The organism is Rhodococcus sp. Q, from assembly GCF_005503035.1.
In the GTDB taxonomy this organism is placed as follows: Bacteria; Actinomycetota; Actinomycetes; order Mycobacteriales; family Mycobacteriaceae; genus Rhodococcus_G.
Genome location: NZ_SCOY01000039.1, coordinates 1 through 42,106 on the forward strand (window position 1 = coordinate 1; position 42,106 = coordinate 42,106).

General features: G+C 68.0%; 43 protein-coding genes and 1 pseudogene. 27 read left to right on the forward strand and 17 right to left on the reverse strand.

What is annotated here, in order from left to right; all coding sequences use genetic code 11:
- A partial coding sequence (locus tag FFS72_RS23345; protein WP_137876181.1) for an integrase core domain-containing protein occupies window positions 1-95 on the forward strand: 95 nt, incomplete at its 5' end.
- A 13-nt stretch (window positions 96-108) separates the two neighbouring features.
- Here the strand turns inward: FFS72_RS23345 and FFS72_RS23350 are convergent.
- Window positions 109-501 (reverse strand): DUF4240 domain-containing protein, encoded by a 393-nt coding sequence (locus FFS72_RS23350; protein ID WP_171018801.1) that lies wholly within the window; start codon window positions 499-501, stop codon window positions 109-111.
- Window positions 502-636: 135 nt separating this feature from the next.
- On the opposite strand from FFS72_RS23350, the gene FFS72_RS23355 reads away from it, so the two are divergent.
- The 5 genes and pseudogenes from FFS72_RS23355 (at window position 637) to FFS72_RS23365 (ending at window position 3,795) form a co-directional block, all read left to right on the forward strand.
- A complete protein-coding gene (locus FFS72_RS23355; protein ID WP_137876183.1) occupies window positions 637-945 on the forward strand; it encodes an MmyB family transcriptional regulator in 309 nt (102 codons plus the stop codon).
- A gap of 260 nt (window positions 946-1,205) precedes the next feature.
- Window positions 1,206-1,490 carry a hypothetical protein gene (locus tag FFS72_RS26860; RefSeq protein WP_249353482.1) on the forward strand — a complete coding sequence of 95 codons (285 nt, stop codon included), beginning with the start codon at window positions 1,206-1,208 and terminating at the stop codon, window positions 1,488-1,490.
- Window positions 1,471-1,635: pseudogene (locus FFS72_RS27160) on the forward strand (PucR family transcriptional regulator); the annotation flags it as partial. The gene FFS72_RS26860 and the pseudogene FFS72_RS27160, both read left to right, overlap by 20 nt.
- A gap of 6 nt (window positions 1,636-1,641) precedes the next feature.
- A complete protein-coding gene (locus tag FFS72_RS23360; protein ID WP_249353483.1) occupies window positions 1,642-2,481 on the forward strand; it encodes a PucR family transcriptional regulator in 840 nt (279 codons plus the stop codon).
- Between the two features lie 66 nt (window positions 2,482-2,547).
- Window positions 2,548-3,795, forward strand: coding sequence for a cytochrome P450 (locus tag FFS72_RS23365; RefSeq protein ID WP_137876184.1), 1,248 nt, complete (start codon window positions 2,548-2,550; stop codon window positions 3,793-3,795).
- Between the two features lie 109 nt (window positions 3,796-3,904).
- Here FFS72_RS23365 and FFS72_RS23370 read toward each other — a convergent pair whose 3' ends face one another.
- The 5 genes from FFS72_RS23370 to FFS72_RS23390 all read right to left on the reverse strand — a co-directional run bounded on the left by FFS72_RS23370 (window position 3,905) and on the right by FFS72_RS23390 (window position 9,455).
- Window positions 3,905-4,312 (reverse strand): DUF5313 family protein, encoded by a 408-nt coding sequence (locus FFS72_RS23370; protein ID WP_137876185.1) that lies wholly within the window; start codon window positions 4,310-4,312, stop codon window positions 3,905-3,907.
- A complete protein-coding gene (locus tag FFS72_RS23375; RefSeq protein ID WP_137876186.1) occupies window positions 4,309-6,036 on the reverse strand; it encodes a SulP family inorganic anion transporter in 1,728 nt (575 codons plus the stop codon). The genes FFS72_RS23370 and FFS72_RS23375 overlap by 4 nt, the downstream gene beginning before the upstream one ends.
- Window positions 6,037-6,195: 159 nt before the next feature.
- Entirely contained in the window at window positions 6,196-8,124 is a 1,929-nt protein-coding gene (locus tag FFS72_RS23380) for a phosphoenolpyruvate carboxykinase (GTP) (RefSeq protein WP_137876187.1), read from the reverse strand.
- Window positions 8,125-8,126: 2 nt separating this feature from the next.
- Window positions 8,127-9,008 (reverse strand): hypothetical protein, encoded by an 882-nt coding sequence (locus FFS72_RS23385; RefSeq protein ID WP_249353485.1) that lies wholly within the window; start codon window positions 9,006-9,008, stop codon window positions 8,127-8,129.
- Between the two features lie 84 nt (window positions 9,009-9,092).
- Entirely contained in the window at window positions 9,093-9,455 is a 363-nt protein-coding gene (locus tag FFS72_RS23390) for an ArsR/SmtB family transcription factor (protein ID WP_137876189.1), read from the reverse strand.
- Between the two features lie 318 nt (window positions 9,456-9,773).
- Between FFS72_RS23390 and FFS72_RS23395 the strand changes: the two genes are divergently transcribed.
- The 3 genes from FFS72_RS23395 (at window position 9,774) to FFS72_RS23405 (ending at window position 12,202) form a co-directional block, all read left to right on the forward strand.
- Entirely contained in the window at window positions 9,774-10,937 is a 1,164-nt protein-coding gene (locus FFS72_RS23395) for a steroid 3-ketoacyl-CoA thiolase (RefSeq protein ID WP_137876190.1), read from the forward strand.
- A gap of 7 nt (window positions 10,938-10,944) precedes the next feature.
- Entirely contained in the window at window positions 10,945-11,409 is a 465-nt protein-coding gene (locus tag FFS72_RS23400; RefSeq protein WP_137876191.1) for a nitroreductase family deazaflavin-dependent oxidoreductase, read from the forward strand.
- A gap of 115 nt (window positions 11,410-11,524) precedes the next feature.
- The gene (locus FFS72_RS23405; RefSeq protein WP_137876192.1) at window positions 11,525-12,202 is read left to right on the forward strand and encodes a GNAT family N-acetyltransferase; all 678 of its coding nucleotides are present in this window, start codon (window positions 11,525-11,527) and stop codon (window positions 12,200-12,202) included.
- Window positions 12,203-12,286: 84 nt separating this feature from the next.
- Here FFS72_RS23405 and FFS72_RS23410 read toward each other — a convergent pair whose 3' ends face one another.
- Window positions 12,287-13,201 carry an SDR family oxidoreductase gene (locus tag FFS72_RS23410; protein WP_137876193.1) on the reverse strand — a complete coding sequence of 305 codons (915 nt, stop codon included), beginning with the start codon at window positions 13,199-13,201 and terminating at the stop codon, window positions 12,287-12,289.
- 11 nt (window positions 13,202-13,212) lie between these two features.
- Window positions 13,213-13,989: an SDR family oxidoreductase gene (locus tag FFS72_RS23415; RefSeq protein WP_050063666.1), complete on the reverse strand. Its 777-nt coding sequence runs from the start codon at window positions 13,987-13,989 to the stop codon at window positions 13,213-13,215.
- A 204-nt stretch (window positions 13,990-14,193) separates the two neighbouring features.
- Here FFS72_RS23415 and echA20 point away from each other — a divergent pair, with 204 nt between their 5' ends.
- The 4 genes from echA20 to FFS72_RS23435 are packed head-to-tail and all read left to right on the forward strand — an operon-like array spanning window position 14,194 to window position 17,676.
- Window positions 14,194-14,979 (forward strand): (7aS)-7a-methyl-1,5-dioxo-2,3,5,6,7,7a-hexahydro-1H-indene-carboxyl-CoA hydrolase, encoded by a 786-nt coding sequence (echA20, locus tag FFS72_RS23420; protein ID WP_137876194.1) that lies wholly within the window; start codon window positions 14,194-14,196, stop codon window positions 14,977-14,979.
- Window positions 14,979-15,869 carry a CoA transferase subunit A gene (locus FFS72_RS23425; RefSeq protein ID WP_137876195.1) on the forward strand — a complete coding sequence of 297 codons (891 nt, stop codon included), beginning with the start codon at window positions 14,979-14,981 and terminating at the stop codon, window positions 15,867-15,869. The genes echA20 and FFS72_RS23425 overlap by 1 nt, the downstream gene beginning before the upstream one ends.
- Window positions 15,866-16,615: a CoA-transferase subunit beta gene (locus tag FFS72_RS23430; protein ID WP_137876196.1), complete on the forward strand. Its 750-nt coding sequence runs from the start codon at window positions 15,866-15,868 to the stop codon at window positions 16,613-16,615. Before FFS72_RS23425 ends, FFS72_RS23430 begins: the two co-directional genes overlap by 4 nt.
- Window positions 16,612-17,676, forward strand: a complete 1,065-nt coding sequence (locus FFS72_RS23435; protein ID WP_137876197.1) for an NAD(P)H-dependent flavin oxidoreductase — start codon at window positions 16,612-16,614, stop codon at window positions 17,674-17,676. Before FFS72_RS23430 ends, FFS72_RS23435 begins: the two co-directional genes overlap by 4 nt.
- An 82-nt stretch (window positions 17,677-17,758) precedes the next feature.
- On the opposite strand, the gene FFS72_RS23440 is transcribed toward FFS72_RS23435, so the two are convergent.
- Window positions 17,759-18,037, reverse strand: coding sequence for a DUF2277 domain-containing protein (locus FFS72_RS23440; RefSeq protein WP_137876198.1), 279 nt, complete (start codon window positions 18,035-18,037; stop codon window positions 17,759-17,761).
- An 87-nt stretch (window positions 18,038-18,124) separates the two neighbouring features.
- Here FFS72_RS23440 and FFS72_RS23445 point away from each other — a divergent pair, with 87 nt between their 5' ends.
- Both FFS72_RS23445 and FFS72_RS23450 read left to right on the forward strand, forming a co-directional pair.
- Window positions 18,125-19,573 carry a cytochrome P450 gene (locus tag FFS72_RS23445; protein WP_137876199.1) on the forward strand — a complete coding sequence of 483 codons (1,449 nt, stop codon included), beginning with the start codon at window positions 18,125-18,127 and terminating at the stop codon, window positions 19,571-19,573.
- 11 nt (window positions 19,574-19,584) lie between these two features.
- Window positions 19,585-20,202, forward strand: coding sequence for a TetR/AcrR family transcriptional regulator (locus tag FFS72_RS23450; protein ID WP_249353486.1), 618 nt, complete (start codon window positions 19,585-19,587; stop codon window positions 20,200-20,202).
- 64 nt (window positions 20,203-20,266) lie between these two features.
- Here the strand turns inward: FFS72_RS23450 and FFS72_RS23455 are convergent, their stop codons facing one another.
- Window positions 20,267-21,421, reverse strand: a complete 1,155-nt coding sequence (locus tag FFS72_RS23455; protein ID WP_137876201.1) for an acetyl-CoA C-acetyltransferase — start codon at window positions 21,419-21,421, stop codon at window positions 20,267-20,269.
- 16 nt (window positions 21,422-21,437) lie between these two features.
- The gene (locus FFS72_RS23460; RefSeq protein ID WP_137876202.1) at window positions 21,438-22,061 is read right to left on the reverse strand and encodes a TetR/AcrR family transcriptional regulator; all 624 of its coding nucleotides are present in this window, start codon (window positions 22,059-22,061) and stop codon (window positions 21,438-21,440) included.
- A gap of 40 nt (window positions 22,062-22,101) precedes the next feature.
- On the opposite strand from FFS72_RS23460, the gene FFS72_RS23465 reads away from it, so the two are divergent.
- Window positions 22,102-22,863: an SDR family NAD(P)-dependent oxidoreductase gene (locus FFS72_RS23465; RefSeq protein ID WP_137876203.1), complete on the forward strand. Its 762-nt coding sequence runs from the start codon at window positions 22,102-22,104 to the stop codon at window positions 22,861-22,863.
- 132 nt (window positions 22,864-22,995) lie between these two features.
- Here FFS72_RS23465 and FFS72_RS23470 read toward each other — a convergent pair whose 3' ends face one another.
- Both FFS72_RS23470 and FFS72_RS23475 read right to left on the reverse strand, forming a co-directional pair.
- A complete protein-coding gene (locus tag FFS72_RS23470) occupies window positions 22,996-23,805 on the reverse strand; it encodes an SDR family oxidoreductase (protein WP_137876204.1) in 810 nt (269 codons plus the stop codon).
- Window positions 23,802-25,007: an acyl-CoA dehydrogenase family protein gene (locus FFS72_RS23475; protein WP_137876205.1), complete on the reverse strand. Its 1,206-nt coding sequence runs from the start codon at window positions 25,005-25,007 to the stop codon at window positions 23,802-23,804. The genes FFS72_RS23470 and FFS72_RS23475 overlap by 4 nt, the downstream gene beginning before the upstream one ends.
- 45 nt (window positions 25,008-25,052) lie before the next feature.
- On the opposite strand from FFS72_RS23475, the gene FFS72_RS23480 reads away from it, so the two are divergent.
- The 7 genes from FFS72_RS23480 to FFS72_RS23510 all read left to right on the forward strand — a co-directional run bounded on the left by FFS72_RS23480 (window position 25,053) and on the right by FFS72_RS23510 (window position 35,422).
- Window positions 25,053-26,606 carry a FadD3 family acyl-CoA ligase gene (locus FFS72_RS23480; RefSeq protein WP_137876206.1) on the forward strand — a complete coding sequence of 518 codons (1,554 nt, stop codon included), beginning with the start codon at window positions 25,053-25,055 and terminating at the stop codon, window positions 26,604-26,606.
- Window positions 26,603-27,511: an enoyl-CoA hydratase gene (locus FFS72_RS23485; protein WP_137876207.1), complete on the forward strand. Its 909-nt coding sequence runs from the start codon at window positions 26,603-26,605 to the stop codon at window positions 27,509-27,511. Before FFS72_RS23480 ends, FFS72_RS23485 begins: the two co-directional genes overlap by 4 nt.
- Complete coding sequence (locus FFS72_RS23490; protein ID WP_137876208.1) at window positions 27,511-28,674, forward strand: acyl-CoA dehydrogenase family protein; 1,164 nt, start codon at window positions 27,511-27,513, stop codon at window positions 28,672-28,674. The genes FFS72_RS23485 and FFS72_RS23490 overlap by 1 nt, the downstream gene beginning before the upstream one ends.
- Window positions 28,671-29,627: an acyl-CoA dehydrogenase family protein gene (locus FFS72_RS23495; protein ID WP_137876209.1), complete on the forward strand. Its 957-nt coding sequence runs from the start codon at window positions 28,671-28,673 to the stop codon at window positions 29,625-29,627. The genes FFS72_RS23490 and FFS72_RS23495 overlap by 4 nt, the downstream gene beginning before the upstream one ends.
- Window positions 29,624-30,739, forward strand: a complete 1,116-nt coding sequence (locus FFS72_RS23500; protein ID WP_137876210.1) for an acyl-CoA dehydrogenase family protein — start codon at window positions 29,624-29,626, stop codon at window positions 30,737-30,739. The genes FFS72_RS23495 and FFS72_RS23500 overlap by 4 nt, the downstream gene beginning before the upstream one ends.
- A 64-nt stretch (window positions 30,740-30,803) precedes the next feature.
- Entirely contained in the window at window positions 30,804-31,289 is a 486-nt protein-coding gene (locus FFS72_RS23505; protein ID WP_137876211.1) for a nuclear transport factor 2 family protein, read from the forward strand.
- 251 nt (window positions 31,290-31,540) lie between these two features.
- On the forward strand, window positions 31,541-35,422 hold the full coding sequence (locus FFS72_RS23510) for a patatin-like protein (protein ID WP_171018803.1): 3,882 nt from the start codon (window positions 31,541-31,543) through the stop codon (window positions 35,420-35,422).
- 19 nt (window positions 35,423-35,441) lie between these two features.
- Here FFS72_RS23510 and FFS72_RS23515 read toward each other — a convergent pair whose 3' ends face one another.
- Complete coding sequence (locus FFS72_RS23515; RefSeq protein ID WP_137876213.1) at window positions 35,442-35,777, reverse strand: winged helix-turn-helix transcriptional regulator; 336 nt, start codon at window positions 35,775-35,777, stop codon at window positions 35,442-35,444.
- 137 nt (window positions 35,778-35,914) lie between these two features.
- Here FFS72_RS23515 and FFS72_RS23520 point away from each other — a divergent pair, with 137 nt between their 5' ends.
- On the forward strand, window positions 35,915-36,262 hold the full coding sequence (locus FFS72_RS23520) for a DoxX family protein (protein WP_137876214.1): 348 nt from the start codon (window positions 35,915-35,917) through the stop codon (window positions 36,260-36,262).
- A 13-nt stretch (window positions 36,263-36,275) separates the two neighbouring features.
- Here the strand turns inward: FFS72_RS23520 and FFS72_RS23525 are convergent, their stop codons facing one another.
- Window positions 36,276-37,448 carry a cytochrome P450 gene (locus FFS72_RS23525; protein ID WP_137876215.1) on the reverse strand — a complete coding sequence of 391 codons (1,173 nt, stop codon included), beginning with the start codon at window positions 37,446-37,448 and terminating at the stop codon, window positions 36,276-36,278.
- 164 nt (window positions 37,449-37,612) lie between these two features.
- On the opposite strand from FFS72_RS23525, the gene FFS72_RS23530 reads away from it, so the two are divergent.
- Both FFS72_RS23530 and FFS72_RS23535 read left to right on the forward strand, forming a co-directional pair.
- Window positions 37,613-38,470: an SDR family oxidoreductase gene (locus FFS72_RS23530; RefSeq protein WP_137876216.1), complete on the forward strand. Its 858-nt coding sequence runs from the start codon at window positions 37,613-37,615 to the stop codon at window positions 38,468-38,470.
- On the forward strand, window positions 38,467-39,195 hold the full coding sequence (locus FFS72_RS23535) for an acetoacetate decarboxylase family protein (protein WP_137876217.1): 729 nt from the start codon (window positions 38,467-38,469) through the stop codon (window positions 39,193-39,195). Before FFS72_RS23530 ends, FFS72_RS23535 begins: the two co-directional genes overlap by 4 nt.
- A gap of 3 nt (window positions 39,196-39,198) precedes the next feature.
- Here FFS72_RS23535 and FFS72_RS23540 read toward each other — a convergent pair whose 3' ends face one another.
- On the reverse strand, window positions 39,199-39,642 hold the full coding sequence (locus FFS72_RS23540) for an SRPBCC family protein (RefSeq protein ID WP_137876218.1): 444 nt from the start codon (window positions 39,640-39,642) through the stop codon (window positions 39,199-39,201).
- A gap of 320 nt (window positions 39,643-39,962) precedes the next feature.
- Here FFS72_RS23540 and FFS72_RS23545 point away from each other — a divergent pair, with 320 nt between their 5' ends.
- Window positions 39,963-41,999 carry a neutral/alkaline ceramidase gene (locus FFS72_RS23545; protein ID WP_137876219.1) on the forward strand — a complete coding sequence of 679 codons (2,037 nt, stop codon included), beginning with the start codon at window positions 39,963-39,965 and terminating at the stop codon, window positions 41,997-41,999.
- Between the two features lie 13 nt (window positions 42,000-42,012).
- Here FFS72_RS23545 and FFS72_RS23550 read toward each other — a convergent pair.
- Window positions 42,013-42,106, reverse strand: a 94-nt coding sequence (locus tag FFS72_RS23550) for an integrase core domain-containing protein (protein WP_137876181.1), incomplete at its 5' end; no start/stop codon positions are given.

The window sequence follows — 42,106 nt, forward strand, 5'->3', positions numbered from 1 at the left end:
AAGCACTTGCGCCCTGGGTCGAGTACTACAACACTCGACGACGCCACAGCGCACTCGGAGGGCTCCCGCCGGTCAGCCGCCTGACACCAACCTGATGGCCGGGTACACCTAGAGCAGGTCCAGGGGCTCCCCGAACCGGTCGAAATAGACCTCGTAAGCGAGCCCGCCAAGGTTGGCTGAGTCATCGCCATCGATGTGTGATGGCATCCGGCTCGGTTCTGCAAGGACCGCTTCGTACGTCACGCGTCCCTGGCTGACGACCCACTGCGCGGCATCTTCCAGGCCATCCTCAGACTCATCGGGCCCGAGATAGGATCGATACGGCTCGTCCTGTAGTTCGGCGGCGAAGTCCAAGAACAGGTCTTGGAACTTGTAGACGGCGCCCTTGGGTAGTCGTCCAAGAATTTCACGAAGGCGATCGCGGCTCCGCGAGGACTTCTCTACGACGTCCCAGAACCAGTCGACGTCCGGAACGTCGTCGTGACGAACATCGTCAGCCACAGCCGCTCCCAATCTTCCAGTCGAGCAGACCTTACGGGTATCCCATCAGTGAGACGTCACGGTGTCGACAGGCATCGAGGCAACGGTCTCTACGAATTACAGGGTTTGAGAATGTAGTTCGACCTGGGTCCGTCGATGAGCGGCTACGACCATTGGCTGGCCTACATCGACTGGGACGCAACGGCACGCGCCAGCGTCGCCCAGGTGCGGACGATGAATGCGCATTGCCCCACCGATCCCCACCTGCTCGACCTTGTCACCGAACTCGAATCGGCCGACCCGACGTTCCGCGACCTCTGGACGAGCCACACGGTCGGGCCACGCCGTCACACCCGGAAGGAGTTCGACCACCCCGACCTCGGTGCTGTCGCCTACGACTTCGAGTCCCTGCACCTACCGGACGACGAAATGCGTATCTCCGTCTACACGAGTACCGCTACCTGAGACCGTTCCATCAGCGCGCAGGATCGCGATCCAGCCGCCTCGGCACGCGGCCCCTCCGGAATGGTGTGACCAGGAGCGTCCGTCAAGTGTGATCACCAAGTCAACCTATCCAATTGGCATGCAGCACACCACGCTCCGCCATGGATGAACACCTCTCGATGCTTCCCGATCGGGAGTGCATGACGGCTCAACCCCTACCTATGATGGTGGCCGGATCAGGAGTCGCAGCGGCTCTCGTTGTCCGAGGGGGCGTCGAATCAATGAATGCAGCACGGGCCGAAGAGTGGATGCGAGGCTATATCGCCGAAAGCCTGTCCCAGGCCGACCTCGAAACGTTCATCGACGATGTTGCGAAATCCATGGGAGCCAACGTCCCCGAACTGTCCACCGATGCAGATGTTCAGAGGGATCTGCAGCTGGCTGTTCGGAGCCAGTTCCGCGCCATCCTTGCTGTGACGAAGTCCGGCACCGCTCCACTGTGGTCGGGCTCCGGTAGCCAAAGAAGCGCACTCACTGGCCCTGACGATTGCTCGGCGGGGACTTGAGCTGCGGGTTCTCTCCAATCTGTACCACGCGGGTCACCGCGCCGTGTGGCGGTTTGTCACGGAGTTCGTCAACAACGCGGACACGTCCGCGGAGATCAAGGTTCAGCTCGTCGTCATGATGTGGGAGCAGACGAGCGAGGTCATGAACTCGATGCTCGAGGAACTCGCCGCCACCTACTCTCAAGAACGGGAGCGGATACTCAGCGGAGCGTTCTCGATGCGGATGAACACGGTCCGCGAAATCCTGGATGGCAGTCAGAACAGCACCGAAGACGCATCGGTACAGCTCAGTTACCCGGTCCACCGCGTCAATACCTCGCTGGTGTTGTGGACTACCGAGCACGCCATTTCCATCGACTCACGGATCTTCGAGCCACTTGCCCAGCGGCTCGCGAGGTCCGCCTCGGCGACAGAGATCCTCTGTGTCCCATCCGGTGCACGGGGGCTGTGGGTCTGGATGGTGACCGGGAACGACGACGACCCCGCGATCGATTCCGCACTTGTACCTCCGGGGGTACGGGTCGCGGTGGGCCGGCCGGGAATGGGCATCGACGGGTTCCGGAGAACTCACCGCGAGGCCCTGGAAGCGCAAAGGGTCGCCTCGCGCGGACAACAGTGCCTCCCCGTCACCACCTATCGAGACGTCGAGCTCGTCTCTATGCTCGCGTCTCGTCCCGACGCCATGAACACGTTCGTCAAGCGTGAACTGCAGGGTCTCCTCGGCGACGACGAGACCTCCGCGCGGCTCCGCAACACCCTGCGCGCAGTACTGTCGCACCCCGGAAACTTCGAGGCCGCCGCTCGCCAGCTCGACGTCCACAAGAACACGGTGCGATACCGCGTGCAGCAGATCGAGAAGCGCCTCGGCCGGCGAATCATCCACCGCGCACTACACCTCGAGCTGGCGCTCGACTGCTTCGACACCTTCGGAGCCAGCGCGATCGCAGATGTGCCCACCGAACAAAAGGGCCACGGCGAACTGGCAAATTAGGCCAATCTGCGACACCTCCTCCTCTGTCAGGCTGACTGCCCACAGCCCGAAGATGAGGAGCTCACAGTGTCCACACCACGTATCGCCGACGGCTTCGACCCCACCGATCCGGACATCTACGCCACGCATGTGCCGCACGCGGAGTTCGCAGAATTGCGCAGGACGGCGCGGGTCTGGTGGTGCCCGCAACCGCCGACCACGGGTGGTTTTCATGACGACGGCTACTGGGTCGTCACTCGACACGAGGACGTCAAGGAGGTCTCCCGAGACGGTGACGTGTACTCCGCGTGGGAGAACACCGCGATCGTCCGGTTCAACGACGACATCCCCCGTGAGGCCGTCGAGTCGCTGCGTCACATCCTGCTTTTCAAGGACGCGCCGGAGCACACCAAGCTGCGCAAGATCATCGCGCGTGGCTTCACACCCCGCGCGGTTGGCATGCTCGAGGACACGCTGTCCGAGCGCGCGGAGAAGATCGTCACCGCGGCCGCGGCGGCCGGCGCGGGCGACTTCGTCACCCGCGTAGCCAGTGAGCTGCCACTGCAGGCGATCGCGGAGCTCATCGGTATCCCCCAGGAGGACCGGGGCAAGGTCTTCGACTGGTCCAACCGGATGACCGGGTACGAGGACAGCACGTCCGAGGGCGACCACGAGACCGCGACGATGGAGCTGCTCGGCTACGCATACCGGATGGCGGAGGAACGGAAGAGGTGCCCGGCCGACGACATCGTCACCCAGTTGCTGCAGGCCGACGTCGATGGCGACGAACTCAGCCCCGAGGAGTTCGGGTTCTTCGTCCTCATGCTCGCCGTCGCGGGGAACGAGACGACCCGGAACGCCATCACCCACGGGATGATCGCGTTCCTCGAGAATCCGGAGCAGTGGGAGCTGTACAAGCGGGAGCGTCCCCGCACCGCCGCCGACGAGATCGTCCGTTGGGCCACCCCCGTCACGGCCTTCCAGCGGACCGCGCTGACCGACACCACGCTCGGTGGCCAGCAGATCAAGAAGGGTGACCGGGTCGCGATGTTCTACGCATCGGCAAACTTCGACGAGGATGTCTTCGACGATCCCAGGACCTTCGACATCATGCGGAACCCGAACCCACACTTGGGTTTCGGCGGTACCGGTGCACATTTCTGCATCGGAGCCAACCTCGCGCGCCTCGAGATCGATCTGATCTTCAACGCAATCGCCGACCACATGCCCGACATCACGAAGCTGGGCGACCCCAAGCGGCTTCGATCCGGTTGGCTGAACGGCATCAAGGAGTTCGAGGTCGACTTCAACGGCCGGTGCCCGGTCGAACGCTGAAGGGCGTCACGTTGCTCTGCACGCCGAAGCACCGAGGACACGCACATGGACCGCAGACGAGCACCGTCAACCGCTCTGTCGCACGCGACTCACCGTTCCGAGCCGGCGCTCACTGCGTTCGGCGGTAGCGGGATTCGTAGGAGTCACGCTCCTGTGCGAGTCGCTGCTTCTTGTGTGTGTTGAGCAGTTCGGGGTCGAGGCCGTGACTGACGAGCCGATGGCGCAGGTAGATGCTCTTGAGCGCGAACAAGAAGTACACGAACGGCAGGAACAGCAGCAGCACCATGCTGATGCGGATGATCCAGGGTCCGGGGATGAACATCAGGCCCGCGAGGATCGGGACGAGTGGGATGAGGCAGCGGGTGGCGTAGCGACGGGTCGCGCCCGGTCCGGTGACATCGTTGACGACCCACGGATGCAGGTCCTCGGGCTGGGTCCTGCCCAGGATGTAGCCCAGGCGCTGCCCCATGGTGGGGGCGTGCCCCGCCTGAGTGCTGGTCGGGGTGTTGTCGTTCATTCGTGATCCTCGGTCGTTGTCGGGGAGCGGGTGTCGGAGAGGACGAGTGCGCGGGCGAGGTCGATCGCGTCGGGGGTGGTGGCGCACACGTGGCGTTGATCGCTGTCCTTGGTGGTGAACACGCCGAGCGCGGCCAGCGGCCGCAGGTGTTCGGGTCTGGCGCCGGAGATCAGGACCGTGATGTGACGGTGCTCGAGTCGGGTGATGACATCCTTGAGGACGAGGGCTCCGGTGGCGTCGAGGGTGGTGATCCGCGACATCCGCAGGATCACGACCTTGACGTCGGAGACCTCGGCGAGTTCGAGGAGGAACCGGTGGGCGGCGGCGAAGAAGACGGCGCCGTCGATCCGGTAGGCGACAATGTGCTCGCGTAGCAGTTCGTGTTCCTCGGCGCTGTGATCGCCGGTCTCGTCGAGCGGCACCTGCTCGAGGCGGGCGGAGCGGGCGACCGCCCTCAGAGCGAGGATCGCGGCGAACCCGACCCCGACTGCGACCGCGGTGACCAGGTCGAAGATCACGGTGACCAGAAATGTGGCGATCAGGACGATGGTGTCGGCGCGGGTGGCGCGGGTGATCGCGAGAATCGAGGCGGTTTCGACCATCCGCACGGTGGTGGCCAGGAGCACCCCAGCGAGCGCGGCCAGGGGGATGTCGGCGACGAGCCCGGCAGCGAGGTAGACGATCGCGGCGAGGATGCCGGCATGGGTGAGGGCGGCCAGGCGGGTGCGGGCACCGGAGCGGACGTTGACCGCGGTGCGGGCGATCGCACCGGTTGCCGGCACACCACCGAACAGGGGGGCGGCGATATTCGCCAGGCCCTGGCCGAACAGTTCCCGGTCGGGGTTGTGGCGGGTGCCGACCGACATCGAGTCGGCCGCGGTAGCCGACAGCAGCGACTCCAGGGCTCCGAGCGCCGCGACCGCCAGCGCGGGCGCGATCAGCGACGGCACATCATCGAGGTGCAGGAAATCGAGGCCGGGGGCGGTCAACCCGGACGGGAGGGACCCGATCCGGGCGAGGTCGAGGTGCAGCAGCTGCGCGGCGAGGGTGGCGGCCGCGACCGCGACCAGGGAGAACGGGATCTTCGGCAGGTAGCGGCCGCCGACGAGGATCACCACCGCGACGACGAGCGCGGTGACCGGATCGAGGAGTGTGGGGTTCTCGGCGTAGCGGCAGGCGGCGTCGAATGCGCTCTGCCACACCTTCTCTCCCTCGACTCCGGAGACCCCCAGGGCGGCGGGGACCTGCTGCAGGGCGATGACGACCGCGATGCCTGCGGTGAATCCCTCGATCACCGGGGCAGGCATGTACCGCACGGCCCGGCCGACCCCGGCGAATGCCAGACCGACGAGAATGACGCCGGCGATCAGCCCGACGGCAAGGACCCCGGTCGGCCCGTACTGGGCGACGATCGGGACCAGGACGACGGTCATGGCGCCGGTCGGTCCGGTCACCTGGAATCGGGACCCGCCGAACACCGCCGCGGTGGCGCCGGCGATGACGGCCGTGGCGAGGCCCGCGGCGGCGCCGAGGCCGGAGGTGATCCCGAACCCCAGCGCGAGTGGCAACGCGACGAGGGCGACGATGAGCCCGGCGAGCAGGTCCGCGCCCGGGGCGCGCACGGCGGGCGCCCACTCGCTGAAGCGCGGCAGCAGGTCGGCGATGGCCCGGGCGGCGCCGGCGATGCGGCCACGGCCGTGCGGAGTGGGACGAGGTTCGGACATGCGCGGTGATCCTGACGGTGTGGGTGGTGGGTGGCCCGGCCCGAGCGGACAAGGGGTGCTCGGGCCGGGCCTGTCAGGCGCGGAGCGCGGGTCTGTCGGCGCGATACGCTCGCGCGCCTGGTCTCGGGCGGGGCTTTCCGGTCCCCGAGATCGGGCGGGTCAGTTCCGACGGCGGCGGACCTGGCGGAAGTTCTCGTCGCGCACCGGGACCGGTTCGCCGGGAAAGCCGTTGCCGGCCAGTCGCAGTTTGAGTGCCGCCAGTTCCTCGCGCAGGACGTCGGGCAGGGTGTTGCCTCCGATGGTGGCGTACCACTCGTCGATCAGCCGGGTCTCGGCGATCCACTCGACCGGGGTGACCGTCAGGGCGGCGTCGATCTTGGTGGGATCGAACTTCAGCCCGGTCAGGTCGAGGTCCGCGGTGGTCGGGACGCTTCCGATCGGGGTTTCCCGGGCGCCGGCCCGGCCCTCGATTCGCGCCAGCGCCCAATCGAGGATTCGGGAGTTCTCCCCGAACCCGGGCCAGAGGAAGGAGCCGTCGTCGTCGCGGCGGAACCAGTTGACGTAGAAGATCTTCGGCAGCAGTGCGGGGTCGCTCCGAGTGCCCATGTCGAGCCAGTGCGCGAGGTAGTCACCAACGTGATAGCCCAGGAACGGCAGCATCGCCATCGGGTCGCGGCGCACGACACCGACCTCCCCGGTCGCGGCCGCGGTGGTCTCCGAGGACAGGGTCGAGGCGAGGAACACCCCGTGCTGCCAGCTCAGTGATTCGGTGACCAGGGGGACGGTGGTGGCGCGGCGGCCGCCGAAGAAGATCGCCGAGATCGGCACCCCGGCGGGGTCGTTCCACTCGGGGGCGACGGTGGGGCATTGCGCGATCGGGGTGCAGTAGCGCGAGTTCGGGTGCGCCGCCGGTTCACCGGAGTTCGGGGTCCAGTCCCGCCGCCGCCAGTCCGTCAGACGGGACGGCGCCGTGTCGGTCATGCCTTCCCACCAGACGTCACCGTCGTCGGTCAGGGCGACGTTGGTGAAGATCGAGTTGCCCTGCTCGATGGTGGCCATCGCGTGTGGGTTCGCGTGGGCGCCGGTGCCGGGGGCGACACCGAAGAACCCGGCCTCCGGATTCACCGCGTACAGTCGCCCGTCCTCACCGAACCGCATCCAGGCGATGTCGTCACCGATCGTTTCCGCGGTCCACCCGTCGAGCGTGGGCTCGAGCATCGCCAGGTTCGTCTTGCCGCACGAGGACGGGAACGCCGCGGCGATGTAGTGCACCTTCTGCTCGGGGGAGGTGAGCTTGAGGATGAGCATGTGCTCGGCCAGCCAGCCCTCGTCCTTGGCCATCTGCGACGCGATACGCAGCGAGTAGCACTTCTTGCCGAGCAGCGCGTTGCCACCGTAGCCGGAGCCGTAGCTCCAGATCATCCGCTCCTCGGGGAAGTGGGAAATGTACTTGGTGTGATCACACGGCCATGCGGTGTCGGCCTGCCCGGGGGCGAGCGGGGCACCGACCGAGTGCAGGCACTTGACGAATTCGGTTCCCCCGGTGAGCTTGTCCCACACTGAGGTCCCGGAGCGGGTCATGATCTGCATCGAGACGGCGACGTAGGCGGAGTCCGTGATCTGGACGCCGAACTTCGGCTCGGCCGCATCGAGCGGACCCATGCAGAACGCGATCACATACATGGCGCGGCCGGCCATCGCGCCGCGGTAGTGCTCGGTCATCACCGTCTTCATGTCGACGGGATCCATCCAGTTGTTCGTCGGACCGGCGTCGGCCTGCCGCGTCGAGCAGATGTAGGTGCGGTCCTCGACCCGTGCGACGTCCTCGGGGTCGGAGGCGCACCAGAACGAGTTCGGCTTGCGCTCGAGGCGCACCAGGGTGCCTTTGTCGACCAGCTGCGTGGTCAGGCGGTCCCACTCGCCGGGGGATCCGTCGCACCACACCACGGTGTCGGGTCCGGTGTGCTCGGCGACCTCGGCGACCCAGGACACGATCTCCTCGTGCGCGGTCGGGGCGGCCCCGATGTCGGCGGGTGTGGTCACGGTGTTCTCCTCACGGAATCGGTCGAATGCGGTGTGGGTGGGCATCGCTACGAATGCCGGTTGCGGTCGGCGGGCGAGGCGAGGACGCGTCCGACCTCACGGGCGATCGCGCGGGGGACGAGACCGTCGTCCGGTCCAGGCAGCACCTGCCCCGGCGGGGTGGTCAGGGCCAGCGCCCGTGCGGCCGCGGCGAGTACCTCCGCGCTCACACCGGTGGCGTCGTGCCCGCACAGCGCGCCGATCAGCCCCGGCAGGACCAGCCGACCCAGCTCGTGCGGGTCGGCCGGAGGGCGCACGGTGCGACCGGGCGCGTCGGTGTCGACGGCCGCGCCGGCGAGGTCGATCAGCGCATCGTGTCCTTCCATCAGTCGCCGCAGCGGGAACGCCTGCGCGTCTCCGGTGCGCCAGTTCGTGACCTGACCGATCCCGCACCTGACCAGAGTCGCGCCGAGCAGAGGCGCGGCCTCGGGGCGGGTGACCACGACACGACCCGAACGGGGTGCGATGCCGCGTCGGCGCAGCGTCGAGATCGTGGTCGCGGCGAGGGCTGCGGTGACGGTGTCGAGTTCGGTGAGTACCAGTGGTCCGCCGCGCGCTGCCACCTCACCCTTGATCCGGGAGGAGTCCTCGGCATTCAGGCCGGTGACGAACGCCACCGCCACCCGGGGCGCGAGGGCGCCGATCCGAGCTGCGACCGCCGCGGGGTCGCCGGTGGTCATCGGCAGCCGCAGTGCTCGCAGCGGTGTGTGTCGACGAATCAGCGATGTGTAGGACTCCATCGCCGTCCACGGTGACCGAGGTGGACGGGCGCCGATTCGTCCGCTGGCGGCATGGCCGACCGTCACCACGGCAGCGGCGATTCCCGGGATCCGCGGCTCCACGCCGCCGATGGGCCCGTCCGGCTGGTGTTCGTCGTCCGTACCGGCCACCCAATCCATCCGTTCTCGCAAGATAAGCATTTAAGAAAATTCGCAATCAATGGCCGTGCCTGATTCCGGCCGGTCGGCGCGCTGTCAGCGGGTCGAGCCGCCCACCACCCCTGCCGGTTCCGGCGGGCCCTCGAGGAGCTCAGCCTGACCCGCGACGACGCCGCCCAGGATCTCCCGGGCGACTTTCAGCAGGTCGGCAACGCGCGGGGAGGTCAACGCATACGACACGGACAGCCCCTCCCGTGTCGCGGTGACCAGCCCCGCGCGGCGCAGGATCGACAGCTGCTGCGACAGGTTCGCAGGCTCGATCCCGACCTCGGGCAGCATCTCCGAGACGGTGTGCTCACGCTCGCTCAGCAACTCCAGGACCCGGATACGGGCGGGGTGCCCCAACGTCTTGAAGAAGTCCGCCTTCATCCGATACAGCGGTTGACGCGAATTCACCATGACGTCCTCCTTTCGTCCGATCCCAGGGCGACGGGGATCGGTCGCCCGTCTTGCGGCTTGTCCTGCTGCTGAACTCTCACGTGTCTCGGCAGTGATCTTCCCACACCACCATCTGCTAGTTGCGAATCTTAGCAACTTGTTAGTCTGACTGCGCGCAGCCGGGCGGATGGATCACACCCCCATCCTCCATACTCGACGACACCTGTTCTAGTTTCACCGTGACAGGAACACGAAAATAGTTGCTCTCTAGGTGTATTCCCGACCATATAGTGGTAAGAACAAGTTCTAATTTCTGACAGTGGAGAGGTTGTTGCGCTCATGGGTACACCAGTAATCGTCGAAGCCGTCCGGACCCCGATCGGCAAGCGCGGCGGATGGCTGTCCGGCCTGCACGCGGCAGAAACCCTCGGCGCCGTCCAGGTCGGCCTGCTCGAACGCGCCGGAGTCGACCCCACCCTCGTCGAGCAGGTCATCGGCGGCTGCGTCACCCAGGCCGGCGCACAGTCCAACAACGTCACCCGCACCGCCTGGCTGGCGGCGGGTCTGCCCTGGCAGGTCGGCGCGACCACGATCGACTGCCAGTGCGGCTCCGCGCAGCAGGCCAACCACCTCATCGCGGGCCTCATCGCGACCGGTGCCATCGACATGGGCGTCGCGTGTGGCGTCGAGCAGATGAGCCAGGTCCCGCTCGGCGCGAACGTCGGCACCGAGGCCGGTCCGCGGCGCCCGGCTTCGTGGGACATCGACATGCCCGCGCAGTTCGAGGCGGCCGAGCGCATCGCCAAGCGTCGCGGCATCACCCGCGAGGACATCGAGGCGCTCGGCGTCCGCTCGCAGGCACTGGCCAAGCAGGCCTGGGAGGAGGGCCGCTTCGATCGCGAGGTGCTGCCCGTGACGGCGCCCATCATCGGCGAGGACAAGCTCCCCACCGACGAGAAGCACATCGTCTCCCGCGACCAGGGTCTGCGCGACACCACCGCGGAGTCCCTCGCCAAGCTCAAGCCCGTCATCGAGGGCGGCATCCACACCGCAGGCACCTCGTCGCAGATCTCCGACGGCGCCGCCGCTGTGCTGCTGATGGACTCCGACCGCGCTCTCGCACTCGGCCTCAAGCCGCGTGCGCGCATCGTCTCGCAGGTCCTCGTCGGCGCCGAGCCCGAGTTCCACCTCGACGGACCCGTCCAGGCCACCGCGAAGGTTCTCGAGAAGGCAGGCATGAAGATCGGCGACCTGGACCTGTTCGAGGTCAACGAGGCATTCGCGTCCGTCGCGCTGTCGTGGGCGCAGGTGCACGGCCCCGACATGGACAAGGTCAACGTCAACGGCGGCGCTCTCGCGCTCGGCCATCCGGTCGGAAGCACCGGCTCGCGCCTGATCACCACGGCCCTGCACGAGCTCGAGCGCCGTGACGGCTCCACCGCGCTGATCTCGATGTGCGCGGGCGGCGCGCTCGCCACCGGCACCATCATCGAAAGGCTCTGACACCACGATGGAACGCCCACCGATGCTGGACACGCAGTTCACCCGCACGATCATCAAGTGGATGTCGAAGTCCAACGTGGTTGCGTACCGGCTCACCGGTGGGCGAATCGGAGGAAAGTGGCGGGTCGGCAGTGCCGCGAAGAACGGGCTGCCGATCTGCCTCCTCACCACCATCGGCCGCAAGTCGGGTGAGCCTCGTGTCAGTCCGCTGCTGTTCCTCGAAGACGGCGACCGCGTCATCCTCGTCGCGTCGCAGGGCGGACAGCCGAAGAACCCGCTGTGGTACCTGAACCTCAAGGCCAACCCGACCGTGACCGTTCAGATCCGCTCCCGGGTACGCACTCTCACCGCGAACGTCGCCGACGACGCCGAGCGGAGCGAGCTGTGGCCGAAGCTGGTCGCGATGTACCCCGAGTTCGACGACTACCAGTCCTGGACCGACCGGAAGATCCCCGTCGTCGTCTGCTCGTAGTCCGCGTTCGTAGAAATTCCGCCGCCGGTGGCCGACAATGCGAGAAGGATCGCCCGTCGGCCCACCGGTCGCGTGCGCTCCCCTGCCGACCACACGACGGAGAGCGAGATTCGACATGACTGCCGGACCCCAAGATCAGATCCTGGACCGCCGCGAACTCGCGAAGGCGCTGCTCAAGGCGCTCGAGATGAGGCACGAGGTCCTGGACGCGATCGTTGACAGCGACGACCACGCGGGCGCGGTCCGGGCCGTGAGTGGTCTGCTCGGCAGTACCGAGGCCAACGCCGAAATGGTGCTCGCGCTGCAGCTCGGCCGGCTCACCCGGCTGGAGCGGGACCGGCTCGCCGACGAGGTGCAGAACCTCGACGCGACCTTGAAATGGCTGCCCGAGCAGCGTCCCGCCGCGACCGGCGTCGGCGTCCACCTTCGCCCGTTCAGCTCCAGCGACGAGGACGTCGAACTGTTCCGTCGCCGGTCCGCCGAGCAGATCGGCGACGACGGACAGCCGTGGTCGGCGGATCGGGTGGAATCCGAGCGGGCCGAGGGGCTGCGCCGCGTCGACGACGAGTCGGCCGCCTGGTTCGTGTGCGAGGACCTCAGTGGTGACAGCCCGCAGAGCGTCGGCCTGGTCTTCGGCGAACTGACCGGCCAGGAAGTGGACATCGCGGTCTGGGTGGATCCGAGTGCCCGCAAGCACGGGTACGGCACCGCCGCACTCAAGCAGTCGCGCAGTGAGCTCGCCGCATACTTCCCCGGCACGATCGTCGTCGTCCGGAGCCCCTCGGGCGCCTAGCGCCTGTGCGCGAGTTCGGGAGCACCGGCTACCGAACTCGCGCACAGGCTGGGGGCACCTCCCGCTTGCGGGGGACGCAGCTGCCTACGCCCCGTAGACGGGGGTCGGGACCTCGGCCTTGGCCAGCAGGTCGGCCACGACGGGACCGATCTCCTTGGGATCCCAGCGCTCACCCTTGTCCTGGGTGGGGCCGTGCCGCCAGCCCTCGGCGACCGTGATCTGGCCGCCCTCGACCTCGAACACGCGACCGGTGACGTCCTTCGACTCGGTCGAACCGAGCCAGACGACGAGCGGGGAGATGTTCTCCGGCGCCATCGCGTCGAAGCCCTCCTCCGGAGCCGCCATCGCCTCGGCCATCGCTCCGCCTGCGCCGACGGTCATCCGGGTGCGCGCAGCGGGAGCGATCGCGGTCACCGAGACGCCGTAGTTCTTCAGCTCCGCTGCGGCCTGAATGGTCATCTCCGCGATACCGGCCTTCGCGGCGGCGTAGTTGCCCTGACCGATGGAACCCATCAGTCCGGCGCCGGAGCTGGTGTTGATGATCCGGGCGTCGACGGGCCGGCCGGCCTTCGACTCCGCGCGCCAGTAGGCGGCGGCGTGACGGAGCGGCGCGAAGTGTCCCTTGAGATGCACGCGGATCACCGCGTCCCACTCCTCCTCGCTCATCCCGACCAGCATCCGGTCGCGCAGGAAGCCGGCGTTGTTGACGAGGACGTCGAGCCCACCGAAGTTGTCGATGGCGGTCTTGATCAGGTTCTGCGCGCCTTCCCAGTCCGCGACGTCGTCACCGTTGACGACCGCGGTGCCGCCCGCGGCGATGATCTCGGCGACGACCTGCTCGCCGGGGCTGTCACCCGTTGCGGTGCCATCGCTGCCGACACCGATGTCGTTGACGACGACCTTCGCGCCTTCCGCCGCGAACGCCAGTGCGTGCGCCCGTCCGATGCCGCGGCCCGCGCCCGTCACGATGACGACGCGACCGTCTACCAGTCCGCTCACTTCTACTCCACTCACTTGTTCGAATCGGTGTTTGCCGCCGCCAGGAAGGCGGGACGTTCGCCGCCACCGTGGACGGTCAGGGTCGAGCCGCTGACGTAGGACGCCAGCGGTGATGCCAGGAATGCTGCACAGTTCCCGATGTCGTCGGGACGGGCGAGCCTGCCCAGCGGGACGGTCTCGCCGACGGCGGCGATGCCCGCATCGTCGCCGTAGAACAGGTGCGACTGCTCGGTCTCCACCATGCCGACGACGACCGAGTTGATCCGGACCTTCGGTGCCCACTCGACCGCGAGTGACTGCGAGAGGCTGTCGACACCCGCCTTCGCCGCGCCGTAGGCGGCGGTGCCGGGCGACGGCCGCGACCCGCTGACGCTCGAGATGTTGACGATGGCGCCGCCGGTGTCCTGCTTCTGCATCACCGCGTTCGCGGCCTGCGCGACGAGGAGCGGTGAGAGCAGGTTCAGTTCGACGATCTTCGCGTGGAACCGCGGGCTCGCGTCGGCGGCGAGGGCAGACGGGGATCCGCCCGCGTTGTTGACCAGGGCGTCGAGGCGGCCGTGCCTCTCGACGATCCCCTCGATCATCGCCTGCACCTGTTCCGGGTCACGGACGTCGCATTCGACGAAGTCGACGGTCCGGCCGTCGACCTCGATCGCCTCGTCGGCGGGACGCCGGGCGCACGTCACCACCGTCGCGCCTGCCCGCAGGAAGGCGCGGCTGATGCCTGCGCCCACCCCTCGCACGCCGCCGGTGACGAGCACGACGCTGCCGTCCAGACCCAGATCCACCACATACCTCCGCTGTACGCCCCGAGACGGGGTTCGAGTTGCCCCACGGGACGGGGTTCGCGTTGCCCACCCGGGACGGGTTCGAGTTGTTCTGCGGGTCGAGGGTTCCCTCCGTCGCAGCGCGCAACGGACTCCGGCTCGACCCGCAGGTGTGCTAACTTACCAAGCAATCGCTTGGTTTGGCGACCTACCTAAGGAAACACGATGGGAATCACCTCCACTTCCGACGGTGCCGGCATCACCACGGTCACCGTCGACTACCCGCCCGTGAACGCCATCCCTTCGAAGGGATGGTTCGAACTGGCAGACGCGATCCGCGAAGCCGGCAAGGACATGAGCACCCATGTGGTGATCCTGCGAGCCGAGGGACGCGGCTTCAATGCCGGCGTCGACATCAAGGAAATGCAGGCCACCGAGGGTCACGGCGCCCTGATCGACGCCAACCGCGGCTGTGCGGCCGCGTTCTCCGCCGTCTATGACTGCGAGGTTCCGGTCGTGGTGGCGGTCAACGGGTTCTGCGTCGGCGGCGGCATCGGCCTGGTCGGCAACGCGGACGTCATCGTCGCCTCCGACGACGCGATCTTCGGCCTGCCCGAGGTGGACCGCGGTGCGCTCGGCGCGGCCACGCACCTCGCCCGCCTGGTCCCCCAGCACATGATGCGCACGCTGTACTACACGGCCAAGAACGTCGACGCCCAGACCCTCAAGCACTTCGGGTCCGTCTACGACGTCGTCCCCCGCGAGGAACTCGACGCCTGCGCACTGAAGATCGCCGGTGAGATCGCCGCCAAGGACACCCGGGTCATCCGCCGGGCCAAGGAAGCCATCAACCGCATCGACGTGATGGACGTGCACACCAGCTACCGGATCGAGCAGGGCTTCACCTTCGAGCTGAACCTGGCCGGCGTCGCCGACGAGCACCGGGACGAGTTCGTCGCCACCGGCAAGCCGAAGTCGAACACCACCGCACCCAAGGGAGAGGGCAACTAATGGCCGAGAAGCGCGACAAGCGCCGCTCACTGGACGAGGCCGTCGCCGGCATCCAGAGCGGGATGACCATCGGCATCGGCGGCTGGGGCTCGCGGCGCAAGCCGATGGCCCTCGTGCGCGCGCTGCTGCGCAGTGACGTCAAGGACCTGACCGTCGTCGGCTACCTGGGCCCGGACCTCGGTCTGCTGATCTCCGCCGGCAAGGTCAAGCGCGCCTACTACGGCTTCGTGTCCCTGGACTCGGCGCCCTTCTACGACCCGTGGTTCGCCCAGGCCCGCGTCGCCGGGACCATCGAGTCCCGCGAGATGGACGAGGGCATGGTCAAGGCCGGCCTGCAGGCCGCCGCCGCGCGCCTGCCGTTCATGCCGATCCGCGCCGGCCTCGGCTCGGATGCGCAGACCGTCTGGGGCGACGAGCTCAAGACGGTCGCGTCCCCGTACCCGGATGCCGACGGCCGCACCGAAACCCTGATCGCCATGCCTGCACTGAAGCTCGACGCCGCCCTGGTCCACCTGGACCTGGCCGACGAGCGCGGCAACGCCGCCTACACCGGCGTCGACCCGTACTTCGACGACCTGTTCTGCCTCGCGGCCGAGCAGCGCATCCTCAGCGTCGACAAGATTGTCTCCACCGAGGAACTCGTCAAGTCCGTCCCGAATCAGGCCCTGATCCTGAACCGCGCGATGGTCGACACCGTCACCGAGGCCCCGAACGGCGCGCACTTCACCTTCGCCGGCGGGTACAAGCGCGACGAGAAGTTCCAGCGCCACTACGCCGAGTCCGCCAAGACCCCCGAGGCATGGCAGGTCTTCGCCGACACCTACCTGTCCGGCAGCGAGGACGACTACCAGGCCGCCGTGCGCAAGTTCGCAGAGGAGCAGAACGCATGACCGAGGTAACCCGCGCCGAGTACTGCGCCATCGCGTGCGCCGACCTGTTCGCCGATGCCGGCGAGATCTTCGCCTCGCCCATGTCGACGATGTCGCTCATCGGCGCCCGGCTGGCGAAGCTCACCTCCGAGCCGGACCTGATCATCACCGACGGTGAGGCCCTGATCTTCGCCGAGGCGCCGGCGGTCGGTGGTACCGCACCGATCGAGGGCTACATCCCGTTCTCGAAGGTCTTCGACGTGGTCGCGTCGGGTCGTCGCCACGTGGTGATGGGTGCCAACCAGATCGACAAGTTCGGCAACCAGAACCTCGCCGCGTTCGGCCCGCTGGACAAGCCGACCCGCCAGATGTTCGGCCTGCGCGGCGCCCCCGGAAACTCGATCAACCACGCCACCAGCTACTGGGTCGGCAAGCACAACAAGCGCACCTTCGCCGATCAGGTCGACGTGGTGTGCGGCGTCGGCTACGACAAGGTGGACCCGGAGAACCCGGCGTTCCGCTTCCTGAACAACTACCAGGTGATCACCAACCTGGGCGTGTTCGACTTCCAGGGTCCCGGCCGCACCTTCCGGGCCGTCACCCTGCACCCCGGCGTCACCGCCGACGAGGTCGCCGAGAACACCTCCTTCGAGGTCGCCGGGCTCGCCGAGGCCGGCGTCACCCGTGAACCCACCGCGGAAGAGCTGCGCATCATCCGCGAGGTGCTCGACCCGAAGAACTTCCGCGACCGCGAGGTCTCGGCGTGACCGGCCTGCTCCGCACTCCGCTGACCGAACTGGTCGGCATCGATCACCCGATCGTGCAGACCGGCATGGGCTGGGTGTCCGGCCCTCGCCTGACCGCGGCCACCTGCAACGCGGGTGGTCTCGGCATCCTCGCCTCGGCGACGATGACGTACGAGGAGCTCGAGGTCGCGGTCAAGAAGACCAAGCAGCTCACCGACAAGCCGTTCGGCGTCAACATGCGTGCCGACGCGTCGGACGCCGGCCAGCGGTGCGACCTGCTGATCCGCGAGGGTGTCAAGGTCGCGTCCTTCGCGCTTGCGCCCAAGAAGGACCTGATCGCCAAGCTCAAGGACAACGGCATCATCGTGGTCCCGTCGATCGGTGCCGCCAAGCACGCCGTCAAGGTTGCCTCCTGGGGCGCCGACGCGGTGGTCGTGCAGGGCGGCGAGGGCGGCGGCCACACGGGCGGTGTCGCGACGACGCTGCTGCTGCCGTCGGTGCTCGACGCCGTCGACATCCCGGTCATCGCGGGCGGCGGCTTCTTCGACGGCCGCGGCCTCGCCGCGGCGCTGTCGTACGGCGCCGCGGGTGTCGCGATGGGTACCCGCTTCCTCCTGACCAGTGATTCGGCGGTGCCGGACTCGGTCAAGCAGCAGTACCTCCAGCGCGGCCTGACCGACACCACCGTGTCGGTGAAGGTCGACGGCATGCCGCACCGCGTCCTCAACACGGACCTGGTGAACGCCCTCGAGAAGTCCAGCTATGCAAAGGGACTCGTCGCCGCGGCCAAGAACGCGATGAAGTTCAAGTCGATGACGGGCATGAAGTGGTCGACGCTCGCCAAGGACGGCCTGGCGATGAAGAAGTCGGGCGACCGGACGTGGCAGCAGATCATCATGGCCGCCAACACCCCGATGCTGCTCAAGGCCGGCCTGGTCGAGGGCAACACCGAGGCGGGCGTGCTGGCGTCGGGTCAGGTGGTCGGCATGATCGACGACCTGCCCAGCTGCCAGGAACTGATCGACCGCATCGTCGCGGACGCCGTCAAGCGCATCGACGCCGTTGGTGCGCTGAAGGCCTGAACGGCACCGCCGCTGCAAGCCTGAGGACACAGTCCCGACCGAAGGGCACTTTCGACCGGATCAACCCGGCCGAAGGTGCCCTTCAGCCTTTCGCGGCGGCTGCCGCCATGCGGGCCTGCACCTCGGGGCGCCGCAGCGGTGGGACGCTCTGCGGCGGCTGGCGTCGCTCCGGCAGCGCGTCCAACAGCCGCTGCGTGGCCGCTGTGACCTCGGCGACGGCCAACTCGAACGGCTCGCGCGTGTGGTCGGACAGTTTGTGGATTCCGCTGACCTTCCGGACGTACTGGACCGCGGCGGCCTCGATCTCCTCCGCGGTGGCAGCCGGCTCCAGGCCGCGCAACTCGGTGATGTTTCGGCACATGCCTCGACGGTAACCCCGAAAGCACGCCGCGACGAGCCCCTCCGGTGCGTAGCGTGGTGGCCGATGACGTCATCAGGGGGGAAACGCATGACCGTCGAACTGTCGCCGCCCGGCTTCACCATCCCGCACCCGAAGCGGCGCGTCCCACTGCTCGGCGACGTGCTCGGGGTCAGTCCCCGCACCCCGGTTCAGGATTCGATGCGGTTCGCCGCCGAACTCGGTCCGATCTTCGAACGCAAGGTGCTCGGCAAGCGTTTCGTGATCGTGTCCGACCCGGACGTCGTGGCCGAACTGTCCGATGAATCCCGGTTCCGCAAACACCTGACCCCCGCGGTGGCGGCACTGCGCGGGATCGGTGGCGACGGACTGTTCACCGCGTACACGGAGGAACCGAACTGGAGGAAGGCGCACACCCTGCTCGCCCCGGCGTTCACGCAGTCGGCGATGCGCGGCTACCACGACACCATGGTCGACGTCGCCGCCGAGTTGACCGCCCACTGGGACCGCTCCCCCGGTGCGCCGATCGACGTCTCCTCCGACATGACGACACTGACGCTCGAGACGATCGGCCGCACCGGCTTCAGCTTTCCGTTCGGCTCGTTCGAGCGCACCGACGCGCACCCGTTCGTCGCGGCGATGGTGCGGGCACTGACCGACGCCCAGCGCGCGGTCACCCCGCTCGGCTTGGTGACGACGAGGCGCCGCCGCGCCCGGCACGATGCCGATGTCGCGTTTCTGGCGGAGGTCGTCGACGCGGTGATCCGCTCCCGCCGCGGCGCCCCGGACGGCACGACGCCGGACGACCTCCTCGAACTCATGTTGCGCGCCGAGCGGGACGCCGACTCGAATCGGGTGGACGAGCTCAACATCCGACACCAGGTGATCACGTTCCTCGTCGCCGGGCACGAAACCACTTCCGGTGCACTGTCGTTCGCCCTGTACCACCTCACTCGGCGTCCGGATCTGCTGGCCCGCGCACAGGAGGAGGTTGACCGCGTGTGGGGAACCGACCCGACTGCACGACCCGCCTACGAGCAGGTCGCGAAGTTGCGGTACGTGCGGCGGGTCCTCGACGAGACGCTGCGGTTGTGGCCGACGGCTCCCGCCTATGCGCGCGAGGCGATTTCGGACACGACACTGCGCTGTGGCCACCGGATGGCGGCGGGTGACTGGATGCTCGTGCTGATCCCGGCGCTGCACCGGAATCCGGTGTGGGGGGCGGACGCCGACGAGTTCGACCCCGACCGATTCCTCCCCGAACGTATGCGCGGCCGTCCGCCGCACGCGTACAAGCCCTTCGGTACCGGCGAACGGGCATGCATCGGACGGCAGTTCGCGATCCACGAGGCGACGCTCGTGCTCGGAACCCTCCTGCAGCGCTACGACCTGCGCGGCGACCCGGCCTACCGGCTCCGGGTCCAGGAGCGGCTGACCATGATGCCGACGGGTTTCACCATCACGGCCACCGGTCGCGCGGGCTCCACTCCGACCACCACCGTCGCCGATCCGGGCGGCCGACCGTCTCGCCTCCGGTAGTGTCCGCCCTTGTGAACCTGACACGCGATCGACGACCGGACGCGGGCGGCCCTGGCCGTCCGCGCGATCCGCAGGTCGATCGTGCGGTCCTCGACGCCACCATCGACCTGCTCGTCGAGGAGGGTTACCAGAAGACGACGATCCAGGCGATCGCCCGGCGGGCGCAGGTAAGCGCGCCCGCGATCTACCGACGCTGGGCGACCCGCGAAATGATCATCGAGGACGCCATCTTCGGCCTCCAGGACGGCGCCGACGTACCGATTCCCCCGGCGACCGACGACCTGCGCGCGGATCTGCTGGCGTGGACTCGCAAATTCCTCGATCGCACCGCGCACCCGGCGGCCCGCTCGGCCATCCCCGGTCTGTTGTCCGCGTACCACCACCACGACGGGGTTCACGAGCGCCTGGTCGAACGGGCCGAAGCGCCCACCCGCGCGGCACTGGTCGAACGGGTCCTCGGAGCGCGTCCGTATGCGGGAGCGCAGGCGGAGGCGACGGTCGGGATCGTGTTCGACATGTTGATGTCGTCCACCATGATTCGCGGTGTCGCGCACGGCTACGAGGGCGCGGACGAGTGGTGCGAACACCTGGCCGACGCGCTCTACGCCGTCATCGACACGCTGCGGTAGCGGCTACCGAACACGAGAACGCCCCGACGGCCCATGGCTGTCGGGGCGTTCTTCGTGCGATCGGTTACTGCTCGAGACGCTCGATGATCGTGACGTTGGCGGTGCCGCCACCCTCACAGATGGTGAGCAGGCCGTAGCGTCCGCCGGTGCGCTCGAGTTCGTTGAGCAACGTCGCCATCAGCTTGGTGCCGGTCGCGCCGAGCGGGTGCCCGAGAGCGATGGCGCCGCCGTTGACGTTGACCTTCGCCGGGTCGGCGCCGATCTCCTTGATCCAGGCGAGCACGACCGGCGCGAACGCCTCGTTGATCTCGATCAGGTCGATGTCCTCGATGGTCAGGCCGGTCTTGGCGAGCGCGTGCTGGGTGGCCGGGATCGGCGCAGACAGCATGAAGATCGGGTCGTCACCGCGGGCGCTCATGTGGTGGATCCGGGCGCGGGGCTTGAGGCCGTGCTTGGCGACGGCCTCCTCCGACGCGAGGAGCAGCGCGCTGGCGCCGTCGGAGATCTGGCTGGCGACGGCGGCCGTCAGCTTGCCGCCCTCGACGAGCACGTTCAGGCTCGCCATCTTCTCGAGGCTGGTCTCGCGCGGGCCCTCGTCGACGATCGCGTCACCGAGCGGCACGATCTCGTTGTCGAAGCGGCCCTCGGCGATCGCGGCCTTCGCGCGCTCGTGGCTCTGCAGTGCCCACTTCTCGAGGTCCTCGCGGCTGATGTCCCACTTGTCGGCGATCATCTCGGCGCCCTTGAACTGCGACACCTCCTGGTCGCCGTAGCGCTCGGTCCAGCCGGTCGACTCGGACGTCGGCGTGGTGAAGCCGTACTCCTTGCCGACGATCATGGCGGCCGAGATCGGGATCTGGCTCATGTTCTGGACGCCGCCGGCGATGATGAGGTCCGCGGTGCCGGACAGGATCGCCTGCGCACCGAACTGGATCGCCTGCTGGCTCGAACCGCACTGACGATCGACGGTCACGCCCGGGACGTGCTGCGGCAGACCCGCGGCCAGCCACGACATGCGCGCGATGTTGCCCGCCTGGCCGCCGATGGCGTCGACGCAGCCGAACACGACGTCGTCGACCTCGGACGCGTCGATCCCGGTGCGCTCGACGAGCGACTTGAGGATGTGCGCTCCGAGGTCGATCGGGTGAACGGTGGACAGGCCGCCGTTCTTCTTGCCGATCGGGGTGCGGATCGCGTCGACGATGTATGCCTCGGGCATGGGTACTCCTACGGTGTCAGTGCTGTGCGTCGGGGCTGGACAGCCCGTCGAGCACGATGGCGAGGTACTGCTTGGCTACGGTTTCCGCGGTCATCGGACCGCCGGGCCGGTACCACCGGACCGCGACCCACACGGTGTCCCGCATGAATCGGTAGACGAGTTCGATGTCGATGTCGGGCCGGAAGCTGCCGTCGGCGACACCCGATTCGATGACGGACACCCACAGGGTCCGGAACTCCCGGTTGCGTTCGGTGATGTAGGCGAACCGCTCGTTGCCGACGAGGTGCTTGGCCTCGTCCTGGTAGATCGCGACGGCGGCGTGCGAACTGTCGATCGCCTCGAACGACGCGACCACGAGTGCCTCGAGGGTGGCGCGCGCGCCGAGCCCGGACTCCGTGATGACGCTGTAGCGTCCGAACAGGTCGTCGAGGAATCTGCGCAGGATCTCGTCGACCATCGACTCCTTCGAGTCGAAGTGGTGGTACAGGCTGCCGGACAGGATTCCCGCCGCGTCGGCGATGTCGCGGACAGTGGTCGCGCGGGTGCCGCGCTCCGCGAACAGCGCGGCCGCGAGGTCGAGCAGCTCTGCTCGACGGCCCGACTTGGCGGCGGTTTCTTCGGCGCGGGTCGATGGGCTCACCCCGCCACCATACCAACCAAGCAATTGCTAGGGTAGACGGATGGTCGAGTCGTCACGCTGCGCAGTCGTCACCGGTGGGACCGGCGGAATCGGAATCGAAGTCGTCCGGCACCTGGCCGCGGCAGGACACCCCGTAGCCCTCACGTACCGCAGCAACTCCGAACGCGCCGACGCCGTCGTCGCCGAGGTCGCCGACGCCGGAGGTCGCGCCCGCGCGGACCGCGTCGACCTCACCGACAGCGCCGACGTCGCGGACTGGACGAACCGAGTCCGCACCGAATTCGGCGAGCCGTCCATCCTCGTCCACGCCGCGGGCCCGCACATCCCGATGGTCCACCTGTCGTCCGTGTCCCCCGACGTCTACGCCCAGCACCTGAACGCCGAGGCCACCGCCTTCTTCGCGGTCGTGCACGCCCTGCTGCCTGCACTGCGTGCAACGCAGGGTTCCGTCGTCGCGGTGACGACGGCCGCCACCGACCGCTTCCCCGTCCGCGACGGGCTGTCGTCCGGGACGAAGGGCGCCGTCGAGGCCCTCGTGCGTGCCTTCGCCGTCGAGGAGGGCCGGTACGGAGTCCGCTTCAACGCCGTCGGCCCCGGCATGCTCACCGACGGCATGGCCGAACGACTCATCGGCAGCGCAGACCTCGACGAGCGCGCACTCGCGGTCGCGAAGAGCCGAATCCCGCTGAACCGCTTCGGCCGTGCCACCGACGTCGCGGCGGCCGTCGCGTTCCTCGTCAGCGAGAGCGCGGGTTTCGTCACCGGCCAGAAGCTGAACATCGACGGCGGCTACACCGCCTGACCCCGCTCCGCTCTTCTTCCCCTACTTCCCCCCTCTTCCTGAATGGCCCATTGATTCAGTCGAACTGAATCAATGGGCCATTCAGGAAGAATTGCGCGACGGCTGCAGGAAGGTTCGCCGGGCGCGGAACGCCTACGCGCGCTGGCTGGAGATGGAGACGATCTCGCCGGTGAGGTAGGTGGTGTAGTCGCTCGCGAGCATGGCGATTGTCGCGGCGATCTCCCACACCTCGGCGGCGCGGCCGTATGCCTCGCGGGAGGCGAGGGTGTCGAGCAGTTCGTCGCTGGTGACCTTCGCGAGGAACGGGTGCTTCGCGATGGACGGGGCGACCGCGTTGATGCGGACGCCGTACTCGGCGGCCTCGATCGCGGAGCAGCGGGTCAGCGCCATGACGCCTGCCTTCGCGGCGGCGTAGTGCGACTGCGAGTGCTGCGCGCGCCAGCCGAGGACCGACGCGTTGTTGACCAGGACGCCTCCGTGCTCGACCGACTTGAAGTAGCGCAGCGCCGCGCGGGTGGCACGGAAGGTGCTGTTCAGGGTGATGTCGAGGACGCGGTCCCACTGGTCGTCGGTCATGTCGACGATCGGGGTCTCGCCGCCGAGGCCTGCGTTGTTGACGAGGACGTCGATGCGGCCGAGCTTCTCGGCGGCACCTGCGATGAGGGCGTCGACCTGTTCGGTGCTGGAGACGTCGCACACGAACGACTCGATCTGCTGACCGCCGAATTCGGCGGCGAGCTTCTCGACGGTCTCGCCGAGACGACGCTCGTGGAAGTCGGAGACGAGGACGTCGCCGCCTTCGAGGAGTGCGCGACGGGCGGTGGCGAAGCCGATGCCGGTACCTGCGGCCGCGGTGACGACGACCTTCTTGCCCTTGAGCAGGTTGTGGCCCTCGATCTCGGCGGGGGCGACGGACAGGGGCGACTGGACTGAGGTGGTCACGGGCGTGCCTCTCGGGGAAGGCCGAGCACCCGCTCGGCGATGATGTTGCGCTGGATCTCGTTGGATCCGCCGTAGATGGTGTCGGCGCGGCTGAACAGGAACAGTCGCTGCTCGTCGCTGAGGTCCGCGTCGGCTCCGAAGGGTCCGTCGCCTGCGAGCAATCCGTCGGCGCCCGCGACCTCCATCGCGAGTTCACCGAGGCCGCGATGCCAGTTGGCCCACAACAGTTTCGCGACGGACGCCTCGCCGCCGTTGCCGGTGGCATCGACCGAGGACAGGGTGCGCATGGCATGGGCGCGCATCACCTGCAGGCCCATCCACGCGCGCGTCAGCTTGTCCTTGATGACGGGATCCTGGGCGGCGCCGTTGCGTTCGGCCTGCTCGACGATGGCGGCGAGTTCCTTCTCGAACCCGACCTGCTGGCCGAGGGTGGAGATGCCACGCTCGAAGGTGAGGGTGCCCATGGCGACGGCCCAGCCCTGACCGGGCTCACCGACGACGAGGTCTGCGTCGGTGCGGGCGTCGTCGAAGAACACCTCGTTGAATTCGGAGGTGCCGGTGAGCTGGAGGATCGGCCGGACCTCGATGCCCGGCTGGTCCATCGGGACGAGCAGGTAGGACAGGCCCTTGTGGCGCTGCGATCCGGGTTCGGTGCGCGCGACGACGAAGCACCACTGTGCGACGTGCGCGAGGGAGGTCCACACCTTCTGCCCGTTGATGCGCCACTGGTCGCCGTCGAGCCGGGCGGACGTGGTGACGCCGGCCAGGTCGGAGCCGGCATTGGGTTCGGAGTACCCCTGGCACCACAGTTCGCTGACGGTGTTGATGCCGGGCAGGAAGCGGCGCTTCTGCTCCTCGGTGCCGAACGCGATGAGCGTCGGGCCGAGCAGTTCCTCGCCGAGGTGGCTCACCCGCGCCGGAGCGCCCGCGCGGGCGTACTCCTCGTGGAAGATCACCTGCTGGCTGATGGTTGCTTCCTTGCCGCCGTACTCCTTCGGCCAGCCGAGGCAGGTCCATCCGGCCGCGGCGAGGTGCCGGTCCCACGCGAGGCGCTCGTCGAACGCCTCGTGCTCACGACCCGGCCCGCCGAGGCCTTTCAGTCCGGCGAACTCGCCGGTCAGGTTGTCGGCCAGCCACTCACGGACGGTGGCGGCGAACTTCTCGTCGTCTACTGCTGTTCCCAGCCCCTGGCTTGCATCCACATCGGTAGAGTAACCTACCAAGCACTTGCTAGGTAGAGGAGTCCAGTGACCACTGACGTGAAGACAACACCCGCAGCACTCGCGCGGGCCGCGAGCGTATTCGGTGACAAGGACGCCATCGCCGACGGTGACGTGCGAATCAGCTACACGGGCCTCCTCGACCGGGTCCGCACGGCCGCCCGCGCCCTGATCGCCCGGGGAATCGAACCCGGCGACCGGGTCGCCATCTGGGCCCCGAACACCCACCACTGGGTGGTGGCCGCACTCGGAGCCCAGTACGCAGGCGCCGTCATCGTGCCCATCAACACCCGGTACACGGGCAGCGAAGCACTCGACCTCGTCGTGCGCACGAAGGCGAAGGCGCTGGTCGTCGTCGGGGCGTTCCTCAAGTCCGACCGGTACGCCGACCTGCAGCGCGCGGCGTCCCCCGGCGATCTCGAGAGCCTCCACACCGTCATCCGGATCCCCTTCGACGGGGACGCCCCGACCGACGGCGTCATCGAGTGGAGCGAACTCGACACGCTCGCAGCCGGCGTGCCTGCCGAGGTTGCGGATGCCCGCGCCGCCGCCGTCTCCCCCGACGACGTCGCCGACATCCTGTTCACCTCCGGCACCACCGGGAAGAGCAAGGGCGTCATGACCGCGCACCGGCAGACCATCGGTGTAGCCGACGCGTGGGCGGAATGTGCCGAGATCACGTCGGCCGACCGGTACCTGATCATCAACCCGTTCTTCCATACGTTCGGCTACAAGGCCGGGTTCGTCGTCTGCGTGCTCAACGGCGCGACGATCGTCCCGATGGCCGTGTTCGACGTGCCGAAGGTCGCGGCGAAGATCGCGGACGAGAGGATCAGCGTCCTACCCGGCGCCCCGACGATCCACCAGTCCATTCTCGACCTGCCGGGCCGCGACGACTTCGACCTGTCGAGCCTGCGGGTCGCCGTCACCGGCGCTGCCGCGGTCCCCGTGACACTGGTCGAACGACTGCAGAGCGAACTGTCCTACAAGGCGGTCCTGACCGCGTACGGACAGACCGAAGCCGTCGTGGTGACCATGTGCCGCACCGACGACGACCCGGTCACCGTCTCCACGACGTCGGGACGCGCCGTACCCGGCATGGAGGTCCGCATCGGCGACCATGGCGAGATCCTCGTCCGCGGCGACAACGTCATGCTCGGCTACCTCGACGACCCCGACGCGACGGCCAAGACGATCGACGCGGACGGCTGGCTGCACACCGGCGACGTCGGGGTCATGGACGAGCGCGGTTACATCGACATCACCGACCGTCTCAAGGACATGTACATCTCGGGCGGGTTCAACGTGTACCCCGCGGAGATCGAGAACGCGCTCGCCCGCATCGACTCGGTCGCCGAGACCGCCGTGATCGGCATCCCCGACGAGCGGATGGGCGAGGTCGGCCGCGCCTACCTGGTCGCCAAGCCGGGACGTGTCGTCGACGCCGACGAGGTGCGCGCGTACTGCAAGGAGAACCTGGCGAACTTCAAGGTGCCGCGCGAGATCCGCATCGTCGACACCCTGCCGCGCAACCCGTCCGGCAAGGTCCTCAAGAACGAACTGCGAGAGGACAAGTCGTGACAGCGTCCACCGATCACGTCCCGGCCGACGCGGTTCCCGACGAGGGAGAGGTCGTCACCTACGAGGTGCGCGGACGCGTCGCCGTCGTGACGATGAACCGTCCACGGTTCCGCAACGCCCAGAACTCGGTCATGACGTACGCCCTCGACGCCGCCTTCCAGCGGGCCGTCGAGGACCCGGACGTCGGCGCGATCGTGCTGGCGGGCAACGGTGACCACTTCAGCGCGGGCCACGACATCGGCACCGTCGGACGCGACCACCACGTCTCGTACGAGAACAAGGCCGTCATGTGGTGGGACCACGTCGACCGCCCGGGCGGCGACCAGCGTTTCGCCCGCGAGATGGAGGTCTACCTCGGGATGTGCCGCCGCTGGCGGGACCTGCCGAAGCCGATGATCGCGATGGTACAGGGCGCGTGCATCGCCGGCGGCCTGATGCTGTCGTGGGTGTGCGATCTGATCGTCGCTTCCGACGACGCATTCTTCGCCGATCCCGTTGTCCGGATGGGAATTCCGGGCGTGGAGTACTTCGCCCACCCGTGGGTGCTCGGCACGCGCGCGGCGAAGGAGATCCTCTACACCGGCGATCGGTTCAGCGCGCAGCGCGCCTACGAGTGGGGCATGGTCAGCCGGGTGGTCCCGCGCGACGACCTCGGAGCGACGGCGATGGATCTCGCCGACCGCATCGCGACGATGCCGCAGTTCGGTCTGGCGCTGACCAAGAAGGCCGTCAACCAGTGCGAGGACCTGATGGGAATCCGCGCAGGCATGGACTCGGTGTTCGGCCTGCACCATTTCGCGCATGCCCACAATGCCGAGATCGGCTCAGGCCCCCTCGGCGGTATGGATGCAACCTCAATGAAGCAGCACGGCTCAGCCGTGACGAAGAAGGCTGGAGAGCAGTAGTGGATCTCGAATTCGACGACGCCACAGTCGCGTTCCGCGACGAAGTGCGTGCATTCCTGGCGGAGAACGTCCCCTCCGAACCCCTGCCGCACATGGACACGGCCGAGGGCTTCGAGGCGCACCGCCAGTGGGAGCGCACCCTCGCGGAGGCCCGCCTGTCGGTGGTGTCGTGGCCCGCCGAGTACGGCGGACGCGACGCGACCCTCGAGCAGTGGGTGATCTTCGAGGAGGAGTACTACCGCTCGGGTGCGCCCGGACGTGTGAGCCAGAACGGCATCTTCCTGTTGGCGCCCACCCTGTTCGAGCACGCGAGCAAGGAGCAGCTCGACCGGATCATGCCGCGGATGGCCCGCGCCGACGACATCTGGGCGCAGGCGTGGTCCGAGCCGGAGTCCGGCTCCGACCTGGCCAGCCTGCGCGCCACCGCCACCAAGGTGGACGGCGGCTGGCTGCTCAACGGGCAGAAGACGTGGAGCTCGCGTGCCGCGTTCGCGGACTGGGGCTTCGGCCTTTTCCGTTCCGACCCGGAGGCGCAGCGCCACAAGGGCATCACCTATTACATGTTCGACCTGCGGTCGAAGGGTGTCACCGTCCGTCCGATCGACCAGCTCGACGGTCTGCCCGGCTTCGCCGAGGTGTTCCTCGAGGACGTCTTCGTCCCCGACGATCCGGCGAACCCCGGTGAGTCCGGCGTGATCGGCGCCGTCAACGAGGGCTGGCGCGTCGCGATGAGCACCGCCAGCAACGAACGCGGCCTCTCCCTGCGCTCCCCCGGACGGTTCCTCGCCGCCACCGACCGGCTCGTGCAGCTGTGGAAGGACGGCGGCGACGCGTCCGACACCGCACTGCGGGACCGCGTCGTCGATGCGTGGATCGGCTCGCGCGCCTATGAACTGAGCACGTGGGGCACCGTCACCCGTCTCGCCGACGGCGGCCAGCTGGGCCCGGAGTCCTCCATCAACAAGGTGTTCTGGTCCGAATGGGACGTCGCCACCCACGAGACCGCACTCGACCTGCTCGGGCCCGAGGCCGAACTCGCCGACACCGCCTGGATGCACGGCTACCTGTTCTCCCTCTCCGGCCCGATCTACGCCGGCACCAACGAGATCCAGAAGAACGTCATCGCCGAGCGCCTGCTCGGCCTACCGAAGGCTGACCGATGAGATTCGCGCTCGACTCCTCGCACACCGACTTCGCGGACAGCATCGACTCGTTGCTCGCGAAGTCCGACATGCCTGCCGTCATCCGCTCCTGGAATGCGGGCGACACCGCTCCGGGCCTGAAGGTGTGGCAGCGCCTCGCCGAGACCGGCGTCACCGGACTGCTGATCGACGAGGCGCACGACGGCCTCGGTGCCGACGCGATCGACCTGGTCGTCGCCCTCGAACAGCTGGGACGCCATGCCGTTCCCGGTCCGGTCGCCGAGACGGTCGCCGTCGCGCCGATCCTCCTGGCAGGCGCGGCACCGGACCGGCTGTCCGCACTCGCCGAGGGATCGCTCGCCACCGTCGCCGCTCCGCCGCTGGTGCCGTTCGCGGTCGACGCGGACGCCGTCGACCTGACGCTGCTCGTCGAGGGCACCACCGTCAGCACCGCAACCCACGGTGAACGCCGCGGGTCGGTGGACCGCTCCCGGGGACTGTTCGCCGTGACCGCCGCCGAGACCCTCGGCGACGCGGACACCGAACGCGCCTTCGACCTCGGCGCGCTCGCGACGGCCGCGCAGCTGCTCGGACTCGGCCGCACCATGCTCGACATCACGACCGAGTACGCCAAGCAGCGCAAGCAGTTCGGCAAGGCGATCGGCAGCCAGCAGTCGATCAAGCATCACCTCGCCGGTGTCGCGGTCGGCCTCGAGATGGCGCGTCCCCTGCTCCTCGGCGCCGCGATGGCCGTTCGGGACGACTCCCCCACCGCACGCCGGGACATCTCCGCCGCGAAGGTGGCCTGCGGCGACGCGGCGTACCGCGCGTCGCGGATCGCGCTGCAGGTCCACGGCGCGATCGGCTACACGATGGAACACGACCTGTCGCTGTGGCTGACCAAGACCCGCGCACTGCTGACCGCATGGGGCACCCCGGCGGAGCACCGCGCCCGAGTGATGGAGGCGCTGTGAGCGTCGCGGCGGTCGGTGCGTTCACCGACGAACAACTCGAACTGCGCAAGACCGTCCGCGCGTTGCTGACCAAGCATGCCGACCAGGCGGCCGTCCGCAAGGCGACCGAATCCGAGCACGGGTTCGACGCGACCCTGTGGGATCTGCTGTGCCAGCAGGTCGGTGTGGCCGCACTGGCCATTCCGGAGGAGTTCGGCGGCATCGGTGCGTCCGCGGTCGAAACCCACCTCGTGATGGAGGAACTGGGCCGTACCCTCGCCCCGACACCGATGCTCGGGTCCGTCGTCCTGGCGGCGCAGGCGATCCTGGCGTCAGGTGATGTCGCGGCGTGCGAGCGGCTGCTCCCCGGCATCGCCGAGGGCGCCTCCATCGCCGCACTGTGCTGGACCGGATCCGACGGCTCCTGGGACACCGAGCGCGTCGGCGTCACTGCTGCCGGCGACTCCCTCACCGGCAGCAGCCATTTCGTGCTCGACGGCTCCTACGCGGACGTGCTGGTCGTCGCGGCGTCCGTGGACGGCCGCGTCGCGCTCTTCGAGGTCGACCCCACGCAGGACGCGGTGACGCGGCGGCGGGTCCCGACGATGGACCCGACCCGTAGCGTCGCGGTCGTCGAATTCGCCGGGGCAATCGGCACACTGCTCACCGCCGACGGCACCGCGGCGCTGGAGCGGGTCCGTGAGATCGCGTGCGTCGCGCTGTCCGCCGAGCAGGTCGGCGCCGCCGAGCAGATCCTCGCGAGCACCGTCGAGTACAGCAAGTCGCGGGTCCAGTTCGGTCGTGCGATCGGCAGCTTCCAGGCACTCAAGCACCGCATGGCGGACCTGTACTTCCTGGTGGAGACGGCCCGGTCGGCGTCGTACGGGGCAGTCTCGTCGCTGTCGGAGGGTGCCGCGTCCGCCGCAACGGACGCCACTGTCGCGAAGATCTACTGCTCGGAGGCACTGCAAGCCGTGACCGGCGACGCGATCCAGCTGCACGGCGGCATCGCGATCACCTGGGAGCACGACGCCCAGCTGTTCTTCAAGCGTGCGCACGGCAGCGCACAGTTGTTCGGCCAGCCTCGCACGCATCTGCACGCGCTCGAGGGCTCCGCGGGCCTGTCCGCGTGATCGTCGGGAGGCGGATTCGTCGAATCCGCCTCCCGCGCACGCTCGGGGCTGTCATGCTCCGCCGATGGACCTGGCAGCACTCGAAGAGATCCGTCAGCTCAAATACCGGTACTTCCGGACGCTGGACCTGAAGCGATGGGACGAGTTCGCGGACACCCTCGCGAACGACATCGTCGCCGAGTACGGCACCCACGCCCTCTCCGACCCCCTCGTCTTCGAGGGCCGCGACGCGCTGGCCGGCTTCATGAGCAAGACGCTCGGCTCCGCGATCACCACGGTCCACGTCGCCAACCATCCCGAGATCACCGTCACCGGCGATACCGCGACCGGCTCGTGGTGCTTCGAGGACACGGTGATCGTGCCGGATGCCAAGAGCCTGATCCGCGGCGCGGGCTACTACTCGGACGAGTACCGACGCGACGAGGACGGCCGCTGGCGCATCACCCGCACGTCCTACGCCCGGATCTACGAGTCGCTGGTTTCGCTCGACGACATCCCGAGCCATCAGTTCCTGTCCCACATGTGGGCGGCTCGCGAAGGGAAGAACTGACCGGCGTCCACTTTTCCCGACTGGCCGGAGGTTCTACCCGCGCAGTGGGTTCTCCACGCCGACAATGTCTTTTCGGTCCCTAAGGATCGGTGACAGCTCGTCCCTTGCCGGGAGACAATACAGACAGACCGGTACGTTGCCAGGTCGGTGACCGACCGCGTTCACCCGGGTCCGAACTTCGCATTCGGACTGCACCACCGGGCGGCTGTTGCTGTGGCCGACTCCCGGAACAGCCTTCTGGAGGCATGGGCATGCCCGATCCGAGGCGCACTCCCCTGGAGGAAATCAGACTCGCGGTTGTGCTGAACGGAGGCGTCAGTCTGGCGGTGTGGATGGGCGGGGCGTGTCTCGAAATCGACCGGGTGACAAAAGCCGGGACCGCGCAACCGCCGAATCCATACGACGCCATCCTCGACATGGTCCGGAGCAGCGCGCGAGTCGATGTGCTTTCCGGCACCTCGGCCGGGGGAATCAACGGGGCCGCGTTGGCCCTGGCACAGACGAACGAGTTCGCGCACCTCGAGATTCTCCGTGACCTGTGGGCCGACGGCGGTCGCATGCAATCGATGCTGCGCCAGCCCTTTCGAGGATCGCCTTCCTCCCTCTTGCAGGGTGACGAGTACTTTCTGCCGCAGATGCAGCGGGCATTCACCCGCCTGGCGGATCCCTTCGAACCCCGCGATGACCATCCAATCGACCTGACGATCACCACAACGCTGTTGACCGGAGCGCCGCTCGTCACCGTCGACGGGCTCGGCCAGCGGCTACCGCAGTCGATACACGACGGGCGTTTCCGGTTCGTGCAGGACCCCGACCTCGCGCTGACCGACCTTGGCGACCCGGTCCCCACCGACGCATTCACGAAGGAGAAGGCCGCCGAGACAGCGCGACAGCTTGCGCTGGCGGCGCGGGCCACCTCCAGTTTTCCGATCGCGTTCGAGCCGTCGTTCGTCCCCGTCAATCACTCTGGCACCGACGACACGGCGTCACCGGACATGGCGACCTGCGCCTCCTGGGCTTCGAAAACCACTGGCTGCACCGAGAACCGCGATCGGTCCCGCTTCACTGTCGACGGCGGCCTGCTCGCCAACACGCCGACCGTTGCTGCGTTGCAGGCGATCAACCGGATGCCGGCTCACGGGCCGACCCGCAGGGTGATGCTGCTGGTGTATCCACACGCGCCGGCCGCGATGCCGTCGACTTCCGACGACGAGTCCACACCACCGACCATCACTGCGCTGGGCGGCAAGATCATCGGCGCGCTGTCCTCCCACGGAAGTCGCACCTTCGTCAATGAGATCGAGGCCCACAACAAGGCCGCACGGGGCCGCCGTCAGGGCCGGACGGAAATCATCGAGGCGATTCCCACCGGCCCGGTCGGCGGGACGGCGTACGGGCTGCGCAGCCTGGCCCGCACGTTGGAACCGCACCACCGACGACTTCGTGTGGAGCGGGCAGCGCAGAAGCTGGCGATGCGGGTGCCACCCCAGGAGTCGTGGTCCACCGACCGGGTTCGCTTCGCCTGCGAAAGTGCCCACCGCACCTGGTTGCAGGATCATGGGTCGCTTCCGTACATACCTGCCGACCGCACGACCGTCGGTCCCACCCTCGACCCGACGGTGTGGAACTGGGGCGACGAAACGGCAGCCGGTGTGGCCGAGGCCGCACTCGACCTGATCCGCCGATCCGCAGTGGTGTGCCTGGCGACGGCGGAGGAGGAGAGGCACAACAACGGCCCACTGGGCGCCGAGCGAGCCGAGGTACACCGGTCACGGACAAACCTGCGCAAGCTCCGGAACAGCCTCGACCTGCCCTGGCTGACCGATCCGGAACTGCGCGGCCTCGAGCCGGACGAGTCCTACTGGCGACTGAGACTGGCCGCATACGAGTACCACATGATCGGGGACGATCGGAGCCTTGCCAGATTCGGCCTCACACACTTGGCGCCCGCCGCGGCCCGCGCCCGCGCCTTCCGCCTGCCGGATGCGGAAAATGCGCCCGCTCCCGGTCTGTTCGGCAAGCAAGTGCGGGACGAAGCCGAAAGGATTGCGCGTGCCGTGCACGACACCATCCGCAGGATCCGCGGAATCGACGCGGGTGCAATCGAGCAGGCACGGTTGGGTGAATGGCGAGACCTCTTCGCCGGTGCCACGACGGATGACGAGGTACTCGCGCTGCTGGTCGACCTGGAGATCGCGTCCTTCTGCCTGCTGGACGAGGCCGTCGAAGGTGAATCGGTGATCCGGCTCGTGCAGATGAGCATGCAGACGGACAACCCCTTCGCCGAGGTCAGCCTCACGCCGGACGACAAGGTGGGCGGGATGGGCCTGCACCGCTTCGCGGGATTCCTCAAACAGTCCTGGCGAGTCAACGACTGGATCTGGGGGCGCCTCGACGCCGCGACCACACTGTGTCGGGTGGCGCTCACACCCGAACGGCTGCGTCGGGTGGCGGTCCTGGAGAACAGGACCGCCGGGCATGAGCAGGCCTGGCTCGACGAATTGCTCGCTGACCTGTTCGGCACCGAGCTCCCGACCGGCGTGCGGTTCGATCACGCGAAGAAGGAGGCGCTGGGCGAACTGGCGGAGATCCTCGATCCTGCGAAGCTGACCGGCGACCTCCCGCCCGCCGCGGAACACCTCGCCGCGCTCGCCGCCTGGGCTGTGCACATCGACGTGATCCTGCGCGAATTGCCTGCGCTGGCAGCCGGTGTCCGCGCGGACAGGACCGACGGCGCCAACTCGCGGTCCCGGGGCGAACTGTTCCTGCAGAACCAGGCCGCACTGCTGAAGGAAGTCGAATCGTTCAACAGTCGCCCCGAGGACGAGGGGACCCGTCGAGTCGCTCTCGGTGTGCGCGCCCTGCATGCCTTCGACTGCGCCGGAATCGGGAGGGAGCAGTTGGCCGAAGAAGGAACCAGTGACCAGATGATCGCCACCGCGACCACGAGCGCGGCCGTAGCGGTCACGACGATCGACGGGCCGCACCTCGGTGTCCCGGCACTACGACCGCTCACGCGCACCCTGCGCGGCGCGGCGCTGTTGCCGTACTGGGTCATCACGGGTCTCACTCGCGCCGGATCGACAGCACGCCTCCTCGCTCTCACGGCACTCGCCATCGGCGGGATGCTGTTGCTGATCTCGATGTTCGGATCGTTGCCGAACTGGGCGGCCGGCCCCACCGCGATCGTCGGGATCAGTGCGCTGCTCACCGGAATCGGTTATGCGGCCCTGCGTTCCGGCACTCTCCTCCATGGCCTGGTCCTGCTGTCACCGGTGGTTCCACTACTCGTCTACGCGACGAGCAATGACGACGGGGAACCTTCGGGCGATCTGTTCACTGTCGGCGTCGTGCTCGTGGCCGCCGCGATCATCGCCGCGTTGCTGATCCTGGGCAGCCTTCCAGCGCCGGTCCACAGCCCGGTGGCGGTCCTCAAGGATCACTGGAAACGCCTTGCCCTCGGCGCCGGTGCGGTCATCGGAGTCGTCGCCGTTGCGGTGGCCTCGTGGCGGTATCTCCCGGGCTGGATCAGCGCTGTGCGGTCCTGGCTCGGTCAGCACTCCGCACCGGACCCCGTGTTCTGGTGGTCGACTGCCGTCGCCGTGGTCGTGCTCGTGCTCGCGGGAGCATGGACATTCTGGATCGGTCGCTCGATGCAGATACTGACCGAAGTACAGGTGCGTGCCGACGTCCCCACGACGGAAGAAGAGTTCCAGAAGGTTGTCCAGCCCGCAGCGGTGACAGCCTCCTGGGCATTCGTCTACGGCGTCCTGTACCTGGCCGCTGCCCTGTTGCTCTGGCACCCAGCTGCGGAAAGCAACTGGGCGCTTGCCGGATTCGTCGTCGCCGGGTCGTTTGGCGTACTTCTTGCCCTGGTCGTCCCGACGGTGGTGGTGATGCGGTGCCGGCGCCGGATTCGCAGGCGGCTGACGCTTGCCGCGCCTGCGATCCCCGACCTGCGCGCGGCGCGTACCAGTGCCGGCCAGGTCGACGCCGGCGCCGCCGCCGCCGCTCTACTGCGACATCTGAAGGCCCACGGCATGACCTACCGATTCCTGGTGGCCACGGGGGCGAAACTCACCCGGTACGGGACAAAGACCGCCCGCGACTGCGCCGAGGAGGCACAGGCGTGAGCAACTACCCGATCGGCACTCAGTCGGTCAGGTTGTCCCGCGCCCACACGGCGATCGCGTCGAGCGCGGGAATCAACGCCTCGCTCGCGGCGGTGGCGCGGTAGACGACGGTGATCGGCGGGCCGTCCTCGACGGTCCGTTCCACCAGGCCGGCGGCGGTCAGTTCGGTCAGTCGCTCGGAGAGGACCGAGTCGCTGATTCCGGCCACGGCCCGCTTGAGCTCGGAGAATCCGGCGGGGCCCTGCACGAGGGTGCCGATCAGCACGCCGTTCCACCGCTTGCCCAGGAAGCTGAACGCCCGGCTCAACCCCGCGTCGCACGCGCGCGGCTCGTGGTGTTCGGCGTCCTTCTGCATGCCCCCACCCTACCCCTCGACTATCACGTCCCTAGTTGCTAGTTTTTCCGAAGTGAGCTAGCTTCTTCGATGTTGCTAGTTTTTCCGAAGCGCCATGCCCGACGGTTCGACGGCGCCCACCCCCTCAGGAGCCACCCATGTTCATCGCCGCCGCCATCGTCTCGGTCCTGCTGGCCCTCATGCTGACCTTCTCGGCCTTCGGCAAGCTCACGAAGAACCCCATGCAGGTCGAGAGCATGACCGCCGTGAACTTCCCCGTCGACAAGATGTGGCTGCTCGCGATCGCCGAACTAGCAGGCGCTGCCGGCCTGGTCGTCGGCCTGTTCTGGTGGCCGATCGGTGTCGCGGCCGCCGTCGGCGTCGTCGCCTACTTCCTCGGCGCAGTGGTCATGCACCTGCGCGCCAACGACAAGAACATCGCCCCCGCAGGGGTCCTGATGCTCGCCGCCGCCGCGGCCGCCGTCCTCGCACCGCTCGCCGCGTAGGCCGCTCCGCCGCCTACCACCGGACGGGCATCGCCTCGATCCCGGTGACGAAGTTGGCCGGCCGACGCGGCAACGGCGCGTCGGTCGCCAACTCCATCGCCGGGATCCGTTCGAGCAGTCGCTCGAACATCAACCGCCCCTCGAGTCGGGCCAACTGGTTTCCCAGACAGAAGTGCGATCCGAAGCCGAAGGCGATGTGCGGGTTCGGGTTCCGGGCGATGTCGAAGGTCTCGGGATCCTGGAACACCGATTCGTCGAAGTTCGCCGACTCGAACAACAACATCATCTTCTCCCCCGCGCGCAGCTGCGTCCCGTGGAACTCGACGTCGCGAGTCACGGTGCGGCACATGTTCTTCACCGGGGACACCCAACGCAACATCTCCTCGAGCGCGAGCGGCAGCAGCGCACGGTCCGCGACCAGTTTGTCGCGCTGCTCCGGGTTCCGGAGAAGTTGCTCCATCCCTCCGCTGAGCACGTGCCGGGTGGTCTCGTCACCTCCGATCAGGATGAGCAGGGTCTCGGCGACGATCTCCTCGTCCGTCATCCGGTCCCCGTCGATCTCCGCGTGCACGAGAACACTGATCAGGTCGTCCGTTGGCTCCGAGCGGCGCTCCGCGATCGTCCGCATGGTGAAGTCGACGTACGACACGTACGCGGACATCATCTTCGCGATCATGTCGTCGGATACGTTGCTGCCCTGGGCCTTCACGAGATCGTCGCTCCACTCCAGGAACATCGCCCGCTCGTGCGGGCGGACACCGAGCATGTCCCCGATGACCGCCATCGGCAGTGGCGCCGCGAGATCGCGGACGAAGTCGCACTCCCCCTTCTCCACGACCGCGTCGATCAGCTCGTCGCAGATCCGACCGATGTCGTCGATCTTCGACTCGACCTGCCTGCGGGTGAAGCCGGTGTTGACGAGCTTGCGCCTCTTCAGGTGCTCGGGGTCGTCCATGTCGATCATGTGCGGCAGAGCCCCGACCTCCGGCCGGATTCCGCCCGCGTTGGAGAACAGACCCGCATCACGCTCCGCGTCGATCACCGCGGCGTAGGTCGACGCCCCCGCCATGCCGTTGCGGTCCCGGAACACCGGCTCGTTCGCCCGCATCCAGGCGTAGGCCCTCCTCGGATCACCCAGTTCCCACGCGTAGAAGCGTCCGTCGACCAGTTCGAAGTCGGGTCGCATCGTGTCCGTCCCCTCGGTCCGTCTCGCTCGCGACAGGTGTCAGCCCGAGCGTATGCCTCTCCGACGCAATGCATGTTCAAAACCGGACGGCGGTGGTAGAACAGGTTCCACCACGTGCAGGGTGGCCGCAGCGATCACACGAGCCGAGGGGAGCTCCGGAGAACATGAACGGCCCAGTGAACACGAGCAGCGCCGACGGTCTTCGCGGCAAGTCGATCCTGGTGACGGGAGGCGGGAGCGGCATCGGGCTCGGGGTCGCGGACCTGCTCGCCCGTTCCGGCGCCCACGTCACCATCGTCGGACGCACCGAGGACCGACTCATCGCGGCAGCGTCGACGATCACGCCGGCAGACGGCGGCTCTATCACCCACCACGCTGCCGACGTCACCGTCGAGGACCAGATTCACCAGGCCGTCGCGGCCGCCGCCGCGGTCACCGGTCGACTCGACGGCGCCGTGGCCTGTGCGGGCGGTAACGAGACCATCGCACCGGTCACCCAGATCGACGTCGACGCCTGGCGCCGAACCGTCGAACTGAACGTCACCGGAACGATGCTGACGCTCAAGCACTCTGCCCGCGAACTGGTGCGCGGGGGCGGCGGCTCGTTCGTGGCGATCTCCTCGATCGCGAGCAGCAACACCCATCGCTGGTTCGGCGCCTACGGGGTCTCGAAGTCCGGGGTGGACCATCTCGTGCAACTCGGCGCCGACGAACTCGGCGCGAGCAACGTCCGCGTCAACTGCATCCGACCTGGTCTCACCCGAACCGATCTCGTCGCCCTCATCACCGACGGTGGGCCCCTCCTCGAGGACTACCGGGCGTGCACGCCGCTGCCCCGCATCGGGGAACCGGAGGACATCGCACGGCTCGCCCGATTCCTGCTCGGGGACGAGTCCACCTGGATCACCGGGCAGGTCATCAACGTCGACGGAGGTCAGATGCTGCGCCGCGGTCCCGACTTCAGCTCGATGCTCGAGCAGGTGTACGGCGAGGACGGGCTGCGCGGGGTGGTGGCGCCGTGACCGCCCACGAGATTCTCGGCAGGCAGGTCGCGATGCCGGTGCAGATCAGGAAGGCGACGGCGTTCATGGCGATGTACTCCGTCCCCACCTCGGCGGCGCAACGGCTGATCGACCCGACCGGCCTGGAGATCCTGCAGTACCGGCCGGGCCGCGGCCTGTGCGGACTGGTGTTCGTCGACTACGTGGACGGAGATCTCGGTCCGTACAACGAATTCGGTGTCGTGTTCATGGTTCGCGATCACCGCACCCGCGGCGGATCCGTTCCCGGTGACCTGCGCGCGCTGGCGACGGGTGGCTCCGGGGCGTTGATCCACCAACTCCCCGTCGACGGGGACTTCACCCTCGCCGCCGGGCGCGGGATCTGGGGCTTCCCGAAGGTGCTGGCAGAGTTCGAGGCCGACCATGCGTCGGACGTCAAGCGCGCGTCGGTCAGCCAGGACGGCCAGCTGATCGTCGACCTCACGGTCAAGCGCGGATTTCGCGCGCCCGGCGCCGCGAAGAGCACCACCATGCAGGCCTACTCGCACATCGACGCCATCACGCGCTGCACGTCGTGGGACATGAACCCGGACGGTGTCCGCACCCGTCTCGGCGGTGCGGAGGTGACGCTCGGGTCGCATCCGATCGCGGACGAGCTGCGGTCGCTCGGACTGCCACGCCGGGCCCTGATGACCACCTCCATTCCCGACCTGAAGATGACCTTCGGAGAAGCAACAGCGGTGTGACGGTCAGGCTTCCAGGATCGTCTTCGCCTTTTCGAGACTGCTGCGGACGTCGTGCGCATGGAGCTTCTGCACGATGGGGTCGGCGAACTTGAACACACCGGTGCCCGCCTCCGCTTCGGAAACCCATGTCACGCGGGTGTGCTCGCCGTCGACCGCGAAGTCGAGTTCGCGGTCGTAACCGACCTTCGACTTCACCGAGCGGAACCCGAGACGCTTGTTCGCCTGGTAGTCGGTGAGTTCCTCCGTTGCCTCCAGTTTGAATCCGGCGACCTTGGCCGTGAACGACGTCACCGAGCCGACCTCGTCGGGCTTGCCCGACTCCAGGTTGTAGTCGACGACGTTTCCGTTCCAGGCGGGTGCGTTGTCCGGATTCGACATGTACTCGAACACGTCGGCGACCGGGCGCGCAATCATGATCGATTCCTCGGTCCTCAGCGTCTTGGCCATGGCAATTCCTGCCTCGTGGGATACGCACGCCCGAGAGTCGAGCGCGCTGGGATTGCGACCTCGATCGGACACATCCGCTATCGCACTGTCGAGCCGGCACGGCACATCGTGGCGCCACCTACCTCAGGCATCGCGAACGTCCCTGCGCATGCCCGCTCGAGTCCCCGACCGCGATCTTGTTGGCTTTCTCATCGTAGTCCCGGAACGGGTCACGACAGAAGGCCGCGAGGGCCCTTGCCAAGGGCGGTGTTGTCGTGATGAGGTAGCAATTGGACACTTGACCAACTTGCATTTCGGCAGCCTTGCAAAGGAATTCCCCAGTGAAGATCAGTCGACGCAGCGTGCTCGCCGGTGCGGCCGCCGTACCTGCCCTCGCCGCCCTGAGCGCCGGTTCGGCCCAGGCCGCACCCCTTCGCACGGCCCCGTCCGGAACCGGACTGCGGGTCGGCGTCGGCATCGCCGACGTGACCGGCCCCGTCGCCGAGAACGGCATGATGGGGTACTCGAGCTTCGACCAGGTCGCCGAGGGTCTGCACCAGCGGACCAGGGCCCGCGCCTACGTCTTCGCCGACGCCGCCGACACCCGGGTGGTGTACGTCTGCGTCGACACCTGCATGGTGTTCCAGTCGGTCCACGACGAGGTGATCCGCCGCCTGCACACCGCATTCGGAGGCGCCTACACCGAACGCAACGTCATGCTCACCGCCGTGCACTCGCACGCCGCGTGCGGTGGGGCGTCCCACGACTACGCGTACACGCTCGCCAACCTCGGCTTCCAGCCCTTGACCTTCCAGGCCGAGGTGGACGGCATCGTCGAGGCGATCACCGCTGCACACGACGATCTCGCCCCCGGCACGGTCGCGTACGGCCGCAGCGAACTGACCGACGCCAGCGTGAACCGTTCCCGCATCGCCTTCGACCGAAACCCGCAGCGCGACAAGGACTACTACCCGCTCGGGATCGACTCGTCGATGCGCACCCTGCGGATCACCCGGTCCGGCACCGACGTCGGGGCGATCAACTGGTTCGCCACGCACTGCGCATCACTGACCAACGAGAACCTCCTGATCTCGGGCGACAACAAGGGCGCGGCCGCGTACTTCTGGGAGCACGACGGCGAGGGGGTCCGGTACCTCGACGGCGCACCGGGATTCGTGGCGGCCTTCCCCCAGACGAACTCCGGCGACATGTCCCCGAACCTGCACCTCGAACCGGGCAAGGGACCGACCGACGACGAGTTCGAGAACACCCGCATCATCGGTGAGCGTCAAGTCGCCGCTGCCCGCACGGCGTTCGCCGACGCGGAGGCGATGTCGGCGACCACCGTCGACTCCCGCGTGATGTACCTGGACATGGCGAATCAGGTGGTCGACGGACGCTTCACCCCGGACGGCCAGCAGCGCCGCACGGCACCGGCGTGCGTCGGCGCCGCCATGAGTGCGGGCAGCACCGAGGACGGGCCCGCGCTCCCGCTCTTCCCCGAGGGCGCCCGCAACCCCCTCGTCGACGCCCTCGGCGGCATGAACGCACCCGTGCCGAACTGGCTGGCGGACGCGCAGGCACCGAAGCTCGTGCTTGTCGCCGTCGGTCTCCTGCCGCCGGACGGCTGGGTTCCGCACGTCCTCAAGATCCAGATCCTCCGGATCGGGGACGTGTACGTCGTCGGTGGTCCTGCCGAGTTCACGATCGTGTCGGGCCTACGGATCCGCCGCACCGTCGCCGAGGAACTGGGCGTGCCGTTGGAGAACGTCATCTTCCAGGGCTACGCCAACTCGTACTCGAGCTACTGCACCACGCCCGAGGAGTACGAGGCGCAGCAGTACGAGGGCGGTTCGACCCTGTTCGGCCGCAACACCCTTCCCGCATATCAGCAGGGCTACGCCGCACTCGCCGCGGCGATGCACACCGGAGCGGACGTGCCCCGCGGCCCGGCGCCCCGCGACATGTCGGGGTTCCAGCCCAACTTCGGGCCGGAGGTTCCGGTGGACGCCCCGCTCGCGGGACGGCAGTTCGGTGACGTGCTCGTGCAGCCCGCCTCGACGGCGTCAGCGGGTACACAGGTCGCGGTCGAGTTCGTCACGGGCCATCCCAAGAACAACCTGCACCGCGGCGGCACGTTCTTCGAGGTCCAGCGCGAGGACGGCGCGCGCTGGCTCCGGCACGCCGACGACGGCGACTGGTCGACGAAATTCCGTTGGCGGCGTGAGGGATCGAACGCGTCCGTCGCCCGGATCACCTGGGACGTCCCCGCCGGGACGCCGGCCGGAACCTATCGGATCCAGCACTTCGGTGACCGGAAGAACCCGGACGGTTCGATCACCGCGTTCACCGGGACCTCCGCACCCTTCACCGTCTAGGTGTACCCGGCCATCAGGTTGGTGTCAGGCGGCTGACCGGCGGGAGCCCTCCGAGTGCGCTGTGGCGTCGTCGAGTGTTGTAGTACTCGACCCAGGGCGCAAGTGCT

Coding starts and splice junctions, on each gene's coding strand:
- FFS72_RS23355 (WP_137876183.1), top strand. CDS start 637: ATGAGCGGCTACGACCATTGGCTGGCCTACATCGACTGGGACGCAACG.
- FFS72_RS26860 (WP_249353482.1), top strand. CDS start 1,206: ATGAATGCAGCACGGGCCGAAGAGTGGATGCGAGGCTATATCGCCGAA.
- FFS72_RS23360 (WP_249353483.1), top strand. CDS start 1,642: ATGCTCGAGGAACTCGCCGCCACCTACTCTCAAGAACGGGAGCGGATA.
- FFS72_RS23370 (WP_137876185.1), bottom strand. CDS start 4,312: ATGAACGACAACACCCCGACCAGCACTCAGGCGGGGCACGCCCCCACC.
- FFS72_RS23375 (WP_137876186.1), bottom strand. CDS start 6,036: ATGTCCGAACCTCGTCCCACTCCGCACGGCCGTGGCCGCATCGCCGGC.
- FFS72_RS23380 (WP_137876187.1), bottom strand. CDS start 8,124: ATGCCCACCCACACCGCATTCGACCGATTCCGTGAGGAGAACACCGTG.
- FFS72_RS23390 (WP_137876189.1), bottom strand. CDS start 9,455: ATGGTGAATTCGCGTCAACCGCTGTATCGGATGAAGGCGGACTTCTTC.
- FFS72_RS23395 (WP_137876190.1), top strand. CDS start 9,774: ATGGGTACACCAGTAATCGTCGAAGCCGTCCGGACCCCGATCGGCAAG.
- FFS72_RS23400 (WP_137876191.1), top strand. CDS start 10,945: ATGGAACGCCCACCGATGCTGGACACGCAGTTCACCCGCACGATCATC.
- FFS72_RS23405 (WP_137876192.1), top strand. CDS start 11,525: ATGACTGCCGGACCCCAAGATCAGATCCTGGACCGCCGCGAACTCGCG.
- echA20 (WP_137876194.1), top strand. CDS start 14,194: ATGGGAATCACCTCCACTTCCGACGGTGCCGGCATCACCACGGTCACC.
- FFS72_RS23425 (WP_137876195.1), top strand. CDS start 14,979: ATGGCCGAGAAGCGCGACAAGCGCCGCTCACTGGACGAGGCCGTCGCC.
- FFS72_RS23430 (WP_137876196.1), top strand. CDS start 15,866: ATGACCGAGGTAACCCGCGCCGAGTACTGCGCCATCGCGTGCGCCGAC.
- FFS72_RS23440 (WP_137876198.1), bottom strand. CDS start 18,037: ATGTGCCGAAACATCACCGAGTTGCGCGGCCTGGAGCCGGCTGCCACC.
- FFS72_RS23445 (WP_137876199.1), top strand. CDS start 18,125: ATGACCGTCGAACTGTCGCCGCCCGGCTTCACCATCCCGCACCCGAAG.
- FFS72_RS23455 (WP_137876201.1), bottom strand. CDS start 21,421: ATGCCCGAGGCATACATCGTCGACGCGATCCGCACCCCGATCGGCAAG.
- FFS72_RS23465 (WP_137876203.1), top strand. CDS start 22,102: ATGGTCGAGTCGTCACGCTGCGCAGTCGTCACCGGTGGGACCGGCGGA.
- FFS72_RS23495 (WP_137876209.1), top strand. CDS start 28,671: ATGAGATTCGCGCTCGACTCCTCGCACACCGACTTCGCGGACAGCATC.
- FFS72_RS23505 (WP_137876211.1), top strand. CDS start 30,804: ATGGACCTGGCAGCACTCGAAGAGATCCGTCAGCTCAAATACCGGTAC.
- FFS72_RS23510 (WP_171018803.1), top strand. CDS start 31,541: ATGCCCGATCCGAGGCGCACTCCCCTGGAGGAAATCAGACTCGCGGTT.
- FFS72_RS23515 (WP_137876213.1), bottom strand. CDS start 35,777: ATGCAGAAGGACGCCGAACACCACGAGCCGCGCGCGTGCGACGCGGGG.
- FFS72_RS23520 (WP_137876214.1), top strand. CDS start 35,915: ATGTTCATCGCCGCCGCCATCGTCTCGGTCCTGCTGGCCCTCATGCTG.
- FFS72_RS23525 (WP_137876215.1), bottom strand. CDS start 37,448: ATGCGACCCGACTTCGAACTGGTCGACGGACGCTTCTACGCGTGGGAA.
- FFS72_RS23530 (WP_137876216.1), top strand. CDS start 37,613: ATGAACGGCCCAGTGAACACGAGCAGCGCCGACGGTCTTCGCGGCAAG.
- FFS72_RS23540 (WP_137876218.1), bottom strand. CDS start 39,642: ATGGCCAAGACGCTGAGGACCGAGGAATCGATCATGATTGCGCGCCCG.